Genomic DNA, 42,727 nt, shown 5'->3' on the forward strand with positions numbered 1-42,727 from the left:
TCGACCCTCAAGGGCAACACCGGCGAGAACCTGCTGCGCCTGCTCGAGAGCCGCCTGGACAACGTCGTCTACCGCATGGGCTTCGCGGTGACCCGCGCCCAGGCCCGCCAGCTGGTCGCCCACAAGGCGGTGCTGGTCAACGGCAAGAAGGTCAACATCCCGTCGTACCAGGTCAAGCCGGGCGATGAGGTCGCGCTGACCGAGCGCGCGCGCAGCCAGCTGCGCGTGCAGGAAGCGGCGACCGTGTTCGACACCATGGACCTGCGTCCGATCTGGCTCGAGGTGGACTCCAAGAAGTTCACTGGCACGTTCAAGTCGGTGCCCGATCGCGGCGATCTGCCGTCGGACATCAACGAAGCCCTGATCGTCGAGCTGTATTCGAAGTAATTACCGGAGCCCTGCATGGCAGTTTCGTCAACTAGTGTGCTGCGGCCCCGCGGCCTCAGCGTCGAGCAGCTCGGAGCCAACCGCGCCAGGGTGGTGGTCGAGCCGCTCGAGCGTGGCTTCGGCCACACCCTGGGCAACGCGCTGCGTCGCGTGCTGCTCTCCTCGATCCCGGGCAGCGCCATCATCGAGGTCGAAATCGATGGCGTGCTGCACGAGTACACCACCCTCGAGGGTCTGCAGGAGGACGTCATCGAAGTCCTGCTCAACCTCAAGGACGTGGCCATTCGCCAGCATTCCGGCGACGAAGTCACTCTGACCTTGTCCAAGAAGGGCAGGGGCGTGGTCACGGCCGGCGACATCGTCGTTGACCACTCGGTGGAAATCGTCAACCCCGAGCACGTGATCTGCCACCTGACCAAGGACATCGCGCTCAACATGCGACTGAAGGTGCGTCGTGGCGTCGGCTACCAGCCGGCCAGCGCGCGCCAGCATCCGGACGACGAGGCGCGTCCGATCGGCCGCCTGCAGCTCGATGCCTCCTTCGCACCGGTGCTGCGCGTGGCGTACGAGGTCGACGCGGCCCGCGTGGAACAGCGTACCAACCTGGACAAGCTGGTCCTGGATATCGAGACCAACGGCACGATCGGCGCCGAGGATGCGGTCCGCAAGGCGGCCGAGATCCTCAACGACCAGCTGTCGGTGTTCGGTGACTTCTCGCGCCGCGAGAGCGCGTCGGACAAGGCGGAGAAGGGCGGTTTCGATCCGCTGCTGCTGCGCCCGATCGACGACCTGGAGCTGACGGTCCGTTCGGCCAACTGCCTGAAGGCCGAGAGCATCTACTACATCGGCGATCTGGTGCAGAAGACCGAGGTCGAGCTGCTCAAGACGCCGAACCTGGGCAAGAAGTCGCTCACCGAGATCAAGGACGTGCTCGGCTCCCGCGGTCTCGCCCTCGGCATGAAGCTGGAAAACTGGCCGCCGCCGGGCCTCTCGCACGGCATGCAGCTGGGTTGATGTATCACGGCGGCGATCGGAAGATCGCCGCCGAAGTTTCAAGCCGGCGGTGCGCGAGTCGTCTGCCGGCAGCATTCTTGGAGCGGTCGTTTTGACTGCCCGTTGCGGGGCCTGCGTTGGCCCCACGCGGTCCTCGTGATCGCCAGAGCAATAGACGGCCATCGATGGCCGCACTTCTCACGAGAGCCCGTACTGAAAGGGCTCGGAACAGCGGGTAACCGCGGAAAGCCGGACACAACCGCCGGTTTTTCATAACAACAGACAGAGAGAGTTCTCCCATGCGCCACCAGAAATCCGGCCGCAAGCTCAACCGCACCAGCTCGCACCGCGAAGCGATGTTCAAGAACATGGCCGCCTCGCTGATCAAGCACGAGCTGATCCGTACCACCCTGCCCAAGGCCAAGGAATTGCGCCGCGTCGCCGAGCCGCTGATCACGCTGGCCAAGGCCGATGGCGTCGCCAATCGTCGCCTCGCCTTCTCGCGCCTGCGCGACAAGGAAGCCGTGGGCAAGCTGTTCGTCGAGCTCGGCCCGCGTTACCGCGAGCGTCCCGGCGGTTACCTGCGTATCCTCAAGTGCGGCTTCCGCCCGGGCGACAACGCTCCGATGGCGTACGTCGAGCTGGTCGATCGCCCGCAGGCGGCCGCTGCCGTCGACGCCGAGTAAGCCTCGCGCGTACAGGCGTCCAGACGTCCAAACGACCGACCCCGGCAGGGCGACCTGCCGGGGTTTTTCGTTTTCTGGGCGTGCCTTGCTGACAGCGGTCCGGCAAGCGGGTAATGTCGGCTTTCCGCAACGCAACATACCACCATGAACCCTATGCACTGGTCCTACCGCGTCAGCTTCCTGGTCGGCTTCCTGGCCTGCGCGGCCCTGCTCGGCTTCGCGCTGTACACCGAGTATGCCTGGGGGCTCGTCCCGTGCCCGCTGTGCATCTTCCAGCGCATCGGGTTCCTGGTAATGGCCGTGTTCTTCCTCATCGGCGCGCTGCATGCGCCTCCCCGGCCCGGGTTGCGCTGGGGCTACACGGGCGGCGTACTGCTGGGTGCGCTGTGGGGTATTGCGGTGGCGGGACGGCACTTGTGGATCCAGTCGTTGCCGGCGGACCAGGTACCCTCCTGCGGGCCGCCACTCGATTACATGTTCGACGCCTTCCCGTTCTCGCAGGTGTTGCGCATGGTGTTCACCGGCTCGGGCGAGTGCGCCAAGGTCGAGCCGGTGCTCGGGCTGCCTATGCCGGCCTGGACGCTCCTGTGGTTCGTACTGCTGGCCGTCCTTGCGCTCAAGGCCTCCCTGCGGCGCCACCCCGCCTGACCGGACAAGACCGTGAACGACAGACCCGACCAACTGGCCGAACCACATGCCGACTGGACGCCGGCATCGTGGCAGCGGCGCGTGGCCCTGCAGCAGCCGCGATACGAGGACCCCGCGGAGTTGGCGCAGGCCACCACGCAGCTTGCAGCCCTGCCGCCACTGGTTACCTCGTGGGAGGTGCTGGCGCTCAAGCAGGCACTGGCCGAGGCACAGGAGGGCGAGCGTTTCCTGTTGCAGGGGGGCGATTGTGCCGAGAGCTTCGCCGACTGTACCAGCCCGGTGATCTCCAACCGGCTCAAGGTGCTGCTGCAGATGAGCCTGGTGCTGGTGCACGGCCTCAAGAAGCCGGTGCTGCGCGTAGGCCGTTTCGCCGGCCAGTACGCCAAGCCACGCTCGGCCGACACCGAGACCCGCGATGGCAACACGTTGCCAAGCTTCCGCGGTGACGTGGTCAATGGCCCGGCCTTCACTCCGGAGGCGCGTCGTGCCGATCCGCGGCGCCTGATCCAGGCTCATGCGCATTCCGCACTGACCATGAACTTCGTGCGCGCCCTGATCGACGGCGGCTTTGCCGACCTGCATCATCCCGAGTACTGGGATCTCGCCTGGGTCGAGCACTCGCCGCTGGCAGCCGAGTACCGCCGCATGGTCGCCGCCATCGGCGATTCGTTGCGGTTCATGGAAACTCTGGCGGGTCCCATCGCCAGCTTTTCGCGGGTGGATTTTTTCACCTCGCACGAGGCGTTGTTGCTGCACTACGAACAGGCGCTCACGCGGCGTGTCCCACGCCATCCGGGTTGGTTCAACCTGTCCACGCACTTCCCCTGGATCGGCATGCGCACGGCGGCCCTGGATGGGGCGCACGTGGAGTATTTCCGCGGCCTCCGGAACCCTGTGGCGGTGAAGATCGGCCCCTCGGTCACCCCGGACCAGCTGCTTCCGTTGATCGATGCGCTCAACCCGCAAGACGAACCGGGCCGACTGACCCTGATCCACCGCATGGGCAACGCCGGCATTGCCGGGGCGCTGCCGCCGCTGCTCGATGCAGTCAGGCGCGAGGGACGGCGCGTACTGTGGGTGGCCGACCCCATGCACGGCAATACCGAAAGCACGTCCAACGGCTACAAGACGCGTCGCTTCGACAACATCCGCGGCGAGCTGGATCAGGCTTTCGACATCCATGCCGCTGCCGGCACGCGATTGGGCGGCGTGCATCTGGAGCTGACCGGCGAGGACGTGACCGAGTGCATGGGGGGCGCGCGCGACCTCTCCGAATCGGATCTGAAGCGTGCCTACAAGTCGATGGTCGATCCCAGGCTCAATTACGAGCAGTCCCTGGAACTGGCCATGCTGATCGTGCGCAAGTCGGAGGCGGCGGGCGGCTGCTAGGCGGCGCTAGCAGCGCCATGTTGCTGGGCACCGCGAGGCCGGCGTGTTGCGAGCTATCGCAGCGCGAGTCCCCATCGGCCCGCACGGGGCAGGCCGTGCCTGGCCGGGTCCAGCGACAGCGCCACGAAGCGCGCGCGCCCTACGATTTCCCCGCGCGGCACCAAGCCGAAGAAGCGTGAGTCGTAGCTGTCATCGCGGTTGTCCCCCAGGGCCAGGTAATGCCCCGCGGTCACGGTGACCGGGCCGTAGTTGCTGGCCGGACTGGGCAGGTACCGCGCCAGCCGTACCAAATGGCCGGGGCCGCCGAGCGATTCCACCGCGTAGCCTGCCGGGTGCGCCTTGTCCGCCGCGATTCCCGCTACGCGGACGGCGTGGTAGTGGGCGGCATGGCCGTTGATGTAGAGCACGTTGCCGCGTAGCGCGATGGTGTCCCCGGGCAGGCCGATCACTCGCTTGACCAGCCGCTCGCCGGTCGCGGCCGAATCGATGATCACGATGTCGCCGCGCTGCGGGTCGTTCCGACGCAACAGCGCAACATGGGTGAAAGGCAACCGCAGGTCGTAGGCCATCCGGTCGACCACGATGCGGTCGCCGATGCGGATGGTCGGCTGCATCGAGCCGGTGGGAACGGTATTCCAGTCGGCCAGGGCGCTGCGAAACACCAGCATGCCGAACAGGAAAAGCAGGAGTCCGCGGTTGCGTAGCAGGAAACGCCTGAAGGCATGCATGGCCGGCTCCTTGTCGTGAGGTTCTCCGCTGGGACCGCCGCCGGGCTGGACGGTTCCTTCAGGGGCAAGACCCCTTGCATACCTGCATCGGAGGGCACGGCACGTCGCCCCAGGAGCAGAACACGCAACAGTCGCCCGGCTTGGGCTTGAGCAGGCCGCCACAGCCGGGGCAGTCGAGGAAGAACAGGCAGGCATCGGTCGGCATGGTGTGCACGGACCGGTGCCCGCACTGCGGGCAGGTCAACGTGCCCTGCAGCTGCGGCTCCACGCTCAGGGCGCACCGGCCGCCGGTCGGCCACCCACGGTGTCCAGAAACCGCGGTGGCTGCCAGGCCCGGGCGTGCTGTTCGAAGCCGTAGGCGATGGAGATGAGCGTGGGTTCACTCCATCGGGCGCCGAACAGCACGATGCCCACGGGCAGGCCGTGGGCGAAGGCCGCCGGCACCGTGATCGACGGGTAACCGGCCACCGCCGCCGGCTGCGAGGCACCACCCACGGTGGGATCGCCGCTCACGATGTGGTCGCCCAGCACCGGGTCGGTGACGAAGGCCGGGCCCCAGGAGGGAGCGAGCAGTGCGTCCAGATGGTTCTTCGCCAATGCCGCATCGATGCCTTCGGGTCCGGCCAGCCGTTTCGCCTTGGCCAGCGCATCGGTGTACTTCCTGTCGGTCAGCGGTCCCTCGGCCTGCGCCTGCTCGAACAGCTCCTGGCCAAACCAGGGCATTTCCTGTGCGGCGTGCTGCTTGTCGAAGGCGATCAGATCGGCCAGCGTCCTGACCTCGAGCCGGGGGCGCGTGGCCAGGTAGGCATTGATGTCGTGCTTGAACTCGTAAAGCAGCACGGTCATTTCCGGTCCACCGAGATCCGCCAGGTGGGGGACCGTGACCGGGTCGACGACGGTCGCGCCCTGGGCTTTCATGAGCGCGATCGCCTGCTCGAGCGCGCGGTCGGCGTTGGGTTCGGCGCCGGCGAGCTGGCGCACCACGCCGATGCGCTTGCCCTTGAGGCCATCGGGATCGAGGAACCGGGTGTAGTCGGTGGCGTGTCGGTCGGCCTCGGCGGTGGCGGGGTCGCGCGGGTCGCTGCCGGCGATGACGCTCAGCAGCGCCGCGGCATCGGCGACGCTGCGCGCCATCGGACCGGCGGTGTCCTGGCTGTGGGCGATCGGCACGATGCCGCTGCGGCTGACCAGGCCCAGCGTGGGCTTGATCCCTACAATGCCGTTGCTCGCGGCCGGGCAGATGATCGAGCCGTCCGTCTCGGTGCCGATCGCCACGGTCACCAGGCCTGCCGCCACCGCCGCGCCGGAACCGGCGCTGGATCCGCACGGGTTGCGGTCGAGCACGTAGGGGTTCTTCGTCTGCCCGCCGCGACCACTCCAGCCGCTGCTGGCGTGGTTGGAACGGAAGTTGGCCCACTCGCTCAGGTTGGTCTTGCCCAGCACCAGCGCGCCGGCCTTGCGCAGGCGCACGACCAGCCCCGCGTCACGCGGTGCCGGGGCATCGGCCAGCGCCAGCGAACCGGCGGTGGTGAGCATGCGATCGCCGGTGTCGATGTTGTCCTTCAGCAATACCGGGATGCCGTACAGCGGCCCGCGTGCGGTTGTCCTGGCGCGGCCGGCGTCGAGCGCGGCTGCGAGCTTGAGCGCGTCGGGGTTGGTTTCGATCACCGTGCGCAGCGTGGGTCCGGCCTGGTCGATCTGGGCGATGCGATCGAGGAACTGCCGCGCCAGGGTGCGGCTGTCCAGCGTGCCGGCGTCCATCTGCCGCTGCAGCTGGTCGATCGAGGCCCAGGCCAGTGGCCGGGTCGGTTGGGCGGCCATGGCCGGACCGGCGAGCAGCAGGGCGACGAGCAGGGCGGGGCGGACGGGCGAGGGTTTCACGGCGGCCTCCGGTGGGTCGTTGTGCAATGGCGCTTGACGGTGCGGCATGGTGTCGCGCTGGCGCAGCATATCCCTCCTGCACGCCTGTCGACCGCGGGACGCTACCTATAATCCAACGCATGAGCCTGCTTTCCCGCCTTTCCCTTGCGCCGGTGCTGCTGGTCGCCGCGCTGTCTACCACCGCCACTCGCGCCGCCGACGCGCCGACCGTGCCCGATACGCTCAAGCAGCGTATCGCCGCGTGCACCGCCTGCCACGGCGAGCATGGCGAGGGCACGCCCGAGAGCGGTTTCTTCCCTCGCCTGGCGGGCAAGCCGGCCGGCTACCTGGCGCGGCAGATCCGCAATTTCCGGGATGGCCTGCGCAAGTACGCGCCGATGGAATACACCGTGCGTGGTCTGACGCCGGACTACATGCACGAGATCGCCGGCTACTTCGCTGCGCAGCAGGTGCCCTACCAGCGCTCGCCGGGGCCTCAGGTCACCGACGCGATCCTGCACCGCGGCCAGGTGCTGGCGACCGAGGGCGACCCGGCGCGCAAGGTCCCCGCCTGTGCCGCCTGCCACGGCGAGCGGCTGACCGGCGTCCAGCCGGACATTCCCGGCCTGGTCGGCCTGCCTTACGACTACATCAGCGCCCAGCTGGGCGCATGGCGTACCCGCACGCGCGCAATGGTGGCGCCCGACTGCATGGCCACCGTCGTCAGCCGCCTGAGCGATGCGGACATCACCGCGGTCTCGGCCTGGCTGTCCACCCGCGAGGTGCCCGCCGATGCCCACGCGCAGCCGCCCGGTTCGGTGACGCCGCCGCTGGCCTGCGGCGTCCTCGGCGCGAAGGAGGCGACGCGATGAAGTGGCTGTTGCGCGGTTTCCTAGCCCTGCTGGTGCTTGCGATCATCACCGTCGCCTGGTGGCTGTTCGCCAGGCACCACGCCGCGCTGCCCCCTGCGCGGACCACGGCAGTCAAGCTGCAGGATCCGGCGTTGATCGCCCGCGGCGAGTACCTGGCCACGGTCGGCGACTGCGCGGCCTGCCACACCGCCCAGGGCGGCGAGCCCTACGCCGGCGGACGTGCGCTGCCCACGCCCTTCGGCGACGTGCCGGCGCCCAACCTCACGCCGGACGATGCCACGGGCCTGGGGCAGTGGTCGTTCGACGCGTTCTGGCGCGCGCTGCACGAAGGCGTCGGCCGCGACGGCCACGCGCTGTATCCGGCCTTCCCCTACACCTCCTACACCCAGGTGAGCCGCGAGGACGCGTTCGCGCTGTTCGCCTATCTGAAATCGCTGCCGCCGGTGCGCAACCGGACGGCGACGCCGTCGCTGCGTTTCCCCTACGACCTGAGAGCCAGCCTGACCACCTGGCGCACGCTCTACTTCCGCCCCGGCCAGTTCGTGCCCGATCCGAAGCAGTCGGCGGCGTGGAACCGCGGCGCCTACCTGGCGCAAGGCCTGGGTCACTGCAACGAATGCCATGTCTCGCGGGACAACCTCGGCGGCCTGCCCCGGAACGAAACGCTCACCGGCGGCCAGATCCCCGCGCAGAACTGGTACGCCCCGGATCTCAGCACACACGCCCACGGCGGCCTGGAGGGCTGGAGCACGGACGATATCGTCGCCCTGCTCAGGACGGGGCAGTCGCGCAAGGGCACGGCGTTCGGGCCGATGGCCGACGTGGTCATGCAGAGCACGCAACACCTGCGCGAGGACGACCTGCGCGCCATCGCGACTTACCTGCAGTCACTGCCGCCGCGGTCCGCGCCCGTGGGCGGCGGCAGCCAGGTCGATGCGACCGCATCGCTCGATCGCGGCGGCAAGCTCTACGCGCAGCAATGCGCCAGCTGCCACGGCAAGGACGGCCAGGGCGTGGCGGGCGTCTATCCGCCGCTGGCCGGGAACACGTCGGTGACGGAGCCGACCGGCATCAACGCCATCCGCGTCGTGCTGCTCGGCGGTTTCGCGCCGACCACGGCCGCCCATCCGCGTCCCTACTCGATGCCACCGTTCGCCCAGCAACTGAGCGACGGCGACGTTGCTGCGGTGGTCAGCTACATCCGCCACGCGTGGTCGAACGACGCGGCGCCCGTGATGGAGCGCGACGTGGCGACGTACAGGAATACGCCGGCGGAGTAACGACACGCTGCGCGCGAGGCGTCAATTCATCGGCGCCATCGACGAGAAGTGGCAGCCCGCTGCAGGTTGGGCGACGCGGCGCGTCCAAAGCTGCCCTCGACCCTGCGGCCGAATGACCCATTGCAGTGGGCGCACCGCGCGCGTCGCCCTGCGATCGTGCGCATCGCGATCGTGCCGGTGCGTTGGCACGCTTTCTGCTCAACGCGTCGGGTCGTGAAAAGCAGGTAAAGATCCTCGGCAGCACGGTCGTCCGTGCCCACGTCGTCTCCTTCCCCTCGACAGACCTCCGCGTACGGGCCATGGGCCCGTGTGCTCCTTCACTGCACCCGGAACAAATCCAAGTCCAATGAACAAGATCTTCCGCATCGTCTGGAACAGGGCTCTTCGCCAATTCATGGTGGCCTCCGAGCTGGCGCGTTCCCCGCGCTCGGGCTGCGCCGTGGATGCACGCCGTGCAAGCGCGCCGAGTAGCGCGCTCCGTCGTGGCGCGCTCGCCCTGGCACTTGCCGCGGTCATCCCGCTGAGCCAGGCGCATACCGTTTCGGTGGGCTACACCAACAACGGCAGTGGCGCGCTCACCTTCTGGTACGGCACCTATCACGACCCGTCGGAGGCCAGCTACCACGAGGGCCAGTTCCACCTGACCGGGCCGAGTGGCTACGACCAGCTGGTCGACTTCACTCTGCTGGTCAGCACCAAGCCGGCCGAACTCGAGGACGGTTACAACAACTTCTACTCCTCGCCGGACCAGACCGGGCTGGTCGACACCAACAACATCCAGACAGTGCTGACCTGGCAGGGCGTGTCCTTCTCCGGCCTGACCGCGGGCACCTATGTCTACAGCTACGTGCCGATCGCCAACCCGACGCAGGTATGGGATCCGTATGCGCCGGTGCTGACCAACACCCTGACCATTACGGCAGCGGACCTCAACGGCTACCCGCTGGAAGGCGGCAACACCTACGACGAGACCACGCCGCAACTGAACCAATCAGACTCGATCGTGTTCAACGGCGGCATCTTCGCACCCACCGAGGACACCACCCGTAACCAGCAGGTCACGCTGCGTAGTGGTGGCGGTACGGTGGATACCAGTGGCGGCGACGTCGTGTTTACCGGCGGCGTCGATGGCTCCGGCACGCTGACCAAGACTGGCGAGGGCACGCTAACCCTGGACGGTACCAGTACCTACGCCGGCGGCACCGTGGTCGAGCAGGGCACCCTCAAGGGCGACACCGACAGCCTGCAGGGTGGGATCACCAACGACGGCACCGTGAGCTTCGACCAGTCCACCGACGGTACCTACGCCGGCAACATGGACGGCACCGGCAGCCTGGTGAAGGAAGGTAACGGCACGTTGGTGCTGACCGGCGACAACATCTACACCGGTGGCACCACCATCAACGGTGGCACGCTGCAGGGTGACACCCGCAGCCTGCAGGGCGACATCGCCAACAAGGCCACCGTGGACTTCAACCAGTCCGCCGACGGCACCTATGCCGGCGACCTGAGCGGCACCGGCAACCTGGTGAAGGACGGCATCGGCACACTGTTGCTGACCGGCAGCAACAGCTACACCGGCGGCACCACCATCAACGGTGGCACGCTGCAAGGCGACGCCAGCAGTCTGCATGGCGACATCCACAACAACGGTACGCTGGACTTCGTACAGGCGACCGACGCCAGCTACACCGGCGTGATCAGCGGCACCGGCGGGCTGGTCAAGGATGGCAGCGGCACCCTGACGATCACCGGCAACGCCTCGCACCATGGCGGCACCACGGTCAACGACGGCACGCTGGTGCTGACCGGCGCCAACACCTACACCGGCGGCACCACGCTCAACGGCGGCACGCTGCAGGTCGCCAGCGATGCCAGCCTCGGTGATGCTGCCGGCACGATTACCTTCAACGGCGGCGACCTCACGGTCACGCACTCGATGGAAAGCAACCGCGACATGGTGATCAACGCGGGCAACGCCTCGATCACCACGCTGGCCGGGGTCACGCTTACCGCCAATGGCGACATGGGCGGCAGTGGCGGACTGGTCAAGCGCGGCGACGGCACGCTGGTGGTGCGCGGCAACAACACCTTCACGGGAGGCACGCTGGTCGACGGCGGTGTCATCAAGATCGACAGCGGCTCCTCGCTGGGCACCGGCGTGATCGTGCTGCAGGGCGGCATGCTGCAGACCGTCCAGACTCTGGGTACCGGCCAGACGGTATTGGTCAGCGGCAACTCCGGGGTGGATACCGATGCCGGTACCACGACCGAACTCAGCGGCCAGATCCTGACCACCGGCAATGTCGGCTGCTTCGTCAAGAGCGGCAAGGGCACGCTCAACATGACCGGCGCCGCGACGCTCACCAACGGCACCTGCGTGCAGGACGGCATGCTGCGCGCTAACGGCGAGCTGACCAGCTGGGTGCAGGTCGACCGTCCGGCCACGGTGCGCGGCGTGGGCCTGATCCAGGGCTCGGTCAACGTTGAAGGCACGCTCGCGCCGGGCAACTCGCCGGGCACGCTGTCGGTCGCCGACGCGGTGACGATGAACGACGGCAGCACCTTGCAGATCGACATCGACGGCAAGGGCACCGGGACGGGCAAGGGCAACTATTCGCGCCTGCTCGTGGGCGGTACGTTCACGGCCGATGGCACGCTGGCGCCGATCGTGCGCGGGATCACCGGTAACGCATCCAACACTTTCACGCCGGAACTGGGTGACGTGTACACCGTGGTGGAGGCGGACGGCGGCGTGCAGGGCCGCTTCGCCGCCCTGCAGCAGCCAACGGCAGGCCTGGCCGCGAACACCCGCTTCCAGGTGTTCTATGTGGGCGGGCATGCGGTACAGCTGTTCGTCACCCCGACCTCCTACGCCAGCCTGTCTGGCGGCCATGCCAACGGCAACGCCGTCCGCGCGGGCGAGGCGGTCGACCGCATGGTGGCCGCGCAGGATGCCGGCACCGACACCACCGACCAGCACGAGCTGCTGTTCGCCCTCGCCGGCCTGCGCGCTGCGGCGCTGCCGCAGGTGATGCAGGGTCTGGCGGGCGAGGCGCACGCGCAGACCGCGGCGATGGCGCGCGAGGCGAGCCTGGGCCTGGCCGGCGACATGGCCGACCACCTGGCTGAGGCGTCGCTGGACCAGGGCCGGCACGGCAGCCGCGCCTGGGTCACGCTCTCGCAGGGCGGCTACCGCGGCTTGAGCGACGCGCAGGCCTCGGGCTTCCACTCGCAGCAGAGCCGGACCAGCGTGGGGCTGGATGCCTACCGTGGCGACGTGGTGCTGTGGGGCGTGGGCTTGGCGCACACCGAGTCGCGGCTGGAGAACATCCCGGCCTCCGGCAACGTGCGTGGCAACGGCGCACTGCTGTACGCCGAACTGGCCGCGGGCCCGGCACTGGTCGACGGCACCGCCTCGTGGTCGAAGGATCAGTGGCGCACCCGTCGCGCCGATCCGCTGGCGCCAGCGTCCAGCCTGGCCTCGCAGGCCGACGGCCAAAACATGGCCGCCAGCGTCACCGCGCGCTTCCCGCTGCAGCACGAAGGGCTGCGCATCGAGCCCTACGTGCAGGCGGTATGGCAGCGGGTGAACCGTGAGGGCTTCGTCGAAACCGGCGAGGCGACGACCCGCCTCGATGTGGGCCGCTACGACGAGACCGGCACGCGCCTGCTGGCCGGCATGAAGCTTGGCTCGACCGCGCAGGACCCGCTGGCCTCCAGCGTGACCTGGCGCCTCGGCGCGGCCGTCGGCCAGGACTTCGGCGCCACGCTCAACCCGGTGGTGGATGCCTCGCTGGCTGGCGAGTCGTTCGCAGTGCGCACGCCCTCGATGGGCCGGACCCTGCTCAAGCTCGACGCCAGCGGCACGATGCGCCTGGGCAAGCAGGCCTACCTGTACGGCGGCGTCAACTCCGCGACCGGCCATGATCGCGCGGGCTATGGCGTCAACGCGGGCGTGCGCGTGCAGTTCTGACGCCGCGCGCCCTGGGGGAAACCGCCGCCGGAGCGATCCGGCGGCGTTTTTTTTGCTCTTATGTAGGAGCGTCCCTGGGCGCTCCGTCGTGCGCGGCCCGCACATGGCGGTCGCGCCCGAGGGCGCTGCTGCCGGCCAACCCCGCCGGATGCCCGTCCCGCCGGCACACGCACGGCGCGAACGAGGCCAGGTGTCTCATGCACGCACCTCCCGGAGCCGGCCGGCCAGTTGTCGCCACGGTTCGAGGTTCCAGTGGCGGCGTGCCTGGCCCGACGGCGACGGCATGACATGGACCTGCGTGTGTTCGCGCCATTCGGGCTGCGGTCCATAGGCCTCGATCGGCCGGCCGAGCGCCGCGCGCGCGGCCGCCTTGCTGGTGAAGGCAAGCAGGCAGGGCCGGAAGCGCTCGATCTTGGCCCGCAGCGCGGGCACGTCGAGCGCGCCGCGGGGCAGGTCGGCATCGTTGCCGCTGTGGCGCTTGGCGAGGTCGGTCAGTCCAATGCCGAGGTCCAGCAGCCGGGGATACTCCGGCGGCGTGAAAAGGCGTGGCGTGATACCTGCCTCGTATAGTGCGCGCCAGAACAGATTGCCCGGGTGTGCGTAGTAGGCGCCTTCGCGGGCCGAGCGCTCGCCGGCCGCGGTGCCGCAGAACACCAGCGCGAGCCCCGGGCGCAGCAGGTCGGGCAGGACGTGCGGCTCAGCCGGCCGGCTCATCGGGCAGGAAGTCGGTGAACTGGAAGCGATCGTCGCGCAGGATCGATTCGCCACGTCGCAACTGCAGCTCGCGGGCGAACAGCGGGCCGCCGAAGCTCAGCGTGTGGAACTCGCCGCGTTCCCCGCACGGGTCGACGCCGGCAGGCAGGCTGTCGAGCAGGGCGCCGTCGTAGGCGCGGCCGCAGTACGCCGGGTCCAGTTGTTGCGTGTCCACACAGCACAGCAGCGCGCGGTGGCCTTCGCCGACGAAGCGGCGCGACAGGGCGGCGGTGTCCTCGCCCCAGATCGGGAAGACCGCACGCCACTCGGCGCGACCGAGCTGGCGCACGCGGTAGTCGCGCACGTCCTGCAGGAACAGGTCGCCGAAGGCGCAGTGGCGGATGCCGGGCCAGCGCATGCGGGCCTCGGCCAGTGCGCGCTCGTGCGCGGCCTCGTAGGCTTCGTTGCTGCCGGGCCAGTCCATCTCCACCTCCAGCACCGGCAGGCCGAGTGCGTTGCCCTGCGCCAGCAGGATGTCGCGCCGCACGCCGTGCATGGCGATGCGTCCGTAGGTGCGGTTGACGGTGGTCAGCAACGCGACCACCTGCCACTGCGGATCGGCGCGCAGCCGCTGCAGGGCCATCAGGCAGTCCTTGCCGCCACTCCAGGCGAGGAGGATCGGTGTCGGGTTCATCGGCCTACTTTACGCGAGCGGCGTGGCGGCCTGAACGTTGCGACCATGGCCCGCCCACGCCCCGTGGACGCGCGGGCGGGCAGGGTGGGGGAATGACCGAGAACCTGTTGGAGATCTGGCACGACCAGCCCTGGATCCGCCTTGGCGTCACGGTAATCGTTGCGTTGCTGGTCGCGATCGTCGTGCACCGGCTGGTGCGCGCCCTGTTGTGGCGCCTCAGCGATGGCCATCCGATGGCGCGCGAGATGCTCAGGCAGGCCCGTGCACCGATGGGCTGGCTGGTGCCGCTGCTGGTGCTGGTGGTGGCGCTGCGCACGCGGCCCGAAGCCGGGCAGTTGCATATCGCCGGAGCCGTCGAGCAGCTGCTGGTGATCGCACTGATCGCGGTGGCCACCTGGCTCGGCGTGCGCTGCATCAATGCCGTCGAGTTCTTCTTCTCCCGCCGGTTCCCGGTAGACACCGAAAACAACCTGCGCGCGCGGCGGGTGCTCACCCAGGCGCGTGTGCTCGGGCGCACCGGCACCGTGCTGCTGATCCTGATCGGCCTGGCGGCGTGCCTGATGATGATCCCGGGTGTACGCCAGATCGGCACCAGCCTGCTCGCTTCGGCGGGCCTGGCCGGGCTCGCGGTGGGCCTGGCGGCCAAGCCGGTGCTGAGCAACCTGATCGCCGGTCTGCAGATCGCCATCACCCAGCCGATCCGGCTGGACGACGTGGTGATCATCGAAGGCGAATGGGGCCGCATCGAGGAGATCACCGGCACCTATGTGGTGGTGCGCATCTGGGATGAACGGCGGCTGGTCGTGCCGCTCAACTGGTTCATGGAAAACCCTTTCCAGAACTGGACCCGCACCAGCTCGCAGCTGATCGGCACGGTGTTCCTGTGGCTGGACTACCGCGTGCCGCTGGAGCCGCTGCGCGAGGAGGTCAAGCGGTTGTGCAAGGAAGCGCCGCAGTGGGATGGGCGCGTCTGCGTGTTGCAGGTCACCGACACCACCGACCGCACGCTGCAGATCCGCATCCTGGCCAGCTCGGCCGACTCGGGCAGCAATTTCGACCTTCGCTGCCACGTGCGCGAAGGCATGCTCACGTTCGTGCAGAAGCATTACCCGGAGAGCCTGCCGCGGATGCGTGCGGAGCTGGGGGGACTGCCCGAGGCCGGGACGCCTGCCGGCGGCGCTGCCGCGTCCTAGGCTGCGGCAAGCCTTGCAGCCGGCTCAGGAGGCCCAGGTCAGCCGGGCATGCACCCGGCCGTCACCGAGGTCGAAATGCAGTGCCATGCCCAGTGCCTCGGCAGCGGCGTGCGCCAGCGCCAGGCCCAGGCCGGCGTGCCCGGCATGCGGCGGCTGCTTGCGCCAGAAGCGCTGTCCGAAACGCGCCAGGTCGGCCGGTTCCAGGTCGGGCGCGGCGTTGCTTATGTGCAGGGCGCCTGCGTCGAGCTCGACCCGCACCGTGTCGCCGGCCGGGGCGTAGGCGCAGGCGTTGCCGAGCAGGTTGCCCAGGATGACCTCCAGCAGCGCCGGGTCGGTGTGCAGCCGCGCCGGCGGTTCGCCGGCCACGGCGAGCGAGACGCCGCGGGCACTGGCGTGCGGACGCTGGCGCTGGAACTGGCGCTCCAGCCACGGCTTCAGATCCAGCGGCTGGCGTTGCGGTTGCTCCAGGCCCGACTGCAGGCGGGTCAGCAGCAGCAACGCGGCGACCGTGGCCTCCAGCTCGGCGCCGATCTGGCCGATCTCGCCAAGGATCTGGTTGAGCTCACGACCGCTCGGATAGCGTGCCTCCACCTCGGCCAGCGCACGCAGTTCGGCCAGCCGCGTACGTGTCTCGTGGGCCAGTCCGCTGGCGAACTGGCGCTCTCGCGCAAGGCTCTCGTCCATGCGTGCCAGCACGTCGTTGAAGCGCGCCACCAGCGGATCGAGCTCGCGCATGCCGGTGGCCGGCAGCCGTTGGCCCGGTGCGTGGGGACCGATGCCGCGCATGCGCTCGACCAGCGCGCGCACCGGCTTCAGTCCACGCCGCACGACCAGGGGTACCGCCACCAGCGCGACCAGCAGCGCCAGCGCCGGCCCGAGGGCGAGGATCCAGTCCAGCGTCGCCAGCAGGCGGTCGAAGGCGCGGCGGTCCTGCATGAACAGCAGGGCACAGTGGCGCGCGGGCGGGCGGATCGCGGAGGGCTCCTGAAAGGCGAACATCACCGCACCCAGCCGATCGGGGCCCTGGCGGAGGTTGGCGAAGCGCGGCGTGGCGTCGGCGGATTGCGGCCACCCGGCGGGCACGACCGGCGGTGGCGGCGTGCTGTGCTGGGGAGGCAGGCCTTCGCATTGCAGCGCATACCAGGCCTGGCCGTTGTCGGCGAGCAACCCGGAGGGCCCCTGTGCCTCGCCGGCGGCCTGCTCGATTTCCACCACCGTCGTCAGCGCCTGGGCCTGGGTCAGCAGGTTCTCGCGATAGCGCGCTTCCATCGCCTGGTCGATCCGCCAGTCCATCAGCAGCGCGGCGACGCCCAGCGCCGCCAGACTGATGCCGACCAGCAGCAGGGTGATGCGGGCGGCGAGCGAGGGCGGTTTCACGGGATCAGGTAGCCGGCGCCGCGACGCGTCTCGATCAGCCCGACCAGCCCGGCCGCATCGAGCTTGCGGCGCAGGCCGAACACCAGCACCTCGACGCTGCGGTCGGAGACCTCGGTGTCGCTGCCGGCGGTCCGCTCGAGGATTTCCTGGCGCGTGAAGGCGCGCCCGCGATGGCGCAGCAGCAGGCCCAGCACGGCGAATTCGCGCGGGGTCAGGGCAAGCGGCTGGCCATCCATGGTGGCGCGCTGGGCCAGTGGGTCCCACGCCAGCGGGCCCAGGGTCAGCACTACCGGCTGCGCCTGGAGCGGTCGGCGCGCCAGCGCATGCAGGCGGGCGATCAGTTCGTCGAAGGCGAAGGGTTTGACCAGGTAGTCGTCGGCGCCGGCGTTGAGCGCCTCGATGCGGTCGCCGACCTGGTCGCGCGCGGAAAGCACCAGGACACGGGGGCGTCGCCCGCCGGCAGGCAGGGCGCGCAGCACCCCCAGGCCGTCCAGCCGCGGCAGCATGAGGTCCAGCACTACCAGGTCGTAGTCGTAGCCGGCCAGGAAGCCCTTCGCTTCGATGCCGTCGGCGGCCGCGTCGACGGTAAAGCCGGCGCCCCGCAGGCCGTGCTGCAGGGTCCCGCGCAGGCGTTCGGAGTCTTCCACCAGCAGGAGTTTCATGCGCGTGGAGTCTAACCAGTCGGGAGCTTGCGGGCCCACCGCCAGCGCAAGCTGGCCGGCGCCACCCCTGCGCCACCCGCCGCGCGTGCGCTGGCGCATCGACAGTTTCATCGCCCACCCGCTATAAAGACTGCGGTCAATGGGGGTGGGTGTGAGCGAAGAGATCCTGATCAACGTGACGCCCCGTGAAACCCGCGTGGGCGTGGTCGAGAACGGCATGCTGCAGGAGGTCCACGTCGAGCGTGCCTCCCGGCGCGGCTATGTGGGCAACGTGTACAAGGGTCGCGTGCAACGGGTGATGCCCGGCATGCAGGCGGTGTTCGTGGAGATCGGGCTGGAGCGCGCGGCGTTCCTGCACGCCTCGGACATCGTGCGTCCGCCGCTGCCCGAAGGGGCCGAGGCGCACGGCAATGGCCATACGCCCTCGATCAGCGAACTGGTGCACGAGGGCCAGGAGATCGTGGTGCAGGTGGTCAAGGATCCGATCGGCACCAAGGGCGCACGGCTGTCCACCCACCTGTCGATCCCCTCGCGTTACCTGGTGTTGCTGCCGCATGCCCGCACGCTGGGTATCTCCGCTCGCATCGAGGACGAGGAGGAGCGCGCCCGCCTGAAGGAGGTGCTGGGCGGCCTGATCGGCGAGGACAACCGCCTGGGCTATATCGTGCGCACCAACGCCGAGGGGCAGTCGGCCGAGTCGCTGGCCTTCGACGTGACCTACCTCAGCAAGGTCTGGCGCGTGGTGCAGGAGAACATCGCCAAGGCGCGGGTGGGCGAGCGCGTCTACGAGGAGCTTTCGCTGCCGCTGCGCAGCTTGCGCGACATGCTCACCGACGACATCGAGAAGGTGCGCGTCGACTCGCGCGAGACGCACGAGAAGGTGGTCAAGTTCGTGCACAAGTTCATGCCGAGCCTGGACGACCGCATCGAGCACTACAGCGGCGAGCGACCGATCTTCGACCTCTATGGGGTGGAGGACGAGATCCAGCGCGCGATGAAGAAGGAGGTACCGCTGAAGTCCGGTGGCTACCTGATCGTCGACCAGACCGAGGCGATGACGACGATCGACGTCAACACCGGCGGCTACCTCGGTACCCGCAACCTGGAAGAGACCGTCTACCGCACCAACCTGGAGGCGGCGCAGGCGGCGGCGCGCCAGCTGCGCCTGCGCAACCTGGGCGGGATCATCATCATCGACTTCATCGACATGAACGACGAGGAGCACCGCCGCCAGGTCATCCGCATGCTCGAGAAGGGCCTCGCGCGCGACCACGCCAAGACTACGGTCTACCCGATGTCCGCGCTGGGGCTGGTGGAGATGACCCGCAAGCGCACCACCGAGAGCCTGGAGCGCCAGCTGTGCGAGCCGTGCCCGGCCTGCGGCGGGCGCGGCACGGTCAAGACCGCCGAGACGGTGACCTATGAGATCTTCCGCGAGATCACCCGCGCCGTGCGCCAGTTCAATGCCGAGAAGCTGCTGGTGATGGCCAGCCCCAAGGTGGTGTCGCGGATCCTGGAGGAAGAGTCCGCCGCGGTGGCCGAACTGGAGGAATTCATCTCCAAGAGCATACGCTTCCAGTCGGAAGAGCATTATTCGCAGGAACAATTCGATGTGGTTTTGCTGTAAGCGAAGGATTGCCCGCCACACCGGCCGGGACTGGACGAGGTGAACGCGCGCTGGCGACAGCGCCTGCATCTGGTACTGCGCGCCCTGGGCTGGGGCGCGGGCATTGCGGTGGTCGCCCTGGCCGTGCTGGTGGCGCTGGCGCAGCTGTTGCTGCCGCTGTTGGCGCGCAACCCGCAATGGGTCGCCGTGCAATTGAGCCAGCGCTTGCACCGCCCCGTGAGCTTCGCCTCGATGCAGGGCCATTGGCGCGGTTCGGGACCGCTGTTCGTGATGCGCGAGGTTACCGTCGGTCCCGGCCCCGGCGGCGGCAGCCCGCTGCACCTGCCCGAGGCGGAGCTGAAGATCGACTTCGGCAGCTGGCTGTTCCCCTCGCGGCACATGCTCGACCTGCGAGCGCGCGGGTTGGAGCTCGACCTGGGACACGATGCGCAGGGGCGCTGGCACGTCAACGGCATTGGCGGCCCCGGGGGCGGTGCGCGCCAGGACTTCTCGATGGGCCCGGTGTCGCTTGGCGTGTGGCTGCGCGATCTGCGGCTGGTCGTCACCGACCAGGCCAGCGGGCGTCGCTACACCGTGCTCGCCGACCAGCTGCGGCTCAGCCGACAGGGCGACCAGGTGCGATTCGGCGTGGCACTGCAGCGCGAGGGAGCGAGCGGGCAGTGGCGTGGCGCCGGCAGCTTCCGCGAGGACGGCAGCGAAGGGCGCTTGTGGCTGGCCGGCGACCGGCTGGACCTGCGCACGCTGCTCGGCGACGTGGCAATGGACGGCTATGCGGCCAAGGGCGGCACCGGCAGCATCGCCGCCTGGCTGGACTGGAAAGACCGCCAGGTCGTCCGTACCACCCTGCGGCTGGACCTGGCCAACCTCGCCATCGAGGGCCCCGCCGGAACGGTACACGTCCCGGCCCTGCGGGGCCTGGCCGGCATCGGCCGGCGCGGCGACGGGTACGAGCTGCGCTATGCGGCCGACCAGGGCGGTGGGCTGGCGTTGGCGCTGCATCCGTCGGACGGCACGCTCCGCGTGGGGCTGGCGGCACGTGACCTCGACCTCGCACCGCTGCTGCCATGGCTGGCACTCAAGCCCGGCATCGACCCTTCGCTTGGTGCCTGGCTGGGGAGCGGACATCCGCACGCCGTGCTCAAACAGGCCGTGCTCCAGTGGTCGCGGGCTGCTGGCGTGCAACGCCTGCAGGCGGTCTTCGTCGACGCCGGCATCGACGCGGTCGGCAAGCTGCCTGGCATCAGCCGCCTCGGCGGCACGCTGCGCGGCGATGCGGAAGGCTTCGCGCTGCAACTGCCGGGGCAGGCCACCGTGGTGGACCTCACCCCGCGTTTCCGCAAGCCGTTCGTGCTGCCGCGCCTGGCCGGGACCGTGGCGGCCTGGCACGCGGACGGGGCATGGCGGATCGGCGTCGACCCGCTGGTGTTCCAGGGCCAGGGTTTCGGCGGCAGCGCGCGTGGCACCGTGGCGCTGCCCGATGGCGGCGGACGCCCCTTCCTCGACCTCTATGCCCACGTCGACCGTGCCGAGGTGCCCGCCGCCAAGCTGTTCTGGCCGGTCGGATCGATGTCGCCGACGACGATCGAGTGGCTGGACCGGGCCCTGGTCGCGGGTACCGTGGACGAGGGTGACCTGGTGGTACGCGGCAGCCTGGCGGACTGGCCTTTCCGTCACAACGAAGGTCGCTTCGAGGCGCACGCAAAGATCAGCGGCCTTGCCTTCGATTACGGCGCGGACTGGCCACAGGCGAAGGGGCTCGCGGTGGAGGCCAGCTTCGTCGGCAACGGCATGCTGGCCGAGGCCCAGGGCGGCGAGTCGCTGGGCCTCAAGCTCGATCGCGCGGTCGCGCTGATCCCGGATTTCGGCGAGGCGCTGCTCGATCTCAACGTGCAGGGCAGCGGCAGCGGTGCCAATCTGCTGAAGTTCGTGCGGCAAAGCCCGATCGCCCGCCACGAGGCCGACACGCTCGCCAAGCTGCGACTCGGCGGCACCGGCACGTTCGCCTTCCACCTGTCGCTGCCGTTCAAGGACGTCGCGGCGCTGCAGCTGGACGGCAGCGCCCAGCTGGCAGGCGTGGACATGGACGCGCCGGAGTGGAAGCTGGCGCTGGGCAACCTGAGCGGGCCGGTCAGCTTCGATGCCCACGGCCTGCATGCCGGCCCGCTCGCCGGCAGCTTTCGTGGCCAGCCCTCGTCGCTGGATCTGGCGATCGGGGATGCCACCGGACGGCCCGACACGGTGCTTGCGGCGCAGCTGCAGGGCCGCTACGCCTTCGACGAACTGGTGCAGGGCTATCCGCAGCTGGAATGGCTGGGCAAGGCCGCCACGGGGCGCAGCGACTACACGCTCGGCTTCGACATTACCCACGGCAGCGGCCCGGCGCTGGTGCAGACGCTCAGCGCCGACAGCACCCTCGCCGGCACCGCGCTGGCCCTGCCGGTGCCGCTCGCCAAGCCCGCCGATACCGCGTTGCCGCTGCACCTCGACCTCGGCCTGCCGGTGGACGGGGCCCGCCTGGAGGTGGCGCTGGGCGACGTGATGCGCGCGCGTTTCCGGCTGCCGGCCGGCGATGCCCGGCCGCTGGCCGCGACCATCGCCTTCGGCACCGCCATGCCCGACACCCTGCCGGACCAGGGGCTGCGCATCCGCGGCCATGCCGCGTCGCTCGACGTGTCCGGCTGGGTGCAGCACGCGGTCGCCGGTAGCGGCGACGGCGGACCGGGGCTGGAGAGCATCGACACGCAGGCTGACCGTGCGCTGGTGTTCGAGCACGATTTCCCTGACATGCACATCAGGGCGGTCCCGAAGGCCGACGGGCTGGCCATCGATGTGGACAGCCCCGCCATGGCTGGCCACGTGGACGTGCCGGGCGCCGATCTGCGCAAGCGCGGCATCACCGCACGCCTGCAGCGGTTGTACTGGCCGCAGGCGGCGCCGCCGGCCACCCAGGCCGGGGCCGGGAAGGCTGCGACCGCCGCACCCGCGCAGCCGCCGGCCGCCGCGGCAGAAGCCGGGCCCGCGGAGACCGCCGATCCCGCAGCCACCGGCATCGAGCCGGCTTCGCTGCCACCCTTCCACCTGTGGATCGGCGACATGCGCCTGGGTACCGCCAGGCTGGGCGAGGCACGGCTGGAAACCTGGCCGACCGCGCAGGGCATGCACATCGACCAGCTGCGTGCGCTGTCCAAAAGCGTGCAGCTCAATGCCGGCGGGGACTGGAACGGCACGGCGCGGGCCAGCTTCACGCACATGCGCATCGATTTCGCCGCGCAGAACCTGGGCAGCATGCTCAACGCATTCGGTTACGAGGGCCTGTTCAACGGTGGCAAGACCCACGCGGTCCTGGACGCGCGCTGGCCCGGGGCGCCGACCTCCTTCGCGCTGGCCAACATGGACGGCACGCTGGCCATCGACGTGAGCCACGGCCGCATTCCAGAGGTGGCGCCCGGCGTCGGGCGCCTGTTCGGCCTGGTCTCCGTGGCCGAGCTGCCACGGCGACTCACGCTCGACTTCGGCGACGTGTTCGGCAAGGGCCTGGCGTTCGACTCGATCAAGGGCGACTTCCGTTTCGCCGGCGGCAACGCCAGCACCGACAACCTGAAAATGCGTGGCCCCGCCGCCGACATCGATATCCACGGGCGCACCGGCCTGCGTGCACGCGACTACGACCAGCAGGTCTACGTGGTGCCGCATGTAGGCAACAGCCTGCCGGTAGTCGGCGCGGTCGTCGCCGGGCCGGTCGGCGCGGCTGCCGGCTTTGCCGTGCAGGGGCTGCTCGGCAAGGGCCTGAACAAGGCCGCGAGCGCGCGCTACCACGTCACCGGCAGCTGGGAGAAACCGGTGTTCACGCTGGTCGAGAAGCACGAGGCGCAGTCCGCGCCGGCCACTCCCTCATCCGCGCCCGCACCAGCGACGAGCGCCGGGCACTAGCGGTCCGCTGAAGTCCGTCCGGCCGGCTTTTAAAGCTCCGGACCGGCCCCATGTGGGATAGTCACCCCTTTCGCCCCAAGGTTCCCGCTCCATGGATTCCCTGATCGCCCACGTCGAGAACAAGCTGCTGGTCCCCGGTGGCCTGGCCACCACCGACCTCGAGCGCGTGTTCACGCAGTTGATGGGGCCCGGCATCGACGCGGCGGACCTGTATTTCCAGCACTCGCGCAGCGAGTCCTGGCTGCTGGAGGAGGGCATCGTCAAGGACGGCAGCCATTCCATCGAACAGGGCGTGGGCGTGCGTGCCATCAGCGGCGAGAAGACCGGCTTCGCCTACTCCGACGAGATCGTGCTGCCGCAGCTGCTGGAGGCTTCGAAGGCCGCGCGGGCGATCGCCCAGGGCGGGCAGGGCGCCGGCAAGCCGCTGGCGCTCAACGGCGCGCGCCAGCTCTACCCGGCGCTGGATCCGGTCGAGAGCCTGCCCAACGCAGACAAGATCGCGCTGCTGCGCGAGGTGGACGCGTACGCGCGCTCGCGTGACCCGCGCGTCCAGCAGGTGATCGTCAGCCTGGCCTCGACCATGGACACGGTGCTGGTGGCCGGTGCCGATGGGACGCTGGCGGCCGACGTGCGGCCGCTGGTGCGGCTGAACGTGCAGGTCATCGCCGAGGCGGGCGGCCGGCGCGAGCAGGGCAGCGCCGGTGGCGGCGGTCGCTATGGCTACCGCGAGTTGATCGAGAACGGCCGCGCGCTGGCCTTCGCCGAGGAGGCGGTGCGCCAGGCGCTGGTCAATCTCGATTCGATCGACGCCCCGGCGGGGCAGATGACCGTGGTGCTCGGCCCCGGCTGGCCGGGCGTGCTGCTGCATGAAGCGATCGGCCATGGCCTGGAGGGCGACTTCAACCGCAAGGGAAGCTCCGCCTTCGCCGGGCGCCTCGGCCAGCGCGTGGCCGCCCCCGGCGTCACCGTGGTCGACGACGGTACCCTGCCCAACCGTCGCGGTTCGCTCAGCGTGGACGACGAAGGCACGCCGACCGAATGCACCACGCTGATTGAGGACGGCATCCTCACCGGCTACATGCAGGACAAGTTGAACGCGCGCCTGATGGGCATGAAGCCGACCGGCAACGGCCGCCGCGAATCGTTCGCCCAACTGCCGATGCCGCGCATGACCAATACCTACATGCGCGCCGGTTCGCACGACCCGGCCGAGATCATCGCCTCGGTCAAGCGCGGCCTCTACGCGGTCAACTTCGGAGGCGGCCAGGTCGACATCACCAGCGGCAAGTTCGTGTTCTCCGCCAGCGAGGCCTATCTGATCGAGGACGGCAAGCTCACCGCCCCGGTCAAGGGCGCCACGCTGATCGGCTCGGGCCCGGAGGTGCTTACCCGCGTGTCCATGATCGGCAACGATCTCAAGCTCGACGAGGGCATCGGTGTGTGCGGCAAGGATGGCCAGAGCGTGCCGGTCGGCGTGGGCCAGCCGACGCTGAAGATCGATGGCATGACGGTCGGCGGCACGGCTGCGTGAGGCCGGCACCGTCCGCGAGGGACTGCCTGCCTTCCCCGTAGCCTTCGGGGCAGCGCCTGAGTCGGGGTCCCTCGCTTGGCCTCGCCCTTGGCGGTATTGCACCTTCACCGCCGCTGCTCCAGAGGCCGACGGCCAACCTACAAAAAAAAGACACCGGCACGAGGCCGGTGTCCTTGCATCTCACGGCAATCGATCGGTCAGATCGCCAGATCCTTTTCCTTCTTGCCGGCCTTCAGCGCGTCGTTGAACCAGCGCGGACGCTTGCCGCGGCCGGACCACGTCTGTTCCGGATTGGCCGGATTGCGGTACTTCGGCGCCACGGTGCCGGTGCTGCGACGAGCCTTGCGGGTGCCGCCGAAGATATCTTCCATGGCGTAGCCCTCGGCCTTGACCATGGCATGGATTTTCTCGCGCAGCTTGGCGACCTTCTCCTTGCGCAGCTCGTTCTGGCGCGCCTGCGCCTTGGTGATCAGTTCATTGAGCTGGTTGTGATTGAGGTTCTTGATGTCGACTGCCATGCGTGGGCTCCGGATAAGTCTTCGATTATGTGTTTTTGCCTCTCGTCATGAGAGCGGTGCTTCCTGTCGGAGGCATTCTCGCCCAATGGCGGTGGCAATTGCAAAACGCTGATTATCCCGGGGCGGAATAATGCGGTACAGCGCAAAAAATCGCCCGGCCGATTGCCGAACTGGGCTGCACAGTAATTAGCCGTGCAGTGGCAATGGCCTGTTACTTTCACGCCAGCAGCGTGAACAATTCGTCCTCGCTAATGGCGCGGTTTTCAGTTTCGCCACGACGGCGGTATTCCAGCGTGCCGGCGGCGAGGCCCCGTTCGCTTACCACGACGCGGTGCGGAATGCCGATCAATTCGAGGTCCGCAAACATCTGGCCGGGGCGCAGGCCGCGGTCGTCCAGCACCGTTTCGATGCCGCGCTCCTCCAGTTTGCGGTAAAGGCCTTCGGCGGCCTCGCGCACGCCCGGCAGGCCTTTGGGGTTGATGATGCAGACGGCCACGCGCCAGGGGGCCATGGCTTCGGGCCAGATAATCCCGGCCTCATCGTGCGATTGCTCGATCGCGGCTGCCACGATCCGGCTGACACCGATGCCGTAGCAACCCATCGTCATTACCTGGGCCTTGCCCTGGTCGTCCAGCACCGTGGCACCAAGCGCCTGGGCGTATTTCTGGCCAAGCTGGAAAATGTGGCCGACCTCGATGCCACGCGCCAGGTGCAGCGTGCCATGGCCGTCGGGCGATGGATCACCCTCGACCACCTGGCGGATGTCCTCCACGCGGGTAATCCGCGCGTCGCGATCCCAGTTCGCGCCGGTGTAATGGGTACCATCGGCATTACCGCCGCAGACGAAATCGGCCAGCACGGCGGCGCTACGGTCGACGATCACCGGAATGGCATCCGGCAGACCGACCGGGCCGATGAAGCCCGGGCGCGTACCGGTCGCCGCCAGGATCTCTTCCTCGGAGGCAAGCACCGGCTCGTCGGTCAGCTCGGGCAGCTTGCCTGCCTTGATCTCATTGAGGTCGTGGTCACCGCGCAGGCAAACCGCGACCAGCCCGTCGCGGCCGCGCAGCAGCAGGGTCTTGATGCATTGCTGCGGCGAAACACCGAGCAATGCGCTGACGTCGGCGATCGTTTTCTGCGTGGGGGTATCCACGCGCTCGAGTGGCGCATGCGGCGCGGGTCGCCCGCCGGACGGCGCGAGGGCCTCGGCCTTCTCGATATTGGCCGCGTAATCGGAGCCGTCGGAAAAGGCGATCGCATCCTCACCGGAATCGGCCAGCACCTGGAATTCATGGCTGGCGTTGCCGCCGATCGCCCCGGTGTCGGCTTGCACCGCGCGGAACTTCAGGCCCAACCGCTCGAATACGCGCGAGTAAGCCTGGTACATGGCGCCGTAGGTGTGGGACAGCGAATCGGGCGAAAGGTGGAAGGAATAGGCATCCTTCATCAGGAATTCGCGGGCGCGCATCACCCCGAACCGCGGGCGGATCTCGTCACGGAACTTGGTCTGGATCTGGTAGAAGTTGACCGGCAGCTGCTTGTAGCTCTTCAGCTCGTTGCGCGCGAAGTCGGTAATGACTTCCTCGTGGGTCGGCCCGAAGCAGAACTCCTGGTCCTTGCGGTCCTTGATCTTCAGCAACTGGCCGCCGAATTTCTCCCAGCGGCCGGTTTCGTCCCACAGCTCCCGGGGCTGCACCGCGGGCATCAGCAATTCAATGGCGCCGGCGCGGTCCATTTCCTCGCGCACCACGTTCTCGACCTTGCGCAGCACGCGCAGGCCCAGCGGCGCCCAGGTGTACAGGCCCGAGGCCAGCTTGCGGATCATGCCGGCGCGGAGCATCAGCCGGTGGCTGGCGATTTCGGCGTCGGCGGGGACTTCCTTGACGGTGGCCAGGTGGAATTGGCTGAGGCGCATGGCGGGCAATCCGGGGACAAAGAGGCCGATTATACGTTGGCCACCGCCCGGCTTACGCGCGGCATGCGCCCGCGCGAGCGCCTACTGGCTGCAGAACTGCTGGTACTGCTTTTCGGCCACCGCGATCTGCTTGCTGCGCTGGGCATCGTCCAGGGCGACGGACTTGCCGTTCTGCTCCATGACCACTGCGCCGTGCCCCTTGAGCAGGTCGAGATTGGCCTTGAGCGAACTGCACAGCTTGGAGCGGTTTTCGGGGGTGTCGGCCACCGGCGCGCTGTCCGAACCGTCAGCCTCCGGGGCCGGCTCCGCGGCCTGCCCGGGGGGAGGCGCCACGGGCTGCGCGCTGCCGGTGGGCGTCACGCGCTTGTAGGGCGTGCCCTGCGGCGGCGGGATCTCGGAGTAGTGCACGGTCCCCTGCGAGTCGGTCCATTTGTACACCTGCGCGACAACCGCGGGCGCGAGCAGCAGCAACACGAGGGTGAGGGGAATGCGGCGCATGGGATTCTCCGGAGGGCGTGGGGCCCCGGCACTAGTTAACACTCCGCAGGATCGGACTCAAGCATACGGAGGCCGCCGACGGGCGATGGTTTACACTCTCGCGCATTCCGTCACGGATCGTTGCATGAGCGAGAACACGCCAGTCCGCACGCCCCGCCACCGGGGCATCTACCTGCTTCCGAACCTGTTCACCACGGCGGCGATGTTCGCCGGCTACTACGCGGTGGTCGCGAGCATCGGGCATCGCTTCACCGAAGCGGCGATCGCCGTGTTCGTGGCGGCGCTGCTGGACGGCATGGACGGGCGCGTGGCGCGGTTGACCGGAACGCAGAGCGAGTTCGGCGTGCAGTACGACTCGCTGTCGGACCTGGTCAGCTTCGGCCTGGCGCCTTCGCTGGTGATGTACAACTGGTCGCTGTCCTCGCTGCGCGACTACGGGCCGGTGTGGGGCAAGATCGGCTGGGCCGCGGCCTTCCTGTATGCCGCCTGCGGCGCCTTGCGCCTGGCCCGCTTCAACACCCAGGTCGGGGTGATCGACAAGCGCTACTTCCAGGGCCTGGCCAGCCCGGCAGCCGCCGCCGTGTGCATGTCCTTCGTGTGGACCATGGAAAAGTTCCAGGTGCCCGGTCCGAGCCTGTGCTTCCTCACGCTGGCCATGGCGGTGGTGGTGGGACTGCTGATGGTCAGCCGCTTCCGCTACTACAGCTTCAAGTCGCTGCCGATGGGCGAGCGCGACCGCGTACCGTTCCTGTGGGTGCTGGTGGCGGTGCTGATCCTGGTGCCGTTCCTGATCGATCCGCCGCGGGTGCTGTTCGTGGTGTTCACGCTGTATCTGCTGTCCGGCCCGGTGGTGACCCTGTGGGGCCGCGCCGCGCATCGCCGGCGGACCCGTCGCGCCCGCCCATGAGCGCAGCGCCGGCCAGCCGCGGTACCGTTTCCCGGCGCACGCGGGTGCTGCGCGTGCTGGGCGTGACACCGTGGGTCCGGCGGACGACGACGGCCTCGCCGGCCGAAGCGGCCGAAGCGGCCGAAGCGGTGGCCACACCGGTGCCCTCGCCGGCCTCCTGCCTGGTGGTGTTGCCGGAGGGGTGCGCCGCGCGTGAACTGGACCTGCTCGGCCGTGCGCTGGCCGCTTACGGTCCCGAGGTGGCGCGCGCCGGCCGCATCCTGGTCAAGGACGGCCGCCCCGTCACCGCCGTGCCGCCCGTACGTGCCTACCTGGTGTTCGGCCAGGCGCAGGCGCATGCGCTGGGCCGCGAGTTGCCCGCGGCGGTGATGAACCACGCGCAGATCGTGCTGGCGGACGCGCCGCACGAGGTGCTCGCCGGCGGTGCCGGCAAGCGCCGGCTGTGGACCGCGCTGCGCCAACTGCGGCGTGCGCTGGCGGAAAGCGTGTGATGGTTGCCGTGGCGCGCCCGCGCATCGAGATCCGTGCGATGCGGCGCGAGGATGTGGCTGCGGTCAGCGCGTTGGAGACCGCCTCCTACGAGTTCCCGTGGTCGTCCGGCATCTTCAGCGACTGCCTGAAGGCCGGGCACCCGTGCTGGGTGCTTTGCTGCGAAGGCGAGGTGGCCGGCTACGGCATTCTCTCGGTGGCCGCCGGCGAGGCACACGTGCTCAACCTGTGCATCGGGCCCGACTGGCGCGGCCGCGGCCTGGGCCGGCACCTGCTCGGCCGGCTGCTCGACGTGGCGCGTTGGAGCGGAGCCGAACGGGTGTTCCTGGAAGTCCGTCCATCCAACCCGGTGGCGCAGCAGCTCTATGCCTCGGTCGGGTTCAAGGAGATCGGCCGGCGCCCGCGCTATTACCCGGCCAAGGGTGGGCGCGAGGATGCGATCGTGATGGCGCTGGATCGCGAAGCGGCGCCTCGCTGAGGGTGGATTGCAGGAGGGCACCTGTGCGCGACCTGCTGGTGCCGGTCGCGCACAGGTGCCCTCCTACAGGTGATGCTCGCGATGATGCCGGGCTCAGCCCAGCTTGCGGGCCTGCTCGCGCAGGGCTTCCAGCTGCGTGCCCCAGTCGACGATACGCTGGCGCTCCTGCGCCACCACCTCGGCCGGTGCGTTGGCCACGAAGCTGGCGTTGCCCAGCTTGCCCTCGCACTTCTTGATCTCGCCTTCGATGCGGGCGATTTCCTTGGCCAGGCGCGCCTTCTCGGCGGTGAGATCGATCAGCCCGGCCAGCGGGATCAGCACGCGCAGGCTGCCGACCACCGCCGCGGCCGCGGCCGGCTCTTCGGCGCCGGGCTCGATCCACTGCGGCGTGTCGGTACGGGCGAGGAAGGCGATCTGCGGAGCGAACTTGGCGGTACGCGTGCGGTCGGCCGGTTCGCCACCGGCGAGCAGCAGCGGGATGGTCTTGCCGGGCGCGATGTTCATTTCCGAACGGATCCGGCGGACGCCCGAGAGCACGGCCTTGAACCACTCGATCTCGGCGCTCGCCGCTTCGTCGGCCGGCAATCCGGCGGCCTTCGGCCAGGGCCGCTCCATGATGCTCGAGGCCTGGATGCCCAGCCGCGGCGCCACCGCCTGCCAGATCTCCTCGGTGATGAACGGGATGACCGGATGCAGCGCGCGCAGCACGGTCTCCAGTACCACCAGCAAGGTGTGACGGGTGGAGGCGGCCGCTGCGGCATCGGCACCGTTGAGCGCGGGCTTGGAAAGCTCGAGGAACCAGTCGCAGTACTCGTTCCAGACGAACTCGTAGAGCGCCTGCGCCAGCAGGTCGAAGCGGTAGGTGGCGAAGTGCTCCTCGACCTCGGTCAAGGTCTGCTTGAGACGCGTGCGGATCCAGCGCTCCGCCTCGGTCGCCGGCGCGCCGGCCGGCGCCTCGATGGTGCCCTCGGGCAGGTTCATCAGCACGAACCGCGCCGCGTTCCACAGCTTGTTGCAGAACGCCTTGTAGCCTTCGGCGCGCTTGATGTCGAAGTTGATCGTGCGGCTGTAGCTGGCCAGTGCGGCGAAGGTGAAGCGCAGCGCGTCGGTGCCGATCGAGGGGATGCCGGCGGGATAGTCCTTGCGGATGCGGTTCTCGACCTTCTCGCGCACCTGCGGGATCAGCAGCGAGCGGGTGGATTTCTCCACCAGCGGCTCCAGCGCGATGCCGTCGATCAGGTCCAGGGGGTCGAGCGTGTTGCCCTTGGACTTGGACATCTTCTGGCCTTCGGCGTCGCGCACGATGGCGTTGATGTAGACCTCGCGGAAGGGCACCTGCCGGGTGAAGTACAGGGTCGCCATGACCATGCGCGCGACCCAGAAGAAGATGATGTCGAAACCGGTGACCAGCACCGCGCTGGGAAGGAACAGCTTGTCCTGTTCCCAGTTGGCGACCACCTCGCCGCGCTCGTTCTTCACCGGCCCCTGCATCGGCCAGCCGAGCGTGGAGAACGGCCACAGCGCCGAGGAGAACCAGGTGTCGAGCACGTCCTCGTCCTGGCGCAGGGAGCCGACCGGCTCGGTGGTGGCATGGCGGCGCGCGTCCCGCTCGTCCTCGCCGACGAAGATGTTGCCCGCCTCGTCGTACCAGGCGGGGATGCGGTGGCCCCACCAGAGCTGGCGGCTGATGCACCAGTCCTGGATGTTTTCCAGCCACTGCGTGTAGGTGGTGGTCCAGTTCTCCGGCACGAAGCGGATGGCGCCCGAACGCACCGCCTCCAGCGCCGGCTCGGTGATTGCGGTGCGACCGCCCGGGCGGCCGTCGGCCAGCACCCCGGAGGTGAGGTCGACGAACCACTGGTCGGTCAGCATCGGCTCGATCACCGCGTCCGAGCGCTGGCTCACCGGCACCTGCAGCTTGTGCGGTTTGGTCTCGACCAGCAGGCCGGTGGCCTCCAGGTCGGCCAGCACGGCCTTGCGTGCCTCGTAGCGGTCCAGGCCGCGGTATTTCTCCGGGGCGTTGTCGTTGACCTTGGCGTCCAGCGTGAAGATGTTGATCGGCTCCAGCTTGTGGCGCTGGCCGATCGCGTAGTCGTTGAAGTCGTGCGCCGGGGTGATCTTCACGCAGCCGGTGCCGAACTCGCGATCGACGTAGTCGTCGGCGATCACCGGGATCTCGCGTCCGCTCAGCGGCAGGTGCAGCTTCGTGCCGATCAGGTGCGCGTAGCGCTCGTCCTCCGGGTGGACCGCCACCGCGACGTCGCCCAGCATGGTTTCCGGTCGCGTGGTGGCGACCACCACGGAGCCGGCGCCGTCGGCCGTCATGTAGCGGATCGACCACATGTGGCCTTCACGCTCGACGTTGTTGACCTCGAGGTCGGACACTGCCGTGCCCAGCGCGGGGTCCCAGTTCACCAGGCGGTTGCCGCGGTAGATCAGTCCTGCGCGGTACCACTCGACGAACACCTTGCGCACCGCGGCCGAGAGCCCCTCGTCCATGGTGAAGCGCTCGCGCGACCAGTCGGCGGCCACGCCCAGCCGGCGCATCTGGTTGGTGATGGTGGAGCCCGATTCTTCCTTCCACTGCCAGACCCGGTCGATGAAGGGCTCGCGCCCCAGGTCGTGGCGGCTCTTGCCTTCGGCAGCGAGCTGGTTTTCCACGATCTTCTGGGTGGCGATGCCCGCATGGTCGGTACCGACCTGCCACAGCGTGTTCATCCCGCGCATGCGCTGGTAGCGGATCAGCATGTCCATCACGGTCTGCTGGAACGCGTGGCCCATGTGCAGCGTGCCGGTGACGTTCGGCGGCGGCAGCAGAATGCAGTAGGGCTCGCCCCGGCCCGTGGGCCTGAAGGCCCCGCGCTGTTCCCAGTGGGCGTACCACTTCGATTCGATCTGGCCGGGCTCGAAACTCTTGTCCATCGGAGGCTCGCGATGCGCACCATGTGGCGCGCGCGTCATGAAAGGTGAGCCGGTGATTGTACGGGGCGCGGGTGATCGCCCCAAGCGCAGCCTTCCATCGGCCTGCCGTGCGCAGACAGCCGAAGGCCCCGGCTCGCGAGCCGGGGCCTTCGGATCGACCAGCTTGCAGGCGATTCAGGCCACGAAGGCGTCGGCCAGCGACGTCGCCTGCAGCGGCGGCACCGCCTGCTGGTGCTCGTGCTGCTCGACCTGCATGCGGGTCAGGCCCGTCACGACCAGCAGGAACAGGGCCGCGGCGGCCAGGTTGAGGCCCTGTCCGCAGAGCAGCAACAGTTGCTGGGTGTGGAGCCCCTCGAACGTGTGCTCGGGCCGCAGGTACTGGGTGACGAACCAGTACGACAGGTTGCCGGCGATCCAGAACACCCACCATGCGCGCAGCAGCGATGGCGTGCCGAGCTTCTGCCAGCGCGCCGGCGACTGCGAGGCCAGCCAGATTTGCGTCATCGCACGCAGTGGCCGCACGAGGTTCATGACCGGGACGGCGTACCAGCCGACCGCCCAGCCGGGCGGATCGTCCAGGCCCCGCGCGCCCAGCGCCCGCACGTTGCAGGCGACCCGGTGGATCCAGCAGCCGGCCCAGATGTAGCAGGCCAGCATGAGCACCAGTTGCAGGCGGAACAGGTTCAGCTGGAGCCAGCCGGCGCGATCGAGCTGGTTCTGGAGTTCCGCGGTGATCCCCCCGGCGATTCCCTGCTGGAGCAACTGCAGCCCGTAGGCCATGACGCCGAGTAGCGCAAGCGTGAGCAGGACAAACGCGGCGAGCGCGCCGCGCAGGCCGTTGCCCAGCGTCGTCGGTGGGCGGAAGTGGTATTGCCGTGCGGATGGCGCCGCGGTCTCGTTGTCGACCGAACCTGGCGTGCTGAAAGGATTGACTCGCGACATAACGGCACCCCCATGCCTTTTGCCGACCGGCCAGTCGCCGGCGGCCCCATCATGCGCCCGAGGTATGGACAGGGCAAGCGGGCCTGTGCTAAGCGGGTGTCGCGGGTTAGAGCAGCTCGATCCCGAACCGCCGCACGGCCAGCGCGAACAGGCCGAAGCACACCACCGTGATGGCGGCGCAGGCGAGCAGGGTGAACCAGAAGCCGAGCCGTGGCAGCAGGGCGGGAAAGGCCAGGAACATCGGCAGCGTCGGCAGCACGTACCAGAAGGTGTACCAGGCATGGTTGGCGATCTTCCGGGCCGACTGGTGCTCCAGGTAGAGCCAGATGAGCGCCAGCAGGGTCACCATCGGCAGCGCGCCGAGCAGGCCGCCCAGGCGGTCGCTGCGCTTGGCGGCTTCAGACACCAGAACCACGACGGCAGCGGTGACCAGGTACTTGGTGATCAGCCAGGCCACCGTCAGCCCTCCCGCAGGCGACGACCGTACGCGTGCACCTCGTCGACCAGGACCTTGACGTGGTCGGGCTCGACCTCCGGCGTGATGCCGTGGCCCAGGTTGAAGACGTGGCCCGGGTGGTTGCCATAGCTTTCCAGCACGGCACGCGCCTCGCGGCGGATGACCTCGGGACCGGCGCGCAGGATGGCCGGGTCGAGATTGCCCTGTAGCGCGACCTTGCCCGCGACGGCGCGGCGGGCGTCGGCGAGATCGATGGTCCAGTCAACGCCGAGGGCGGCGCAGCCGGTATCGGCCATCGCGGCCAGCTGCGAGTGCGCACCCTTGGAGAAGAGGATCACCGGCAGCTCGCGGGCGTGCGGGTCGGCCTTCAACGCGGCCACGATCTGGCTCATGTAGCGCAGCGAAAATTCGCGGAACGGCGAGGGACCGAGCAAGCCGCCCCAGGTGTCGAACACCATCAGCGCCTGCGCACCGGCGGCGGCCTGCGCCGCAAGGTAGCTGGCCACCGCGCGTGCCAGTGTGTCCAGCAGCTGGTGGGCGAGTTTCGGCTCGTTCCAGCACATCGCCTTGAGCGTGGCGAAATCGCGCGAGCCATGGCCCTCGACCATGTAGCAGGCAAGCGTCCACGGGCTGCCGGAAAAACCGATCAGCGGCACGCGGCCGGCAAGCTCCCTGCGGATCAACCGTACCGCATCCATCACGTAGCGCAGTTCACCGTCCATGTCCGGCACGGCCAGCCGCGCGATGTCGGTCGCATTGCGCACGGGACGCGCGAATTGCGGGCCCTCGCCCTGCGCGAACGAGAGGCCCAGGCCCATCGCGTCCGGAATGGTGAGGATGTCCGAGAACAGGATCGCCGCGTCGAGCTCGAAGCGCCCCAGCGGCTGCAGCGTCACTTCGCAGGCGAACTCGGGGTTCTGTGCCAGGCCCATGAAGCTGCCGGCCCGCTCGCGCGTGGCGCGGTACTCGGGCAGGTAGCGGCCGGCCTGGCGCATCACCCAGATCGGGGTGGTGTCGGTGGGTTCCCGGCGCAGCGCGCGCAGGAAGCGGTCGTTCTGGAGTGCGACGGTCATGTCAGCGTCCGTGCGGGCCATCCAGGCCCTGGGCAAACATCACGCGGAAGCCGCGCTTCAGCTGGGTGTCGCGCGCCTTCTCGAACGCCGCGATGGCCGCGTCGCGCTCGAGGAACTGTTCGCGCTTGAGCGTGGCCCTGCCGCCCTGGGTGCCGCTTTCGCGGTACAGGGTCCAGCCGCCCAGCAGATCCTGCTCGAGCACGATCTGCACATAGCGCGGCGCCTCGGCCGAGGCGGGCATGGTTTGCAGGTAGAGGCGCATGGTGTCCGTGATGGTGCGGCAGGGGGCCGCAAGCGCGACATTCTAGAAGGCCACGGCGATGCTGGCGAGCGTGCAGGTCGGCGCTGGCGGATATGCATGGCCCATCGGTTGCCGCCGCCGCGGCTTTGGTCTTGTCGCCACGGGGGCGACCGCACAGTCCGCGCAACTCCCGCCGCGTGCCTTGGCCCACCGCCTGCGCGGAACAATCCCGGGAGCTCAGAGTCCCCGCGTCGGGGCGGGCGAAGCCTCGGACACGGCCGCGTGCAGCACCGCGAGCACGGCCTCCGGGTCGACCCCGGCGACGATCTCCGCCCGCCCGATGCCGCGCCACAGGATCAGGCGAAGCGTGCCGGCCGTGTTCTTCTTGTCCAGGCGCATCAGCCCGAGCAGTTGCTCCGCATCGGAACCCGCGGGCACCCCGGCCGGCAGGCCGAGGCGGGCGAGCAGTTGCTGCAGGCGCGCGGTGTCGGCCGGACCGCCCATGCCCAGCCGCTCGGACAGGCGGGCTGCCAGCACCATGCCGATGGCGACCGCCTCGCCATGCAGCAATGCCGTGTAGTGGCCCGCCGTTTCGAGCGCGTGGCCGAAGGTATGGCCGAGGTTGAGCAGGGCGCGCTCACCCTGTTCGGTCTCGTCGCGCGCGACCACGCCGGCCTTGTATCGCACCTTGCGCGCAATCGCCTCGATCACGGTGGTGGTGTCGCGGGCCGCAAGGGCGTCGACGTGCGCCTCCAGCCAGGCGAAGAACCCCGCATCGCCGATCGCCGCGCCCTTGACCACCTCGGCCAGCCCCGCGCGGTATTCCCGGTCGGGCAGGCTTGCCAGGGTGTCGATGTCGGCCACCACCGCGCGCGGCTGGTGGAAGGCGCCGACCAGGTTCTTGCCGGCCGGCAGGTTTACGCCGGTCTTGCCGCCAACCGAGGAGTCGACCATCGCGAGCAATGTGGTCGGCATCTGGATGAAGTCGATGCCGCGCATCCAGCAGGCTGCCGCGAAGCCGGCGAGGTCGCCGACCACGCCGCCGCCCAGCGCGACCACGCAGGCATCGCGGGTCGCACCCAGGGTGGCGAGCGCCTCCAGCGCGCGGCCCACGTTGCCGAAGTTCTTGTGTGCCTCGCCGTCTTCGAGCAGGAAGCTCGACCAGTGCAACCCATCGAGGCCCCGCGCGACCCGATCGAGATAGAGCGGGGCCACGGTGGTGTTGCTGACCACCAGTGCGTGGCGTCCCCGAAGACGCGCGCGCCAGCGGCCAGCGTCGCCGAGCAGGCCACGACCGATCCACACCGGGTAGCGCCGGGCATCGAGCGCGACCTCGACCGTCTGGACGTCGGTCCCGCTCATGCGGCCCGCTGCCGTTGCCAGTGCCGGTCGAGCAGGGCCAGGCAGCGCTCGCTCGCGCTGGCCACGCCTTCGTGCTCGCCGGGCATGCGCAGGTCGGCGATCTCGCGGTAGAGCGGTGCGCGGACCTGCGCCATGGCCTCCAGCTTTCCGCGGCGATCCTCGCCCGCCAGCAGGGGACGCTTGCTGTCGCGCGCCAGGCGGTCGAGCTGCTGCTCCACGGTGGTGTCGAGCCAGAGCACGAAGCCGCGTTCGGCCAGGTGCCTGCGGTTGCCCGGGTCCAGTACGGCGCCGGCGCCGGTGGCCAGCAGCACGCCGGCGCGCGCACTGAGTTCATCGAGCAGCGCGCTCTCGCGCTGGCGGAAGCCCGCCTCGCCCTCGATCTCGAACACGCAACGCACGTCCACGCCGCAGTGGCGCTCGATCTCCTGGTCGAGATCCAGGAACGGCAGGCCATAATGCGCGGCGAGGCGTCGGCCGATCGACGTCTTGCCGGCACCGGTCGGGCCGATCACGAACAGGTTGCACGAGGGGTTCATGCGCGCATGCTAGCAACCACGGGCGAACGCGTCTTGCTGGCCGGTTGCGGCGATGTCGGCCTGCGCGTGGCGCGGCGTCTGCGGGCCGCTGGGCACACGGTATTCGCCTTGCGCCGGTGCCCCCCGGCGGAGGGCGGCGACGGTCTCCACTGGCTCGCTGGCGATCTCACCGCGCCCGCTACGCTCGGGCCTCTACCCGAAGACATCACCCGACTGGTCTACCTGCCAGCCCCGGGCGCCCGCGAGCGGGCGGTGTACGAGGCGGTGTTCCTGGACGGCCTGCGCGGCTTGCTCGAGCGGTTGAACCGGAGCCGGCTGGCGCGCGTCCTGTTCGTCTCGTCCAGCGCGGTCTACGGGGACCAGGATGGGGGGTGGGTGGACGAGGACACGCCACCCGCGCCGCCCGGCTTCAACGGCGCCGTCCTGCTCGAAGCCGAGCGCTGGCTGGCCACCCAGGACGTGCCCTCGACGGCGTTGCGCCTGGCCGGCCTGTACGGACCGGGCCGGTTGCAGCTGATCGAGCGCTTGCGCGCAGGGAGGGTGGCCGTGCCCCGTGAGCGGCCGCACTGGGCGAACCGGATCCACGTCGAGGACGCCGCCGGGGCGATTGCCCATCTTTCGTTTCTGTCCGGTGCACGGCCGCTCTATCTGGGCGTGGACGACACGCCGCTGCCGCTGCATGTGCTGTACGACCGCCTGGCGTCGCTCGCTGGCGCGCCCCTGCCGGCCGAGGGTGCGCCCCCCACGGGCGTGGGCAGCAAACGGCTCAGCAATGCGCGGTTGCGGGCGAGCGGTTGGAGCCCGCTCTGGCCGGATGCGCGTTCGGGCTATGCCGCCTTGCTGGGTAGGGAGCCCTAGCAGGCGTCTTCGGGAATTCGCCGGAGCGGCTTCGATCAGGCGTGCGCCAGGCCGGTGACGTGGCGATCCTCGTCGTACTCGACCACGCTGTCGGCCAGGGCGGGCAGGGTGGCCAGCGCGTGCCGGCTCAGGCGTTCGAAATGCGCCAGGAAGCGCACCATCGCGTCGGCGTCCATGGCCAGCGGCGCCTTGCGTGCGAGCAGGAGCTGTTCCTGTTCGCCGCGCCAGCGCCGTACCACGTCCCAGCTTGGCGCCTGCAGCACGATCAGCGCATCGAGTTTGCGCCACAGCGGCTGGTAGGCGCGCAGCTGCTTGTTCACCCAGTGGCGCCAGCGGCAGTCCGGGTCCTCCTCGCGCTCGAGCGCGTTGACCGGCGGCTCCAGCGCCGCCTGCAGCTGCGGGCGCAGGCCCAGCGCCCAGCCCTCCAGGATGACCAGCCGGGGCGGGCGCGTGACCTTGGGCCAGCGCGAGGGCGGCACGCGGGTGTCGCGGCCCTTGTCGAAACGCGGCCAGGTCACCGGCAGCTTCTCCGACGCCTGCGGCAGCGCGGCCAGCACGGAGAGCAGCAGCTCGATCTCGTGCGTGCCCGGCACGCCGCGCGTGCGCAGCAACGGGTGCACCTCGCGCGCCAGCGTCTCGCGCTCGCTGCGTGGGTAGTAGAAGTCGTCCAGCGTGAGCACGTCGGTGGGCCAGCCACGGGATTCCGCCTCGGCTTTCATCACCCGCGCCAGCGTGCTTTTGCCGCTGCCCTGAAGGCCCGACAGGCCGAGGATGTAGGGGCGGCGTGAACGCGCGATGCGCCCGGCGTAGTGGTCGAGCAGGTGGCCGGCGAGGGCGACGTTCTGCGTGCTAGCATCGTTGGTCATCCGCGCATGATGGCGCGGCGCCGCCACGATGCAAGAGTCATGCTCAAACGCGAGATCCTGGACACCTTCCGCGGCCTGCTCGACGAGGCCACTGCCGGCGGCGACCCCGAACCCACTGCGATGAACCTGGCGACCGCCGACGCGGCCGGGCGGGTCAGCTCGCGCATCGTGCTGTTGAAGGGCGCCGACGAGCGCGGCTTCCGCTTCTTCACCAACTACGAAAGCGACAAGGGCGTGCAACTGGACGCACACCCGCAGGTCGCGCTGTGCTTCCACTGGAAGCACCTGCGCCAGGGCGTGCAGGTGCGCGTGGAGGGCGTGGCGCGCAAGCTGCTCGCGGAGGAGTCGGACGCGTATTTCGCCAGTCGCGCGCGCGGCAGCCAGATCGGCGCCTGGGCCTCGTTGCAGTCGCAGACGCTGCCGGACCGCGATACCTTCGAACAGCGCGTCGCGCGTTGCGAGAATGAATACGAAGGCCGCGACGTGCCGCGCCCGCCGCACTGGGGTGGTTTCGTGGTCGAGCCGGACATGGTGGAGTTCTGGTACGGCGCGCAATTCCGCCTGCACGAGCGCGTGCGCTGGAGCCGCCACGGCCAGACCTGGACCAGCCGGCTGCTGTACCCGTGAGCCACGCCCAGCCCGCGCCGCACGTCGCCCAGAGCGGCTTCGTCGTGCACACGCGCGGGCGCGGCTTCAGCGAGATCACTGCCAGGGTGGCCGAGGCGATCGCCGCCAGCCATGTGCAGACCGGCATCGCCAACGTCTTCACCCTGCACACCAGCTGCTCGCTATTGCTCTGCGAGAACGCCGACCCGACCGTGCGCGCGGACCTGGAGCGCTGGTTCGCGCGCGCTGTTCGCGATGGCGACTCCCTGTTCGAACACGATGCCGAAGGCCCGGACGACATGCCGGCGCACGTGCGCGCGATCCTCACCGGCGTGAGCCTCACCGTACCGGTCCACGGCGGCAAGCCGCAGCTGGGCACCTGGCAGGGCCTCTACCTGTGGGAGCATCGCCGCGAGCCGCATCAGCGCAAGGTTTCGGTGACCGTGCTGGGGCATTGATGGACGCGTTCCCGCAGCGCATCGTCTGCCTCACCGAGGAGCCGACCGAGGTGCTCTATGCGCTGGGCGAGGAGCACCGCATCGTCGGCATTTCCGGGTTCACCGTGCGCCCGCCCCGGGCGCGCAAGGAGAAGCCGAAGGTTTCGGCGTTCACCAGCGCGAAGATCGGCGAGATCCTGAAGCTGGAGCCGGACCTGGCGATCGGCTTTTCCGACATCCAGGCCGACATCGCACGCGAGCTGATCAAGGCCGGCGTGGAGGTGTGGATCAGCAACCATCGCAGCGTGGAGGGCATCCTGGCCTATATCCGCCGGTTGGGAGCGATGGTCGGCGCTTGTGAAAAGGCCGAGGCTTACGCGCAGCGCGCCGAGGCGCACATCGCCCGGGTGCGGGCCGACGCTGCGCGATTGCCGCGACGGCCCCGGGTCTATTTCGAGGAATGGGACGAGCCGATCATCACCGGCATCCGTTGGGTGGCCGAGCTGATCGGCATTGCCGGCGGCGACGACGCGTTCCCGGAGCTGGCACGCGAGCCGCTGGCGAAACAGCGCATCCTGGCCAATGGCGACGAGGTGGTGCGGCGGGCACCGGACATCATCCTGGGCTCGTGGTGCGGCAAGCGCTTCCGTCCGGAGAAGGTGGCCGCGCGGCCGGGCTGGGAGGCGATTCCGGCCGTGCGCGACGGCGAGCTGCACGAGGTCAAGTCGCCGATCATCCTGCAGCCGGGTCCGGCCGCACTGTTCGACGGGCTGGACGAGCTGCACCGGGTCATTGCGGCGTGGGCAAGCCGCTGCCTGTAGGAGCCCCGGACCGACCGGGCGCGACCGGTGGGGTGGGGGCGCTCCCGCAGGAGGGCGCGGCTAGAACCCGCGCGCCAACTGGTTGCCCCAGTCGAACAGCGGCGCGGCGATCAGGATGCGGGCGAGCAGCAGGCCGATCATCACCACCGCCGGCGAGAAATCGAGCATGCCCACGACCAGCTTGCCGCGCAGCGGGCGCAGCAGCGGATCGACGATCGCTTCGACCAGGCCCAGCACCGGATGGTACGGGCTGACCTGGAACATGCTCAGCAGCGACCAGCCGAACACCAGCACCAGGTAGAACAGCAGTACGAAGTCGAGCAGGTCGGCCAGCGCCAGCACCAGCAGGCCGGCCACGTGCGGGAGCGTGCCGACCAGTGCGAACAGGACCACGCGCTTGACCAGCATCACCAGGTAGCACGCCAGCAAAGCCGCCAGGTTGACCCGGCGCCAGTTGGGCAGCACGCGCCGGACCGGCGCCAGCACCGGATTGGTGTAGCGATAGACGAACTGGCTGACCGGGTTGCGGAAATCGGCCCGCCCCGCCTCGGCGAGCAAGCGGAGGACGAACAACGTGGCCAGCACGTCGAAGGCGATCTCCAGCAGCAGGGAAAACGCGTTGAGCAGATAGATCACGGGCGGGGCTCCTTGGCGTCCAGTTCGGCAGCCAGTTCGGCCCCGCGACGCGTGGCGGCGGCCACGGCATGGGCGGCGATGCGCGCCAGGCCATCGGCGGCGAAGCTTTCCAGGGCGGCCTGGGTGGTGCCGTTGGGGGAGGTCACGCGGCGACGCAGTTCGCCCGGGGCCTCGCCGCTCTCGACCAGCATGCGGCCGGCGCCCAGGCAGGTCTGCGCGGCCAGGGCGCGGGCGGTCTCGCGCGGCAGGCCCTGGGCGGTCGCGGCGTCCTCCAGTGCCTCGACCAGCGCGAAGAAATAGGCCGGACCCGAACCGGACAATCCGGTCACGGTATCCATCAACGCCTCGTTCTCGATCCAGCGGGTCAGGCCCACCGCATCCAGGATGTGCTGCGCCTGCGCCTTCTGCGGCGGACTGACCCGGGCGTTGGCGCACAGGCCGGTGGCGCCGGCGCCGATCAGGGCCGGCGTGTTGGGCATGCAGCGCACGATGGCCAGGTGCGCGCCGAACCACCGTTCCAGCTGGTCCAGCCGCACGCCGGCGGCGATCGAGATCAGGAGCGGGCGCTGGCGCTGCAGAACGTCGCGCAGCTCGGCCTGGAGCGCCGGCATGATTTGCGGCTTGACCGCCAGCAGCAGGATCTCCGCGCCTTCGGCGGCCAGCCGGTTTTCGGCGAAGGTGGTCACGCCGAACTCGCGGGCGAGCGCCTCACGGGCCTGCGCCTGCGGCTCGGCCACGCGGATGGATGACGCCGCGGCGCCCGTCTTGAGCAGGCCACCGATCAGGCTGCGCGCCATGTTGCCGCCGCCGATGAAGGCAAGTCGTGTCATGCCGGTCCTTTGGATGTTGCAGGGGCCCGATACCTTAACCGAAGCGCCGGAGCGGGGCGTCAGCGGGGCCCCGCACCCGCAGGAGCGCCCCTGCGCGCGACCCTGCTGCCTCCCTCTTGCGCGCAGGTGCGCTCCTAGGGGGAGCCCGGGCGGGAAGCGGTCGCAGTTTCAGCGGCCGGAGGCGCCAACCCACTGGCCGCAAAGCCATTCGCACGGGTAGTATCGGTTCGCTGCCAAGGGGGATGTCGATGGCCGGCTCGAAGGCGATGGGCGTGCGCGATGGCGCGATGCCCGGGCGGTTCCCTGTGCAGTGCCGCTTTTCCACCCAGACGAACGTTGTTAAGGGGAACGCCCGATGGACATCGCCGAACTGTTGGCCTTTTCGGTCAAGAACAAGGCCTCGGACCTGCATCTTTCGGCCGGCCTGCCGCCGATGATCCGCGTGGACGGCGACGTGCGTCGCATCAACATCCCCCCGCTGGAACACAAGCAGGTCCATTCGCTGATCTACGACATCATGTCGGACAAGCAGCGGCGCGACTACGAGGAGTTCTTCGAAACCGACTTCTCGTTCGAGATCCCGGGCCTGGCGCGCTTCCGCGTCAACGCGTTCAACCAGAACCGCGGCGCCGGCGCGGTGTTCCGTACGATTCCTTCCGAAGTGCTGACGCTGGAAGACCTGGGCGCGCCGCGCATCTTCCGCGAGCTGATCGAGCAGCCGCAGGGCCTGATCCTGGTCACCGGCCCGACCGGCTCGGGCAAGTCGACCACGCTGGCGGCGATGGTCGACCACATCAACAAGAACGAAT

At 69.3% G+C, this 42,727-nt stretch carries 40 protein-coding genes; 20 read left to right on the forward strand and 20 right to left on the reverse strand.

From position 1 onward, the window contains the following. The 5 genes from rpsD to VFH59_RS16075 form a co-directional block, all read left to right on the forward strand. A partial coding sequence (gene rpsD, locus VFH59_RS16055; protein ID WP_325165916.1) for a 30S ribosomal protein S4 occupies positions 1–387 on the forward strand: 387 nt, incomplete at its 5' end. 15 nt (positions 388–402) lie between these two features. Then, positions 403–1,401, forward strand: coding sequence for a DNA-directed RNA polymerase subunit alpha (locus tag VFH59_RS16060; RefSeq protein ID WP_325165917.1), 999 nt, complete (start codon positions 403–405; stop codon positions 1,399–1,401). Between the two features lie 278 nt (positions 1,402–1,679). Next, positions 1,680–2,066: a 50S ribosomal protein L17 gene (gene rplQ, locus VFH59_RS16065; protein ID WP_325165918.1), complete on the forward strand. Its 387-nt coding sequence runs from the start codon at positions 1,680–1,682 to the stop codon at positions 2,064–2,066. Between the two features lie 144 nt (positions 2,067–2,210). After that, complete coding sequence (locus VFH59_RS16070; RefSeq protein ID WP_325165919.1) at positions 2,211–2,714, forward strand: disulfide bond formation protein B; 504 nt, start codon at positions 2,211–2,213, stop codon at positions 2,712–2,714. A gap of 12 nt (positions 2,715–2,726) precedes the next feature. After that, positions 2,727–4,103 carry a class II 3-deoxy-7-phosphoheptulonate synthase gene (locus tag VFH59_RS16075; protein WP_325165920.1) on the forward strand — a complete coding sequence of 459 codons (1,377 nt, stop codon included), beginning with the start codon at positions 2,727–2,729 and terminating at the stop codon, positions 4,101–4,103. Between the two features lie 53 nt (positions 4,104–4,156). Here VFH59_RS16075 and lepB read toward each other — a convergent pair whose 3' ends face one another. Genes lepB through VFH59_RS16090 form a run of 3 tightly spaced genes read right to left on the reverse strand, consistent with a single transcriptional unit; the run spans position 4,157 to position 6,652 of the window. After that, positions 4,157–4,831: a signal peptidase I gene (lepB, locus tag VFH59_RS16080; RefSeq protein ID WP_325165921.1), complete on the reverse strand. Its 675-nt coding sequence runs from the start codon at positions 4,829–4,831 to the stop codon at positions 4,157–4,159. 58 nt (positions 4,832–4,889) lie between these two features. Next, positions 4,890–5,105, reverse strand: coding sequence for a GDCCVxC domain-containing (seleno)protein (locus VFH59_RS16085; protein WP_325165954.1), 216 nt, complete (start codon positions 5,103–5,105; stop codon positions 4,890–4,892). Further along, a complete protein-coding gene (locus VFH59_RS16090; RefSeq protein WP_325165955.1) occupies positions 5,102–6,652 on the reverse strand; it encodes an amidase in 1,551 nt (516 codons plus the stop codon). The genes VFH59_RS16085 and VFH59_RS16090 overlap by 4 nt, the downstream gene beginning before the upstream one ends. Before the next feature lie 179 nt (positions 6,653–6,831). On the opposite strand from VFH59_RS16090, the gene VFH59_RS16095 reads away from it, so the two are divergent. The 3 genes from VFH59_RS16095 to VFH59_RS16105 all read left to right on the forward strand — a co-directional run bounded on the left by VFH59_RS16095 (position 6,832) and on the right by VFH59_RS16105 (position 12,819). Further along, positions 6,832–7,563, forward strand: coding sequence for a c-type cytochrome (locus VFH59_RS16095; protein WP_325165922.1), 732 nt, complete (start codon positions 6,832–6,834; stop codon positions 7,561–7,563). Then, positions 7,560–8,843, forward strand: coding sequence for a cytochrome c (locus VFH59_RS16100; RefSeq protein WP_325165923.1), 1,284 nt, complete (start codon positions 7,560–7,562; stop codon positions 8,841–8,843). The genes VFH59_RS16095 and VFH59_RS16100 overlap by 4 nt, the downstream gene beginning before the upstream one ends. Before the next feature lie 346 nt (positions 8,844–9,189). Continuing rightward, positions 9,190–12,819, forward strand: coding sequence for an autotransporter-associated beta strand repeat-containing protein (locus VFH59_RS16105; protein WP_325165924.1), 3,630 nt, complete (start codon positions 9,190–9,192; stop codon positions 12,817–12,819). Between the two features lie 195 nt (positions 12,820–13,014). Here the strand turns inward: VFH59_RS16105 and VFH59_RS16110 are convergent, their stop codons facing one another. Then, on the reverse strand, positions 13,015–13,533 hold the full coding sequence (locus tag VFH59_RS16110) for a mismatch-specific DNA-glycosylase (RefSeq protein ID WP_325165925.1): 519 nt from the start codon (positions 13,531–13,533) through the stop codon (positions 13,015–13,017). After that, positions 13,517–14,206, reverse strand: coding sequence for an ATP-binding protein (locus VFH59_RS16115; RefSeq protein ID WP_325165926.1), 690 nt, complete (start codon positions 14,204–14,206; stop codon positions 13,517–13,519). The genes VFH59_RS16110 and VFH59_RS16115 overlap by 17 nt, the downstream gene beginning before the upstream one ends. A gap of 92 nt (positions 14,207–14,298) precedes the next feature. Here VFH59_RS16115 and VFH59_RS16120 point away from each other — a divergent pair, with 92 nt between their 5' ends. Further along, positions 14,299–15,399: a mechanosensitive ion channel family protein gene (locus VFH59_RS16120; protein WP_325165927.1), complete on the forward strand. Its 1,101-nt coding sequence runs from the start codon at positions 14,299–14,301 to the stop codon at positions 15,397–15,399. Between the two features lie 24 nt (positions 15,400–15,423). Here VFH59_RS16120 and VFH59_RS16125 read toward each other — a convergent pair whose 3' ends face one another. Beyond that, complete coding sequence (locus tag VFH59_RS16125; protein WP_325165928.1) at positions 15,424–16,776, reverse strand: sensor histidine kinase; 1,353 nt, start codon at positions 16,774–16,776, stop codon at positions 15,424–15,426. Then, positions 16,773–17,549 (reverse strand): response regulator transcription factor, encoded by a 777-nt coding sequence (locus VFH59_RS16130; protein WP_325165929.1) that lies wholly within the window; start codon positions 17,547–17,549, stop codon positions 16,773–16,775. The genes VFH59_RS16125 and VFH59_RS16130 overlap by 4 nt, the downstream gene beginning before the upstream one ends. A 40-nt stretch (positions 17,550–17,589) precedes the next feature. Between VFH59_RS16130 and rng the strand changes: the two genes are divergently transcribed. From rng to tldD, 3 genes are all read left to right on the forward strand, one after another. Continuing rightward, entirely contained in the window at positions 17,590–19,065 is a 1,476-nt protein-coding gene (gene rng, locus VFH59_RS16135; protein WP_325165930.1) for a ribonuclease G, read from the forward strand. Positions 19,066–19,104: 39 nt separating this feature from the next. Further along, positions 19,105–22,995, forward strand: coding sequence for a YhdP family protein (locus VFH59_RS16140; RefSeq protein ID WP_325165931.1), 3,891 nt, complete (start codon positions 19,105–19,107; stop codon positions 22,993–22,995). A 91-nt stretch (positions 22,996–23,086) separates the two neighbouring features. Beyond that, a complete protein-coding gene (gene tldD / locus VFH59_RS16145) occupies positions 23,087–24,526 on the forward strand; it encodes a metalloprotease TldD (protein ID WP_325165932.1) in 1,440 nt (479 codons plus the stop codon). Between the two features lie 197 nt (positions 24,527–24,723). Here the strand turns inward: tldD and VFH59_RS16150 are convergent, their stop codons facing one another. From VFH59_RS16150 to VFH59_RS16160, 3 genes are all read right to left on the reverse strand, one after another. Further along, complete coding sequence (locus tag VFH59_RS16150; RefSeq protein WP_325165933.1) at positions 24,724–25,044, reverse strand: H-NS histone family protein; 321 nt, start codon at positions 25,042–25,044, stop codon at positions 24,724–24,726. A 217-nt stretch (positions 25,045–25,261) separates the two neighbouring features. Next, complete coding sequence (locus VFH59_RS16155; RefSeq protein ID WP_325165934.1) at positions 25,262–26,959, reverse strand: proline--tRNA ligase; 1,698 nt, start codon at positions 26,957–26,959, stop codon at positions 25,262–25,264. A gap of 81 nt (positions 26,960–27,040) precedes the next feature. After that, positions 27,041–27,457 (reverse strand): DUF4124 domain-containing protein, encoded by a 417-nt coding sequence (locus tag VFH59_RS16160; RefSeq protein ID WP_325165935.1) that lies wholly within the window; start codon positions 27,455–27,457, stop codon positions 27,041–27,043. Between the two features lie 124 nt (positions 27,458–27,581). Between VFH59_RS16160 and pssA the strand changes: the two genes are divergently transcribed. From pssA to rimI, 3 genes are read left to right on the forward strand one after another with little or no spacing between them, the layout of a single operon-like run. Beyond that, entirely contained in the window at positions 27,582–28,364 is a 783-nt protein-coding gene (pssA, locus tag VFH59_RS16165; protein WP_325165936.1) for a CDP-diacylglycerol--serine O-phosphatidyltransferase, read from the forward strand. Further along, positions 28,361–28,855 carry a hypothetical protein gene (locus VFH59_RS16170; protein WP_325165937.1) on the forward strand — a complete coding sequence of 165 codons (495 nt, stop codon included), beginning with the start codon at positions 28,361–28,363 and terminating at the stop codon, positions 28,853–28,855. Before pssA ends, VFH59_RS16170 begins: the two co-directional genes overlap by 4 nt. Continuing rightward, positions 28,855–29,331 carry a ribosomal protein S18-alanine N-acetyltransferase gene (gene rimI / locus VFH59_RS16175; RefSeq protein WP_325165938.1) on the forward strand — a complete coding sequence of 159 codons (477 nt, stop codon included), beginning with the start codon at positions 28,855–28,857 and terminating at the stop codon, positions 29,329–29,331. Before VFH59_RS16170 ends, rimI begins: the two co-directional genes overlap by 1 nt. 93 nt (positions 29,332–29,424) lie before the next feature. On the opposite strand, the gene VFH59_RS16180 is transcribed toward rimI, so the two are convergent. The 7 genes from VFH59_RS16180 to VFH59_RS16210 form a co-directional block, all read right to left on the reverse strand. Further along, entirely contained in the window at positions 29,425–32,253 is a 2,829-nt protein-coding gene (locus tag VFH59_RS16180; RefSeq protein ID WP_325165939.1) for a valine--tRNA ligase, read from the reverse strand. Positions 32,254–32,427: 174 nt separating this feature from the next. Then, positions 32,428–33,195: a DUF4328 domain-containing protein gene (locus VFH59_RS16185; RefSeq protein WP_325165940.1), complete on the reverse strand. Its 768-nt coding sequence runs from the start codon at positions 33,193–33,195 to the stop codon at positions 32,428–32,430. 106 nt (positions 33,196–33,301) lie between these two features. Continuing rightward, complete coding sequence (locus tag VFH59_RS16190) at positions 33,302–33,652, reverse strand: DUF3147 family protein (RefSeq protein WP_325165941.1); 351 nt, start codon at positions 33,650–33,652, stop codon at positions 33,302–33,304. A 2-nt stretch (positions 33,653–33,654) separates the two neighbouring features. Further along, the gene (gene hemE / locus VFH59_RS16195) at positions 33,655–34,725 is read right to left on the reverse strand and encodes a uroporphyrinogen decarboxylase (RefSeq protein WP_325165942.1); all 1,071 of its coding nucleotides are present in this window, start codon (positions 34,723–34,725) and stop codon (positions 33,655–33,657) included. Position 34,726: 1 nt separating this feature from the next. After that, positions 34,727–34,987, reverse strand: a complete 261-nt coding sequence (locus VFH59_RS16200) for a WGR domain-containing protein (RefSeq protein ID WP_325165943.1) — start codon at positions 34,985–34,987, stop codon at positions 34,727–34,729. 216 nt (positions 34,988–35,203) lie between these two features. Continuing rightward, entirely contained in the window at positions 35,204–36,328 is a 1,125-nt protein-coding gene (gene aroB, locus VFH59_RS16205) for a 3-dehydroquinate synthase (RefSeq protein ID WP_325165944.1), read from the reverse strand. Beyond that, positions 36,325–36,864: a shikimate kinase gene (locus tag VFH59_RS16210; RefSeq protein WP_325165945.1), complete on the reverse strand. Its 540-nt coding sequence runs from the start codon at positions 36,862–36,864 to the stop codon at positions 36,325–36,327. The genes aroB and VFH59_RS16210 overlap by 4 nt, the downstream gene beginning before the upstream one ends. 6 nt (positions 36,865–36,870) lie before the next feature. Here VFH59_RS16210 and VFH59_RS16215 point away from each other — a divergent pair, with 6 nt between their 5' ends. Beyond that, a complete protein-coding gene (locus VFH59_RS16215; protein ID WP_325165946.1) occupies positions 36,871–37,722 on the forward strand; it encodes an SDR family oxidoreductase in 852 nt (283 codons plus the stop codon). A gap of 35 nt (positions 37,723–37,757) precedes the next feature. On the opposite strand, the gene VFH59_RS16220 is transcribed toward VFH59_RS16215, so the two are convergent. Then, the gene (locus VFH59_RS16220) at positions 37,758–38,588 is read right to left on the reverse strand and encodes a kinase (protein ID WP_325165947.1); all 831 of its coding nucleotides are present in this window, start codon (positions 38,586–38,588) and stop codon (positions 37,758–37,760) included. Between the two features lie 39 nt (positions 38,589–38,627). On the opposite strand from VFH59_RS16220, the gene pdxH reads away from it, so the two are divergent. The 3 genes from pdxH to VFH59_RS16235 are packed head-to-tail and all read left to right on the forward strand — an operon-like array spanning position 38,628 to position 40,452. After that, positions 38,628–39,215 (forward strand): pyridoxamine 5'-phosphate oxidase, encoded by a 588-nt coding sequence (gene pdxH / locus VFH59_RS16225; protein WP_325165948.1) that lies wholly within the window; start codon positions 38,628–38,630, stop codon positions 39,213–39,215. Continuing rightward, on the forward strand, positions 39,212–39,652 hold the full coding sequence (locus tag VFH59_RS16230; protein WP_325165949.1) for a secondary thiamine-phosphate synthase enzyme YjbQ: 441 nt from the start codon (positions 39,212–39,214) through the stop codon (positions 39,650–39,652). The genes pdxH and VFH59_RS16230 overlap by 4 nt, the downstream gene beginning before the upstream one ends. Continuing rightward, entirely contained in the window at positions 39,652–40,452 is an 801-nt protein-coding gene (locus VFH59_RS16235; protein ID WP_325165950.1) for a cobalamin-binding protein, read from the forward strand. Before VFH59_RS16230 ends, VFH59_RS16235 begins: the two co-directional genes overlap by 1 nt. A gap of 60 nt (positions 40,453–40,512) precedes the next feature. Here the strand turns inward: VFH59_RS16235 and VFH59_RS16240 are convergent, their stop codons facing one another. Further along, a complete protein-coding gene (locus VFH59_RS16240; RefSeq protein WP_325165951.1) occupies positions 40,513–41,088 on the reverse strand; it encodes a YggT family protein in 576 nt (191 codons plus the stop codon). After that, positions 41,085–41,918, reverse strand: a complete 834-nt coding sequence (proC, locus tag VFH59_RS16245) for a pyrroline-5-carboxylate reductase (protein ID WP_325165952.1) — start codon at positions 41,916–41,918, stop codon at positions 41,085–41,087. The genes VFH59_RS16240 and proC overlap by 4 nt, the downstream gene beginning before the upstream one ends. Positions 41,919–42,273: 355 nt before the next feature. Between proC and VFH59_RS16250 the strand changes: the two genes are divergently transcribed. Then, on the forward strand, positions 42,274–42,727 hold a 454-nt coding region (locus tag VFH59_RS16250), incomplete at its 3' end, for a type IV pilus twitching motility protein PilT (protein WP_325165953.1).

Origin of the sequence: Frateuria sp. (assembly GCF_035695185.1) — a bacterium.
In the GTDB taxonomy this organism is placed as follows: domain Bacteria; phylum Pseudomonadota; class Gammaproteobacteria; order Xanthomonadales; family Rhodanobacteraceae; genus Frateuria_A.

Bases quoted from the DNA above. Each gene is read 5' to 3' on its own strand.
- VFH59_RS16060 (WP_325165917.1), top strand. From the start codon at position 403: ATGGCAGTTTCGTCAACTAGTGTGCTGCGGCCCCGCGGCCTCAGCGTC.
- rplQ (WP_325165918.1), top strand. From the start codon at position 1,680: ATGCGCCACCAGAAATCCGGCCGCAAGCTCAACCGCACCAGCTCGCAC.
- VFH59_RS16070 (WP_325165919.1), top strand. From the start codon at position 2,211: ATGAACCCTATGCACTGGTCCTACCGCGTCAGCTTCCTGGTCGGCTTC.
- lepB (WP_325165921.1), bottom strand. From the start codon at position 4,831: ATGCATGCCTTCAGGCGTTTCCTGCTACGCAACCGCGGACTCCTGCTT.
- VFH59_RS16090 (WP_325165955.1), bottom strand. From the start codon at position 6,652: ATGGCCGCCCAACCGACCCGGCCACTGGCCTGGGCCTCGATCGACCAG.
- VFH59_RS16095 (WP_325165922.1), top strand. From the start codon at position 6,832: ATGAGCCTGCTTTCCCGCCTTTCCCTTGCGCCGGTGCTGCTGGTCGCC.
- VFH59_RS16100 (WP_325165923.1), top strand. From the start codon at position 7,560: ATGAAGTGGCTGTTGCGCGGTTTCCTAGCCCTGCTGGTGCTTGCGATC.
- VFH59_RS16105 (WP_325165924.1), top strand. From the start codon at position 9,190: ATGAACAAGATCTTCCGCATCGTCTGGAACAGGGCTCTTCGCCAATTC.
- VFH59_RS16110 (WP_325165925.1), bottom strand. From the start codon at position 13,533: ATGAGCCGGCCGGCTGAGCCGCACGTCCTGCCCGACCTGCTGCGCCCG.
- VFH59_RS16115 (WP_325165926.1), bottom strand. From the start codon at position 14,206: ATGAACCCGACACCGATCCTCCTCGCCTGGAGTGGCGGCAAGGACTGC.
- VFH59_RS16120 (WP_325165927.1), top strand. From the start codon at position 14,299: ATGACCGAGAACCTGTTGGAGATCTGGCACGACCAGCCCTGGATCCGC.
- VFH59_RS16130 (WP_325165929.1), bottom strand. From the start codon at position 17,549: ATGAAACTGTCGATGCGCCAGCGCACGCGCGGCGGGTGGCGCAGGGGT.
- tldD (WP_325165932.1), top strand. From the start codon at position 23,087: ATGGATTCCCTGATCGCCCACGTCGAGAACAAGCTGCTGGTCCCCGGT.
- VFH59_RS16150 (WP_325165933.1), bottom strand. From the start codon at position 25,044: ATGGCAGTCGACATCAAGAACCTCAATCACAACCAGCTCAATGAACTG.
- VFH59_RS16155 (WP_325165934.1), bottom strand. From the start codon at position 26,959: ATGCGCCTCAGCCAATTCCACCTGGCCACCGTCAAGGAAGTCCCCGCC.
- VFH59_RS16160 (WP_325165935.1), bottom strand. From the start codon at position 27,457: ATGCGCCGCATTCCCCTCACCCTCGTGTTGCTGCTGCTCGCGCCCGCG.
- pssA (WP_325165936.1), top strand. From the start codon at position 27,582: ATGAGCGAGAACACGCCAGTCCGCACGCCCCGCCACCGGGGCATCTAC.
- VFH59_RS16170 (WP_325165937.1), top strand. From the start codon at position 28,361: ATGAGCGCAGCGCCGGCCAGCCGCGGTACCGTTTCCCGGCGCACGCGG.
- rimI (WP_325165938.1), top strand. From the start codon at position 28,855: ATGGTTGCCGTGGCGCGCCCGCGCATCGAGATCCGTGCGATGCGGCGC.
- VFH59_RS16180 (WP_325165939.1), bottom strand. From the start codon at position 32,253: ATGGACAAGAGTTTCGAGCCCGGCCAGATCGAATCGAAGTGGTACGCC.
- VFH59_RS16185 (WP_325165940.1), bottom strand. From the start codon at position 33,195: ATGTCGCGAGTCAATCCTTTCAGCACGCCAGGTTCGGTCGACAACGAG.
- hemE (WP_325165942.1), bottom strand. From the start codon at position 34,725: ATGACCGTCGCACTCCAGAACGACCGCTTCCTGCGCGCGCTGCGCCGG.
- VFH59_RS16200 (WP_325165943.1), bottom strand. From the start codon at position 34,987: ATGCGCCTCTACCTGCAAACCATGCCCGCCTCGGCCGAGGCGCCGCGC.
- aroB (WP_325165944.1), bottom strand. From the start codon at position 36,328: ATGAGCGGGACCGACGTCCAGACGGTCGAGGTCGCGCTCGATGCCCGG.
- VFH59_RS16210 (WP_325165945.1), bottom strand. From the start codon at position 36,864: ATGAACCCCTCGTGCAACCTGTTCGTGATCGGCCCGACCGGTGCCGGC.
- VFH59_RS16215 (WP_325165946.1), top strand. From the start codon at position 36,871: ATGCTAGCAACCACGGGCGAACGCGTCTTGCTGGCCGGTTGCGGCGAT.
- VFH59_RS16220 (WP_325165947.1), bottom strand. From the start codon at position 38,588: ATGACCAACGATGCTAGCACGCAGAACGTCGCCCTCGCCGGCCACCTG.
- pdxH (WP_325165948.1), top strand. From the start codon at position 38,628: ATGCTCAAACGCGAGATCCTGGACACCTTCCGCGGCCTGCTCGACGAG.
- VFH59_RS16235 (WP_325165950.1), top strand. From the start codon at position 39,652: ATGGACGCGTTCCCGCAGCGCATCGTCTGCCTCACCGAGGAGCCGACC.
- proC (WP_325165952.1), bottom strand. From the start codon at position 41,918: ATGACACGACTTGCCTTCATCGGCGGCGGCAACATGGCGCGCAGCCTG.